Source organism: Kineococcus sp. AC630, from assembly GCF_979255925.1.
In genome coordinates this window covers 1-55,367 of sequence record NZ_CEEDMJ010000024.1, presented here as the reverse complement: position 1 = coordinate 55,367, position 55,367 = coordinate 1, and the positions used below count along the sequence as shown (strand labels likewise).

56 protein-coding genes (1 of these 56 running past the window's edge) are annotated in these 55,367 nt (G+C 73.3%); 18 read left to right on the top strand and 38 right to left on the bottom strand.

What is annotated here, in order from left to right; translation table 11 throughout:
• The 4 genes in view from AC0I8G_RS21575 to dut are tightly spaced (at most 56 nt apart) and all read right to left on the bottom strand, a layout consistent with a single transcriptional unit that may run on beyond the window.
• Positions 1-195 carry the start of a DUF3159 domain-containing protein gene (locus AC0I8G_RS21575; RefSeq protein ID WP_471731767.1) on the bottom strand. The gene continues 486 nt to the left of window position 1, outside the view, so 195 of the gene's 681 nt are visible here — the first part of the coding sequence; it begins with the start codon at positions 193-195; its stop codon lies off the left edge, out of view.
• Complete coding sequence (locus tag AC0I8G_RS21570; RefSeq protein WP_380161680.1) at positions 192-593, bottom strand: OB-fold nucleic acid binding domain-containing protein; 402 nt, start codon at positions 591-593, stop codon at positions 192-194. The genes AC0I8G_RS21575 and AC0I8G_RS21570 overlap by 4 nt, the downstream gene beginning before the upstream one ends.
• Before the next feature lie 56 nt (positions 594-649).
• Positions 650-1,456: a DUF3710 domain-containing protein gene (locus AC0I8G_RS21565; protein WP_471731766.1), complete on the bottom strand. Its 807-nt coding sequence runs from the start codon at positions 1,454-1,456 to the stop codon at positions 650-652.
• On the bottom strand, positions 1,453-1,920 hold the full coding sequence (gene dut / locus AC0I8G_RS21560; protein WP_471731774.1) for a dUTP diphosphatase: 468 nt from the start codon (positions 1,918-1,920) through the stop codon (positions 1,453-1,455). The genes AC0I8G_RS21565 and dut overlap by 4 nt, the downstream gene beginning before the upstream one ends.
• Positions 1,921-2,004: 84 nt before the next feature.
• Between dut and AC0I8G_RS21555 the strand changes: the two genes are divergently transcribed.
• Positions 2,005-2,478 (top strand): DUF3093 domain-containing protein, encoded by a 474-nt coding sequence (locus AC0I8G_RS21555; protein WP_471731765.1) that lies wholly within the window; start codon positions 2,005-2,007, stop codon positions 2,476-2,478.
• Here the strand turns inward: AC0I8G_RS21555 and AC0I8G_RS21550 are convergent.
• Complete coding sequence (locus AC0I8G_RS21550; protein ID WP_471731764.1) at positions 2,453-2,749, bottom strand: DUF4193 domain-containing protein; 297 nt, start codon at positions 2,747-2,749, stop codon at positions 2,453-2,455. The two genes, AC0I8G_RS21555 and AC0I8G_RS21550, sit on opposite strands and share 26 nt — an antisense overlap.
• A 399-nt stretch (positions 2,750-3,148) precedes the next feature.
• On the opposite strand from AC0I8G_RS21550, the gene AC0I8G_RS21545 reads away from it, so the two are divergent.
• Entirely contained in the window at positions 3,149-3,406 is a 258-nt protein-coding gene (locus AC0I8G_RS21545; RefSeq protein WP_380262131.1) for a hypothetical protein, read from the top strand.
• 50 nt (positions 3,407-3,456) lie between these two features.
• Here AC0I8G_RS21545 and AC0I8G_RS21540 read toward each other — a convergent pair whose 3' ends face one another.
• Entirely contained in the window at positions 3,457-4,299 is an 843-nt protein-coding gene (locus tag AC0I8G_RS21540) for an inositol monophosphatase family protein (RefSeq protein WP_471731763.1), read from the bottom strand.
• A complete protein-coding gene (locus tag AC0I8G_RS21535) occupies positions 4,296-5,426 on the bottom strand; it encodes a ferrochelatase (protein WP_471731762.1) in 1,131 nt (376 codons plus the stop codon). The genes AC0I8G_RS21540 and AC0I8G_RS21535 overlap by 4 nt, the downstream gene beginning before the upstream one ends.
• A gap of 106 nt (positions 5,427-5,532) precedes the next feature.
• Between AC0I8G_RS21535 and sepH the strand changes: the two genes are divergently transcribed.
• A complete protein-coding gene (gene sepH / locus AC0I8G_RS21530) occupies positions 5,533-6,648 on the top strand; it encodes a septation protein SepH (RefSeq protein ID WP_471731761.1) in 1,116 nt (371 codons plus the stop codon).
• Here sepH and AC0I8G_RS21525 read toward each other — a convergent pair whose 3' ends face one another.
• The 3 genes from AC0I8G_RS21525 to AC0I8G_RS21515 are packed head-to-tail and all read right to left on the bottom strand — an operon-like array spanning position 6,649 to position 11,124.
• Positions 6,649-7,788 (bottom strand): alkaline phosphatase family protein, encoded by a 1,140-nt coding sequence (locus tag AC0I8G_RS21525; RefSeq protein WP_471731760.1) that lies wholly within the window; start codon positions 7,786-7,788, stop codon positions 6,649-6,651.
• Between the two features lie 2 nt (positions 7,789-7,790).
• On the bottom strand, positions 7,791-8,387 hold the full coding sequence (locus AC0I8G_RS21520) for a DUF5998 family protein (protein ID WP_328291917.1): 597 nt from the start codon (positions 8,385-8,387) through the stop codon (positions 7,791-7,793).
• 46 nt (positions 8,388-8,433) lie between these two features.
• Positions 8,434-11,124 (bottom strand): bifunctional acetate--CoA ligase family protein/GNAT family N-acetyltransferase, encoded by a 2,691-nt coding sequence (locus AC0I8G_RS21515; RefSeq protein WP_471731759.1) that lies wholly within the window; start codon positions 11,122-11,124, stop codon positions 8,434-8,436.
• A 26-nt stretch (positions 11,125-11,150) separates the two neighbouring features.
• Here AC0I8G_RS21515 and AC0I8G_RS21510 point away from each other — a divergent pair, with 26 nt between their 5' ends.
• The 5 genes from AC0I8G_RS21510 (at position 11,151) to AC0I8G_RS21490 (ending at position 18,340) form a co-directional block, all read left to right on the top strand.
• A complete protein-coding gene (locus AC0I8G_RS21510; RefSeq protein ID WP_471731758.1) occupies positions 11,151-11,762 on the top strand; it encodes a nitroreductase family protein in 612 nt (203 codons plus the stop codon).
• Between the two features lie 38 nt (positions 11,763-11,800).
• Positions 11,801-14,290 carry a DNA gyrase/topoisomerase IV subunit A gene (locus AC0I8G_RS21505; protein ID WP_471731757.1) on the top strand — a complete coding sequence of 830 codons (2,490 nt, stop codon included), beginning with the start codon at positions 11,801-11,803 and terminating at the stop codon, positions 14,288-14,290.
• Positions 14,291-14,369: 79 nt separating this feature from the next.
• Entirely contained in the window at positions 14,370-15,713 is a 1,344-nt protein-coding gene (locus AC0I8G_RS21500; RefSeq protein ID WP_471731756.1) for a M20 family metallopeptidase, read from the top strand.
• Positions 15,710-17,278, top strand: coding sequence for an AbgT family transporter (locus tag AC0I8G_RS21495; protein WP_471731755.1), 1,569 nt, complete (start codon positions 15,710-15,712; stop codon positions 17,276-17,278). Before AC0I8G_RS21500 ends, AC0I8G_RS21495 begins: the two co-directional genes overlap by 4 nt.
• A gap of 24 nt (positions 17,279-17,302) precedes the next feature.
• Positions 17,303-18,340, top strand: coding sequence for a hypothetical protein (locus AC0I8G_RS21490; protein ID WP_471731754.1), 1,038 nt, complete (start codon positions 17,303-17,305; stop codon positions 18,338-18,340).
• 9 nt (positions 18,341-18,349) lie between these two features.
• On the opposite strand, the gene AC0I8G_RS21485 is transcribed toward AC0I8G_RS21490, so the two are convergent.
• From AC0I8G_RS21485 to AC0I8G_RS21460, 6 genes are all read right to left on the bottom strand, one after another.
• Positions 18,350-19,669: an ATP-binding protein gene (locus tag AC0I8G_RS21485; RefSeq protein ID WP_471731753.1), complete on the bottom strand. Its 1,320-nt coding sequence runs from the start codon at positions 19,667-19,669 to the stop codon at positions 18,350-18,352.
• A gap of 9 nt (positions 19,670-19,678) precedes the next feature.
• Entirely contained in the window at positions 19,679-21,241 is a 1,563-nt protein-coding gene (locus AC0I8G_RS21480) for a carboxylesterase/lipase family protein (RefSeq protein WP_471731752.1), read from the bottom strand.
• Positions 21,242-21,362: 121 nt separating this feature from the next.
• Entirely contained in the window at positions 21,363-23,036 is a 1,674-nt protein-coding gene (locus AC0I8G_RS21475; RefSeq protein ID WP_471731751.1) for a phosphoenolpyruvate--protein phosphotransferase, read from the bottom strand.
• Positions 23,029-23,325 (bottom strand): HPr family phosphocarrier protein, encoded by a 297-nt coding sequence (locus AC0I8G_RS21470; protein WP_471731750.1) that lies wholly within the window; start codon positions 23,323-23,325, stop codon positions 23,029-23,031. The genes AC0I8G_RS21475 and AC0I8G_RS21470 overlap by 8 nt, the downstream gene beginning before the upstream one ends.
• Positions 23,322-23,780 carry a PTS sugar transporter subunit IIA gene (locus AC0I8G_RS21465; protein ID WP_471731749.1) on the bottom strand — a complete coding sequence of 153 codons (459 nt, stop codon included), beginning with the start codon at positions 23,778-23,780 and terminating at the stop codon, positions 23,322-23,324. Before AC0I8G_RS21465 ends, AC0I8G_RS21470 begins: the two co-directional genes overlap by 4 nt.
• 121 nt (positions 23,781-23,901) lie before the next feature.
• Complete coding sequence (locus tag AC0I8G_RS21460; RefSeq protein WP_471731748.1) at positions 23,902-25,983, bottom strand: DNA gyrase/topoisomerase IV subunit B; 2,082 nt, start codon at positions 25,981-25,983, stop codon at positions 23,902-23,904.
• Between the two features lie 258 nt (positions 25,984-26,241).
• Here AC0I8G_RS21460 and AC0I8G_RS21455 point away from each other — a divergent pair, with 258 nt between their 5' ends.
• Complete coding sequence (locus AC0I8G_RS21455) at positions 26,242-26,445, top strand: DUF7455 domain-containing protein (RefSeq protein ID WP_380162484.1); 204 nt, start codon at positions 26,242-26,244, stop codon at positions 26,443-26,445.
• Between the two features lie 36 nt (positions 26,446-26,481).
• Positions 26,482-26,976: a DUF456 domain-containing protein gene (locus tag AC0I8G_RS21450; protein WP_471731747.1), complete on the top strand. Its 495-nt coding sequence runs from the start codon at positions 26,482-26,484 to the stop codon at positions 26,974-26,976.
• An 80-nt stretch (positions 26,977-27,056) separates the two neighbouring features.
• On the opposite strand, the gene AC0I8G_RS21445 is transcribed toward AC0I8G_RS21450, so the two are convergent.
• The 6 genes from AC0I8G_RS21445 to AC0I8G_RS21420 all read right to left on the bottom strand — a co-directional run bounded on the left by AC0I8G_RS21445 (position 27,057) and on the right by AC0I8G_RS21420 (position 31,605).
• Positions 27,057-28,571: an RNA polymerase sigma factor gene (locus tag AC0I8G_RS21445; RefSeq protein ID WP_471731746.1), complete on the bottom strand. Its 1,515-nt coding sequence runs from the start codon at positions 28,569-28,571 to the stop codon at positions 27,057-27,059.
• A 185-nt stretch (positions 28,572-28,756) separates the two neighbouring features.
• Positions 28,757-29,158, bottom strand: coding sequence for a universal stress protein (locus AC0I8G_RS21440; RefSeq protein ID WP_380262089.1), 402 nt, complete (start codon positions 29,156-29,158; stop codon positions 28,757-28,759).
• A 49-nt stretch (positions 29,159-29,207) separates the two neighbouring features.
• Complete coding sequence (locus AC0I8G_RS21435) at positions 29,208-30,251, bottom strand: DUF4192 family protein (RefSeq protein WP_471731745.1); 1,044 nt, start codon at positions 30,249-30,251, stop codon at positions 29,208-29,210.
• A 63-nt stretch (positions 30,252-30,314) separates the two neighbouring features.
• Complete coding sequence (locus AC0I8G_RS21430; protein ID WP_471731744.1) at positions 30,315-30,674, bottom strand: YkvA family protein; 360 nt, start codon at positions 30,672-30,674, stop codon at positions 30,315-30,317.
• 3 nt (positions 30,675-30,677) lie between these two features.
• On the bottom strand, positions 30,678-31,349 hold the full coding sequence (locus AC0I8G_RS21425; protein ID WP_328291938.1) for an EcsC family protein: 672 nt from the start codon (positions 31,347-31,349) through the stop codon (positions 30,678-30,680).
• A gap of 28 nt (positions 31,350-31,377) precedes the next feature.
• Positions 31,378-31,605: a hypothetical protein gene (locus AC0I8G_RS21420; protein ID WP_471731743.1), complete on the bottom strand. Its 228-nt coding sequence runs from the start codon at positions 31,603-31,605 to the stop codon at positions 31,378-31,380.
• 52 nt (positions 31,606-31,657) lie between these two features.
• Here AC0I8G_RS21420 and AC0I8G_RS21415 point away from each other — a divergent pair, with 52 nt between their 5' ends.
• From AC0I8G_RS21415 to AC0I8G_RS21405, 3 genes are all read left to right on the top strand, one after another.
• Positions 31,658-32,521: a spermidine synthase gene (locus tag AC0I8G_RS21415; RefSeq protein ID WP_471731742.1), complete on the top strand. Its 864-nt coding sequence runs from the start codon at positions 31,658-31,660 to the stop codon at positions 32,519-32,521.
• Positions 32,518-33,171 (top strand): DedA family protein, encoded by a 654-nt coding sequence (locus AC0I8G_RS21410; protein WP_471731741.1) that lies wholly within the window; start codon positions 32,518-32,520, stop codon positions 33,169-33,171. The genes AC0I8G_RS21415 and AC0I8G_RS21410 overlap by 4 nt, the downstream gene beginning before the upstream one ends.
• A 102-nt stretch (positions 33,172-33,273) precedes the next feature.
• The gene (locus AC0I8G_RS21405; protein WP_471731740.1) at positions 33,274-35,637 is read left to right on the top strand and encodes a poly(ethylene terephthalate) hydrolase family protein; all 2,364 of its coding nucleotides are present in this window, start codon (positions 33,274-33,276) and stop codon (positions 35,635-35,637) included.
• 70 nt (positions 35,638-35,707) lie between these two features.
• On the opposite strand, the gene gndA is transcribed toward AC0I8G_RS21405, so the two are convergent.
• The 6 genes from gndA to AC0I8G_RS21375 all read right to left on the bottom strand — a co-directional run bounded on the left by gndA (position 35,708) and on the right by AC0I8G_RS21375 (position 41,788).
• Positions 35,708-37,114: an NADP-dependent phosphogluconate dehydrogenase gene (gndA, locus tag AC0I8G_RS21400; RefSeq protein WP_471731773.1), complete on the bottom strand. Its 1,407-nt coding sequence runs from the start codon at positions 37,112-37,114 to the stop codon at positions 35,708-35,710.
• A gap of 108 nt (positions 37,115-37,222) precedes the next feature.
• Positions 37,223-38,545 (bottom strand): MFS transporter, encoded by a 1,323-nt coding sequence (locus AC0I8G_RS21395; RefSeq protein ID WP_471731739.1) that lies wholly within the window; start codon positions 38,543-38,545, stop codon positions 37,223-37,225.
• Positions 38,542-39,168 carry a GntR family transcriptional regulator gene (locus AC0I8G_RS21390; RefSeq protein ID WP_471731738.1) on the bottom strand — a complete coding sequence of 209 codons (627 nt, stop codon included), beginning with the start codon at positions 39,166-39,168 and terminating at the stop codon, positions 38,542-38,544. The genes AC0I8G_RS21395 and AC0I8G_RS21390 overlap by 4 nt, the downstream gene beginning before the upstream one ends.
• Positions 39,169-39,180: 12 nt before the next feature.
• Positions 39,181-39,828 carry a UdgX family uracil-DNA binding protein gene (locus tag AC0I8G_RS21385; protein WP_380262071.1) on the bottom strand — a complete coding sequence of 216 codons (648 nt, stop codon included), beginning with the start codon at positions 39,826-39,828 and terminating at the stop codon, positions 39,181-39,183.
• 109 nt (positions 39,829-39,937) lie between these two features.
• Positions 39,938-41,014: a PfkB family carbohydrate kinase gene (locus AC0I8G_RS21380; RefSeq protein WP_471731737.1), complete on the bottom strand. Its 1,077-nt coding sequence runs from the start codon at positions 41,012-41,014 to the stop codon at positions 39,938-39,940.
• A gap of 21 nt (positions 41,015-41,035) precedes the next feature.
• Positions 41,036-41,788: an SDR family NAD(P)-dependent oxidoreductase gene (locus tag AC0I8G_RS21375; protein ID WP_471731736.1), complete on the bottom strand. Its 753-nt coding sequence runs from the start codon at positions 41,786-41,788 to the stop codon at positions 41,036-41,038.
• Between the two features lie 112 nt (positions 41,789-41,900).
• Between AC0I8G_RS21375 and AC0I8G_RS21370 the strand changes: the two genes are divergently transcribed.
• Positions 41,901-42,935: an aldo/keto reductase gene (locus AC0I8G_RS21370; RefSeq protein WP_471731735.1), complete on the top strand. Its 1,035-nt coding sequence runs from the start codon at positions 41,901-41,903 to the stop codon at positions 42,933-42,935.
• A 4-nt stretch (positions 42,936-42,939) separates the two neighbouring features.
• On the opposite strand, the gene AC0I8G_RS21365 is transcribed toward AC0I8G_RS21370, so the two are convergent.
• From AC0I8G_RS21365 to AC0I8G_RS21355, 3 genes are read right to left on the bottom strand one after another with little or no spacing between them, the layout of a single operon-like run.
• A complete protein-coding gene (locus AC0I8G_RS21365) occupies positions 42,940-43,119 on the bottom strand; it encodes a hypothetical protein (protein ID WP_471731734.1) in 180 nt (59 codons plus the stop codon).
• Between the two features lie 11 nt (positions 43,120-43,130).
• Positions 43,131-44,108: a YihY/virulence factor BrkB family protein gene (locus AC0I8G_RS21360; RefSeq protein WP_471731733.1), complete on the bottom strand. Its 978-nt coding sequence runs from the start codon at positions 44,106-44,108 to the stop codon at positions 43,131-43,133.
• 43 nt (positions 44,109-44,151) lie between these two features.
• Positions 44,152-47,829, bottom strand: coding sequence for an ABC transporter ATP-binding protein (locus AC0I8G_RS21355; protein WP_471731732.1), 3,678 nt, complete (start codon positions 47,827-47,829; stop codon positions 44,152-44,154).
• Positions 47,830-47,887: 58 nt separating this feature from the next.
• Here AC0I8G_RS21355 and AC0I8G_RS21350 point away from each other — a divergent pair, with 58 nt between their 5' ends.
• Together AC0I8G_RS21350 and AC0I8G_RS21345 are read left to right on the top strand one after the other, a co-directional pair.
• Positions 47,888-48,934 carry an LLM class flavin-dependent oxidoreductase gene (locus tag AC0I8G_RS21350; protein ID WP_471731731.1) on the top strand — a complete coding sequence of 349 codons (1,047 nt, stop codon included), beginning with the start codon at positions 47,888-47,890 and terminating at the stop codon, positions 48,932-48,934.
• A gap of 40 nt (positions 48,935-48,974) precedes the next feature.
• Entirely contained in the window at positions 48,975-49,184 is a 210-nt protein-coding gene (locus AC0I8G_RS21345; protein WP_471731730.1) for a hypothetical protein, read from the top strand.
• On the opposite strand, the gene AC0I8G_RS21340 is transcribed toward AC0I8G_RS21345, so the two are convergent.
• The 3 genes from AC0I8G_RS21340 to AC0I8G_RS21330 all read right to left on the bottom strand — a co-directional run bounded on the left by AC0I8G_RS21340 (position 49,175) and on the right by AC0I8G_RS21330 (position 51,688).
• On the bottom strand, positions 49,175-49,681 hold the full coding sequence (locus tag AC0I8G_RS21340) for a metallophosphoesterase family protein (RefSeq protein ID WP_328291955.1): 507 nt from the start codon (positions 49,679-49,681) through the stop codon (positions 49,175-49,177). The two genes, AC0I8G_RS21345 and AC0I8G_RS21340, sit on opposite strands and share 10 nt — an antisense overlap.
• The gene (serA, locus tag AC0I8G_RS21335) at positions 49,681-50,910 is read right to left on the bottom strand and encodes a phosphoglycerate dehydrogenase (RefSeq protein WP_471731729.1); all 1,230 of its coding nucleotides are present in this window, start codon (positions 50,908-50,910) and stop codon (positions 49,681-49,683) included. The genes AC0I8G_RS21340 and serA overlap by 1 nt, the downstream gene beginning before the upstream one ends.
• A gap of 103 nt (positions 50,911-51,013) precedes the next feature.
• Positions 51,014-51,688: an NAD(P)H-binding protein gene (locus AC0I8G_RS21330; protein ID WP_471731728.1), complete on the bottom strand. Its 675-nt coding sequence runs from the start codon at positions 51,686-51,688 to the stop codon at positions 51,014-51,016.
• A gap of 27 nt (positions 51,689-51,715) precedes the next feature.
• On the opposite strand from AC0I8G_RS21330, the gene AC0I8G_RS21325 reads away from it, so the two are divergent.
• Positions 51,716-52,540, top strand: coding sequence for a transglutaminase-like domain-containing protein (locus AC0I8G_RS21325; RefSeq protein ID WP_471731727.1), 825 nt, complete (start codon positions 51,716-51,718; stop codon positions 52,538-52,540).
• A gap of 7 nt (positions 52,541-52,547) precedes the next feature.
• Here the strand turns inward: AC0I8G_RS21325 and AC0I8G_RS21320 are convergent, their stop codons facing one another.
• Complete coding sequence (locus tag AC0I8G_RS21320) at positions 52,548-52,883, bottom strand: TraR/DksA family transcriptional regulator (protein WP_471731726.1); 336 nt, start codon at positions 52,881-52,883, stop codon at positions 52,548-52,550.
• Between the two features lie 111 nt (positions 52,884-52,994).
• Here AC0I8G_RS21320 and AC0I8G_RS21315 point away from each other — a divergent pair, with 111 nt between their 5' ends.
• Positions 52,995-53,450, top strand: coding sequence for a pilus assembly protein CpaE (locus AC0I8G_RS21315; RefSeq protein ID WP_471731725.1), 456 nt, complete (start codon positions 52,995-52,997; stop codon positions 53,448-53,450).
• Here the strand turns inward: AC0I8G_RS21315 and AC0I8G_RS21310 are convergent.
• The 3 genes from AC0I8G_RS21310 to AC0I8G_RS21300 form a co-directional block, all read right to left on the bottom strand.
• Complete coding sequence (locus AC0I8G_RS21310) at positions 53,447-54,358, bottom strand: proteasome assembly chaperone family protein (protein WP_380262045.1); 912 nt, start codon at positions 54,356-54,358, stop codon at positions 53,447-53,449. The genes AC0I8G_RS21315 and AC0I8G_RS21310 overlap by 4 nt on opposite strands.
• 41 nt (positions 54,359-54,399) lie before the next feature.
• Entirely contained in the window at positions 54,400-54,891 is a 492-nt protein-coding gene (gene nrdR / locus AC0I8G_RS21305; RefSeq protein ID WP_328291962.1) for a transcriptional regulator NrdR, read from the bottom strand.
• A gap of 92 nt (positions 54,892-54,983) precedes the next feature.
• The coding region (locus AC0I8G_RS21300; RefSeq protein ID WP_471731724.1) for a LysM peptidoglycan-binding domain-containing protein at positions 54,984-55,367 on the bottom strand (384 nt) is incomplete at its 5' end.

Here is a 55,367-nt window from a genome sequence, read left to right as displayed (position 1 = left end):
CAGCAGCACCGCGAGGGAGGCACCGACGGAGACCTTGAGGTCGTGGGTCACGAGCCAGCTGACCAGGAAGGCCAGCGCGGGTGCGGCGGAGTCGAGCAGGCCTCGCCACCCACCCAGGGCCGTCGACAACCGTGTCCGGACGAGGTCCTCGACGGTGGTGGGCGGAGTGCTCGGGGGAGGTGGCGAGGGACTCACGCCTTCTCGGAGCAGAGCAGTTCGTAGACGGGGTTGAAGATCACCCGCTGGCCGTCGTCGCACGCGACGAGACCTCTCGCCTTCACCCGGCGCCCGGGCTCGACCCCGGCGATCCTGCGGCGGCCGAGCCAGACCAGCGACACCGAGCCGGACCCGTCGAACAGCTCCGCCTCCAGCGCCGGCACACCACCACGGGGCCGCAACGTCACCGACCGCAGGGTCCCGCACACGCAGGCCTTGGTGCGATCCGGGATCTGACCGCACGGGGTCCCGCCCTGACGGACGGTCTCCTCCTGCGCCTCCTCGGCAGCCAGGTCGGACTCGGAAGCGGTGAAACGCGCGAGCGCACGCCGCCAGAGCGGCGCACTCAGCACTGAGGACTTCGGCACGGCACCCACGATAGGCCCCTTCACACGGTCGGAGGGAACAACACCACCCGATGTGGCGATGTTCCTCAGCGCACCTCGGTGATCTCGGGTCCGCGCTCGAACGGCTTGAGCTCTTCGCGCCCACCGTTCTGCCCGGGGGCACCCTCGGCCTCGACGGCGGCCTCCGGCTGCTCCGGCTGGGGCGGCAGCGTGAGGGGGATGAGCTCGCGCGGGGCCATGGCCTCCCCGCCGCGGACGACGACGACGTCGCGGACGACGGCCTCGAGCTCCGCGGCCGCCGCCGCGTCGTGCCCGGCGTGCCCGGAGAAGACGGCGCGCAGGAACCACCGGGGGCCGTCGATGCCGGCGAACCGGGTCGGCTGGTGGGCCGTGCGGCCGTCCTCGGTGCGCACGGGCAGGCGGCAGAGCAGTTCGCGGCCCAGCGGGCCGTCCTGCTCCTCCGAGGTGCCGCCCTGGGCCACGACGGCGGCGGCGATCTCCTCGCGGATCTCGTCCCAGACACCGGCGCTGCGGGGCGCGGCGAAGGTCTGCAGCTGGACCGTCGAGCCGTTCATCCCGATCGTCACCGCGATGACGCGCTGGGTGGCCTCCTCGACCTCGAAGCGCAGCTCCATGCCCTCGCGGCCGGCCAGGCGCAGACCGCCGAGGGCGAGCCGGGCGTCGTCCTCGTCGACCTCGGACTCGTCGTAGGGACCGTCGGTCCGGTCGAAGGTCTCGCTCGCGACGGCCTTGGCGGGGGCGCCGGCCGCGGCGGCCGCCTCGGCCTCGGGGTCGCCGACGACTCCGGCGGCCGCGGAGACGGTCTCGTCCTCGGAGAGGTCTGGACCGGGACCGGCGTCGGTCTTGCCCTTGCGGCGGTTGAACAGGCTCACGGTCGCTCCTCGCGGGACGGGCTGCTGGTCGGGGTGGTCTGGAGGGCGTCGCTGCCGCCGGTCGAGCCGTGGCCACCGGCGCCGCGCACGGACTCCGGCAGCTGCGCGGCGGGGACGAAGCGCACCCGCTCGACCCGCTGGACGACGAGCTGGGCGATTCGGTCACCCGAGTGCAGCTCGACGGCCTCACGCAGGTCGGTGTTGTGCAGCGTGACGCGGATCTCGCCGCGGTACCCGGCGTCGACGGTGCCCGGCGCGTTGAGCGTGGTGAGACCGCGCTTGGCGGCGAGCCCGGAACGGGGGACCACGAAGGCGGCGTAGCCCTCGGGGAGGGCGATGGAGACGCCGGTCGGGACGGTGACCCGCTCCCCCGGCCCGACGACGACGTCGACGCGCGTGGTGAGGTCCGCCCCGGCGTCGCCCGGGTGGGCGTAGGTCGGCAGGGCCTCGGGGACGGTGAGCACCGTCTCGACCGCGAGGGTCTGCTGGAGCTGATCGGTCACGGGGCTCGACACTACCGTTGCGCCCGCGCGTGCGACCCTGACCGGGTGCAGAGCGTGACGCAGGAGACGGGGTGGGACGGCCGCGAACGCTGGTGGCCGGCCTTCACGAGCTGGTTGACGTGGTTGCCGGCCGTCTTCGGGGGTGCCTTCATCGCCTTGCCGATCTGGGGCCCCAGGGGCGCGCTGATCGGTGCGGTGGTGGGGGCGCTGTTCGGCGTCGGGGTGCTGTTGAGCCTGTCCTGGTCGACGAGCCTGACCGACACGGAGTTCCGCGTCGGACGGGCCCGGCTGCCGCTCGCTGTCGTCGAGCAGGTCGACGTCATCGCGAAGGGTGAGCGGCGGGCCGCGCTGGGGCCCGGGCTGGACGCCCGGGCCCACCTCGCGATCCGTTCCTGGATCCCCACCGCGGTGCGGATCCACCTGGCCGACCCGACCGACCCCACCCCCTACTGGGTGGTCTCGACGCGTCAGCCGCAGCGGCTGGCCGCCGAGATCAGGCGGCGCAGTCGTTGCAGATGATGCGCCCGTCGGGCGCGTTGTAGAGCTGACTGCGGTGCACCACCAGGAAGCAGCTGGTGCACGTGAACTCGTCCTGCTGACGCGGGAGGACCCGCACCGACAGCTCTTCGTTGGAGAGGTCGGCGCCGGGCAGCTCGAAGCCCTCGGCCGCTTCCGTCTCGTCCTCGTCGACCGTGCCCGAGCTCTTGTCCGTCCGCCGGGCCTTCAGCTCCTCGATGGAGTCCTCGGGCTCGTCGTCGTTCTTGCGCGGTGCGTCGTAGTCGGTCGCCATGACCCTGCCTCACACTCCATGCCGTCTCGTGGTGCGCTCACCGGACTTCCGGTGCGGCGAGCTCAACACCGCTCGTGCTCGATCCATGCCCGCCCGGACGTCCGGGGACGTGGTCGAGCGAGCACGCATCATGACCTACCCGCGCGCCCAGTTCGAACCGGGGCGGGTCGCAGGACGCTCGCACCCCACGACGCACTTCCGTCCCGCCGTGCACAAGCGTGCTCACACAACGCCTTTGGGGCGTCCGCCATCGTCCACAGACGGACACCCCGGGAGTTGGCCGCGAGGCCGCGGGGCCGTACTCTGAACGCGTCCCCGCCGATCGGCCGCTCGTCCCACGCGCCCAGCGTCGGGCCGCGAGCGCCGGGCCCCCGAGCAGTCCAGGGAGGTGCCGTACCCGTGCAGGAACCCATCTCGTCCCCCACGTTCGTGGCCGAACTGTCCGAGCGCGTCCAGCGGACGCGCGCCACGATCGACTCCGCCGCCGCGAACGGCGACGACGACCTCGCTCAGGCCTTCCTGGACGACCTCGAGGCCCTCGTGGACCTCGCCGCCGCGCACGACGTGGCCCTGCCCGACACCGTGGCCTACCTCGCGGACCACCAGCACGGTCGCGTCCTCGACCTGCGGTCCAGCACGAGCTGCGCGACGGCCTGATCGGCCTCGATCCACCTCGACGCAGCGAAGCCTGACCCTCGACCCGAGGGTCAGGCTTCGTCGTTCCCGAGGGCCTTCCGCAGGTGTTCGTGCAGGTCAGAGCCTGCGGCGAGCAGTCCGTGGGAGCCGGCCGGCCCTCCGTCGAAGTCCGTCACGACGGCTCCGGCCTCGGTGGCCACCAGGAGCCCCGCCGCGAAGTCCCAGGGGTTGAGCCCCCGCTCGTAGTAGGCGTCGACGCGACCCGCGGCCACCGAGCACAGGTCGAGCGAGGCCGTCCCGACGCGTCGCAGGTCCCGGACCCGTGGGAGCAGCTGCGCCACCACCGCGGCCTGCTCGGCCCGGCGCCCGGCGTCGTAGCCGAAGCCCGTGGCGACCAGCGCCTGACCGAGCCGGGGTCCGGCGGAGGTGGTGAGGCGCCGCGTCCCCCGGCTGTCGGTCAACGTCGCCCCCAGGCCCCGGGCCGCCGTCCAGGTCTCCGACTGGGAGGGGTCGACGACGGCTCCGGCCAGCACCGTCCACGTCGCCGGGTCGGGCCGTTCGGGTGATTCCTCGTCGAGGACGACCGCGACGCTCACCGCGTAGGCCCGCAGGCCGTAGAGGTAGTTGACGGTGCCGTCGATCGGGTCGACGACCCACGTCAACCCGCTGCGCCCGGGCTCGAAGCCGCCCTCCTCGCCGAGGAAGGCGTCCTCGGGGCGCAGCCGGGCGAGTTCGGTCCGCAGCAGCTGCTCGGAGGCGGTGTCCATGGCCGTGACCACGTCGGTGGGGCTCGACTTCGTCGCGGCGACCTCGACCCGGTCCGGACGCCCCGCGGAGATCAGCTCCCCCGCGGCCAGGGCGACCGTGACGGCGATCTCGCGCAGCTGCGCGACGTCGGGTGCGGGGCGGCTCACCCGTGGGCCACGGCGGGGGCCCGGAAGTCCTCACCGGTCGCCGCCGGCAGGGCGACCCGCAGGTTGCGGCAGCAGTCGACCGGGCAGACCGTGTGCGAGGCCCCGAGGGCACCGCTGGTGGGTCGGGCGGGGTGCCCGCCCCGCGCCTCCTCGGCACGTTCCTCGACGAGGTCGACGAGACCGGCGACGAACTGCGCGTGCGCCCCGACGGTGGCCGCGCGGGAGAAGGGCAGGCCGATCTCCTCGGCGGTCTCCGCAGCCTCGGTGTCGAGGTCGAACTTGACCTCCATGTGGTCGCTGACGAAGCCGATCGGGGCCACGACGACGCCCGGCACGCCGTCGGCGTGCAGGGCGCGGAGGTGGTCGTTGACGTCGGGTTCCAGCCACGGCTGGGTGGGCGGGCCGCTGCGGGAGCAGTACACGAGGTCCCAGGGCAGGTCGTGCCCGGCCCGCAGCGAGGCCTGGCGGGCGACCTCGGCGGCCACGGCCTCGTGCTGGCGCACGTAGGCGCCGCCGCCCGCGGCCGGCGGCCCGGAGACGTCGTTCATGGCGTCCGGGATGCTGTGGGTGACGAAGACCACCCGGGCCCCGGTGCGGGTCTCGGCGGGGAGGTCCTCGAGGGCGTCGGCGACCGCCTGGGCGTTGACCTCGGTGAAGGCCGGGTGGTTGAAGTAGTGGCGGATCTTGTCGACCTCGAGCTCGCGCCCCTCCTCGGCCAGGGCCTGCAGCGACTTCCCGAGGTCCTCGCGGTACTGCCGGCAGCTGGAGTAGGAGGAGTAAGCGCTGGTGAAGACGGTGAGCACCTTGCGGGCCCCGGCCTCGTGCGCCTCGCGCAGGACGTCGGTGACGTAGGGCTCCCAGTTGCGGTTGCCCCAGAGCAGCGGCAGCCCACCGAGCCCCCGGGCGTCGAGCTCGACGCGCAACTGGGTCAGCAGTTCCTTGTTCTGGTCGTTGATCGGGCTGCGCCCGCCGAAGTGCAGGTAGTGCTCGGCGACGGCGGCCAGGCGTTCGCGCGGGATGCCGCGGCCGCGGGTGACGTTCTCCAGGAACGGCATCACGTCGTCGGGGCCCTCGGGGCCACCGAAGGAGAGGAGCAGGAGGGCGTCGTACGGGGTCGCGTCACTCACGTCGTCATTCTCAGCACACCGTGCGGGTGTGCGCGCCCCGGGGTCGGAGGTGGCAGAGTGCACCCGCGATGATGATCGACCACACACAGCCGGGAGGACGCCCCTCATGCAGGACCTGAGGCTCGTCGGGGTCCACGACGACGGGGAGCACGTCGTGCTCGTGGCGACCGACGGCAGCCGGTACCGGTTGCGGGTCGACGAGGCGTTGCGCGCGGCCGTGCGCCGTGATCGCGCCCGCCTGGGTCAGCTGCAGATCCAGATGGAGGCGCAGCTGCGGCCCCGCGACATCCAGGCCCGGATCCGGGCCGGGGAGACCGCCGAGGACGTGGCCGCCGCGGGTGGGCTGACGCTGGAGCACGTCCGCCGCTACGAGGGACCGGTCCTGGCGGAACGGGCCCACGTGGTCGGCCTCGCCCGGCGCACGCCGTACGGGCGTTCCTCGGTCGCGGGCAGCCTCGACGACGTCGTGGTCTCCCGCCTCTCCGCCCGTGCCGTCGACCCCGAGGGTGCCCGCTGGGACGCCTGGCGCGAGGACGACGGGTCCTGGACGGTGCAGTGCGAGTTCGTCGCCGGTGGCCGTGGCCGCGTCGCCCGCTGGGGGTTCGACGCGAGCGCCCGGGTGCTGTCCGCGCTCGACGACGAGGCCCGCTGGCTGAGCGAGGAGGAACCGAGCGAACCGGGGCCGCTGCCCGCCCGTCGGCTCGTCTCCGTCAACGGTGAGGGCCGCGCCGGCGACCGCTCCGGCGAGCGCGTCTACGACGTCGAGGCCGACGGCGGGGTCCGGACCAACCAGACCGACGACCTGCTCGACGCCCTCGACCACCAGCGCGGGGTCCGCCCCGAGTCCGCGCAGCCGCCGGCCCCCGACAACTCCGGATCGGCCCCGCGCGTCGACGACCTGACCGCCGACCCGCCGCCGGCGCACCCCGCGGCCTCCGCCCCCGACGAACTCGAGGACCGGACGGTCCTGCCCGGCCACGAGCCGGGACCGGTCGAGGCCGAGGAACCGGAGGCCCTCGAACCGGAGGCCCTCGAACCGGAGGCCGTCGAACCGGAACCGACCCCGGAGCCCGAACCGGAGATCGCGGCGGAGGCTCCTGTCGAGAAACCCGCTCCCCGACGCCGCAACCGCTCCGCCGGCCGCAGCGGCGGTTCCTCGGGCTCCAAGCGCCCGAGCGTCCCGAGCTGGGACGACATCATGTTCGGGACGAAGAAGGACTGATCAGCAGAAGACGGAGAAGAGCGGCACGAGGCGTTCCAGGTCGGAGAGCGCCCCGTGCTGTCCGACCAGGCGCAGGGTCTCGGGCCGCATCCGGGCGGAGTTCACGACGGCGATCGGTTCGCGCATGACGGCGAGGACGTCGCCGATGCGTCCGGCGACGCGTTCCTCGACGGGGCCGAACCAGCCGGCGGCGATCGCCTGCTCGCGCAGCACGACCTCGGCGGAACCCCCGAACCGGGTCTGCCAGGTCTGCGCGACCTGCTGCGCCGCACCGGGTTCGGTGTAGAGCTGGACGGTCCGGGGTTCTCCGCCGGCGTGTCGCACACCCCGCAGGAGTTCCGGTTCGGCGGCGAGGTCGAGACGGTCCGGCGACGCGACGTCGACCATGCCGTGGTCGGCGGTGACGAGCAGCAGGGTCCCCTTCGGCAACCGGCGGGCCAGCTGTCCCAGGGCCTCGTCGACGCGTTCGAGCTCCGCGGTCCACTCCCCCGACTCGACGCCGGAGCCGTGACCGGTGTGGTCGAGCTTCCCCCAGTAGAGGTAGGTCAGCTGGCGCGGGGCCGAGCGGACGGCGGCGACGGCGGCGTCGACGCGGGCCTCGAGGCGTTCCGGGGTCCCGACGAAACGTCCGCCGCGCAGGGCGGCCTCGGTCAAGCCCGAACCGTCGAAGTGCGGAGGGGCCACCCGGACGACGTCGACCTCCCCGGCGACGACCTGCTGGAAGACCGTGGTGTGCGGTTGCCAACGGCGCGGGTCCACCGCGCTGTCCCACTGGAGTTCGTTGAGCAGCACGTCCCGGTCGGGGTCCAGGACCTCGTAGCCGACGAGACCGTGCCCGCCGGGGGCGAGACCGGTGCCGAGCAGACCCATGCTGGTCGCCGTCGTCGTCGGGAACCCGGCGGTGAGGGTGCGGTGCAGGCCGTCGGCGCGCCAGCGGCGCATCGTCGGCGCGTGCCCGGACCGGCTCTGCAGGGCGAGGTCGCCCATCCCGTCGATCAGGACGAGGCAGACCCGTTGCGCCCCGGGGAGGAGCAGGTCGGGTGAGGCGTCGGCGAAGTCCGGCAGCCGCAGGGCCCGAGCGACCGCGGGGAGGAGGTCGGCGAGGGTGTCGCGACCGTAGCCGGGGGCGGGGAGCAGCACGCTCAGCGCGAGGTGACGGCGGACAGCGCGCGGGCGAAGGCGAGCGCGGCGGCGACGGCGTCGGCCCCCTCGGCCGCGCCGGCGATCCGGACGGTGAGGTCGTCGCCGGTGAGGGACCCGGTGTAGCCGTGGTCGGCCTCGCAGTCGGGGTCGGGGCACGACGCCGGTTCGAGGTCGACGCGGTGCAGCGCACCCCATCCCAGCGTGAGGCTGACCTCCGCGGGGGTGCTGCCGACGCGGTGGTCGGCCGGTCGGGTGACGACCTGGGAGACCACGACGGAGTGCACCCTCGTCAGCGGGACCGACTCCGTCGAGCAGATCGCGTAGGCCTCGCTCGCGGTCTCGTCGGGGGCGTGGTCGTCGGCGTGCGCCACGACCAGGCGGGTCGGCGTCGTGGCCAGGACGGTGACGTGGCGTCGCACCTCGTTGGCGTCGAACGTCGTCTCGGGGTGCACGAGGTGGAACTCGACCGGCTCACCGGCGACGGCGGTGCGCAGGCTGTCCGCGACGAGAGTCGGGTAGTAGCCGGCCCGCTCGAGGTCGGTGAGCAGTCGGGCGGGGAGGTCGGTGCCCTCGCGGGTGTCGGTGCGCTCGCGCATGCCACCATCCTCGCGCACGTCGCGGCGGCGCCTCACAACGGCAGGCTCACAGCGGCAGGGTCCGCCGGTCGGGGTCGGCCCGGCCCTGGGGCGCGGCGACCCGCACGACGGCGTCCAGGACGCTCACCCCCCGCTCGGCGACGAGCACCGGCGACAGGCGGAGTTCCGCGATCTCCGGGAGCGCGTCGGCGACGACGGCGACGCGGGCGATGACGTCCTGCAGCGCGGTGACGTCCAGCAGCGGGGAGCCGCGGTGCCCGAAGAGCTTGGGCGCGGCCCGGACGGAGCGGACCAGGTCGGAGACGTCCACGTCGGTGAGCGGCGGGATCCGGTAGGCGATATCCCCCATGAGGTCCAGCGGATCGCCCTCGATCCCGAAGGACAGCACGGGGCCGAACAGCGGGTCCTCGTCGCTGCGGACCAGGCAGGGCACGCCGAGGGGGGCCATCGGCTGGACGGCCAGCGTGCGGGCCCCGTCGCCGAAGACGTCGCGCATCTCCCCCACCGCGTCCCGCAACGCGTCCGGGGTGGACAGCCCCAGGCGCACCCCGCGCAGGTCCTGGCGCCCCGAGAGCTCCTCGCCGACGGTCTTGAGGGCCACGGGCCAGCCGAAGCGTTCCGCGGCCTCCACGGCCTCCTCGACGCCGTCGACCTCGGCCCGGGGCAGCAGCGGGACCCCGATCGCCTCCAGCAGCGCGGTCCGTGCGTCGCGGCTCAGGTTCGTCCCCTCGGGGTGCTCGCGCAGGGCCTCCTCGACGAGGGTCCGGGCCAGGGCGAGGTCGACGCCCTCGGGGGCCACCGGCCGGCCGCGGTCCTTGCGCCGCCAGTGCGCGTAGCGGACGACGGCCGCCAGCGCGCGGACGGCGTCCTCGGGGGTCGGGAAGCTGGGGACGGTCGGGACGTCGGGCAGGTCGGGGGCGCCCGCGTCGACCCCGAGGAGGGTCGCGGACACCGAGCGGGTGCCGAGGAAGCACGTCACGCAGGTCTTGCCCCCCTCCCCGGCGGTGCGGGCCACGGCGACGGCGACGGTCGCGTCGACGGTCGCCGTCGGGGGGACCCAGCTGGCGACGACGGCGTCGACCTCCGGATCGGCGAAGGCGGCCCGCAGGGCGGCCGTGAACTCCTCGGCGCCGGCCTCGGGGTGGACGGCCTTGGGGCCGTGCACGACCTGCAGGCCCCAGCTGACGCAGGCGTCGGCGGCCAGGGTCCCCAGGGCGTCGGAGTTGCCGACGATGGCGATCCGCGACCCCGCGGGCAGGGGCTGCTCGACGGCGACCTGGGCGACGTCGAAGAGCTGGTGGACGTTCTCGACGCGGATGACGCCGGCCTGGCGCAGCATCGAGTCGACGACCTCGAAGGGCACCTGCGAGGCCCGCACGGCGTGCCCGGGCGGCACGCCGAACCCCGACGCGCCGGACTTCACGACGATGACGGGTTTGCGCCGGGCGAGCCCGCGCGCGACCCGGCTGAACTTGCGCGGGTTCCCGACGCTCTCCAGGTAGAGACCGACGGCCGCCGTCGCGTCGTCGTCGTGCCAGAACTGCATGAGGTCGTTGCCGGACACGTCGGCCCGGTTGCCCGCCGAGACGAACGTCGAGATGCCCAGCCCCCGGCGTTGCGCCGAGCTGAGGACGGTCACGGCGAGCGCGCCCGACTGGCTGAACAGCCCGAACCGCCCCGCCCGGGGGACGTCCTCGGCCAGGGAGGCGTTCAGCCGGACCGCCGGGTCGGTGTTCACGACGCCGAAGGAGTTCGGTCCGATGACGCGCATGCCGTTCGCCCGGGCGATGCGGACGAGTTCCCGCTGCAGTTCCGCCCCCTCGGGGCCGGTCTCGGCGAAACCCGACGACACCACGACGATGCCGCGCACACCCGCTGCGGCGCAGTCGTTGACGGCCTCGATGACGGCGGCGGGCAGCACGGCGATGACGGCGAGGTCGATGGGGTCGGCGATGTCGCGGACGGACGCGAGCAGCGGGATCCCCAGCAGCGTCTCCCCCACCGCGGCGGGGTTGACGGCGTGGATCGCGCCGGTGAACCCACCGGTCACGAGGTCGGCCAGCAACCGGTGTCCCACCGTGCCGGGGGTGCGCCGGGCCCCGATCACCACGACCGAGGACGGGGAGAGCAGCGCCGTGACGCTGCGCGACTCGGCGCGTTGCTCACGGGCCCGCATGACGTCGAGGGAGCGCTGGGTCGGGTCGATGTCGAAGGAGACCTCCAGGACGCCGTCGGAGTAGCCCTGGCGCACCTCGAACCCGGCCTCGCGGAAGACCCCGATCATCTTCGCGTTCTGCGGCAGGACGTCGGCCGTGAACCGGCGGATCCCGCGCTCGCGGGCCGCGGCGGCCAGGTGCTCCAGCAGGACCGAGCCGAGCCCGCGGCCCTGGTGGGCGTCGGAGATGTTGAAGGCGACCTCGGCCGAGCGGGGCCTGCCGGGTCGGACGGGGGCCGCGTCGAAGCGGGCGATGCCGACGATGTCGTCGCCGACGGTCGCCACCAGCGCGACCCGGTCGACGTGGTCGACCTGGGTGAAGCGGGCGAGGTCACGACGCGAGAGGCGCGGCATCGGGGCGAAGAAGCGGAAGTAGCGGGACTCGTCGGACTGGCGGACGTGGAAGTCGGCCACCAGGTCGGCGTCGTCCGGCCGGATGGGCCGCACGTGCGCCGTCCCGCCGTCCCGCAGGGCCACGTCGGCCTCCCACCGGGTCGGGTAACCCACAGGCGGCAGCGGCATGGTGGTGATCCTAGGACGATGGGGGCGTGGAGTTCTGGGAGGTCCTGGCCCGACGTCGGATGGTGCGCCGCTACGACGGCGCCCCGGTGGAGGAGGAGGTGCTGCGGCGCGTGCTGAGCGCGGCGCTGCGGGCCCCGAGCGCGGGCAACAGCCAGGGCCGCGACCTGCTGGTCCTGCGCAGCGCGGCCGACCGCGAGCGGTTCTGGGCGCGCACGGCGCAGCCCGGTCCGGCCGACGGGTGGCTGGCCGGCATGCGCACCGCACCCGTCGTGGTCGTCCTGCTCGCCGACCCCGGCGCCTACGCCCGCCGCTACGCCGCGCCGGACAAGCCGGGGCCCGACCGGGACGCGGCGCACTGGGAGGTGTCCTGGCCGGACGTCGACACCGGGATGTCGGGGTTGCTGGTGCTGCTCGCGGCCGTCGACGCAGGACTGGGCGCGTGCCTGTTCGGGGTCCCCACGGCCGCGCACGCCGCCGTGCGGGAGGCCTTCGGGGTGCCCGCGGACCGCCGCGTCGTCGCCGCGCTGACCCTGGGCCACCCCGCCGCCGACGAGGCCTCACGCCCCTCGCGGGCCCACCGGCGGACCCTGGCCGACACCGTCCACGACGGCCGCTTCGACGCGCCCTGGGGCGGCTAGGACACGATCGCGCCCTGCGGGACGGCAGAATGCGGCTCATGCCTCGCAAGTCCGCACCTCCGCCGCCGCCGTCCGACGTTCCCGAGCGGATCGTCGACATCGACGTCGAGCAGGAGATGCAGGGGGCGTTCCTGGAGTACGCCTACTCCGTCATCTACTCGCGCGCCCTGCCCGACGCCCGGGACGGTCTGAAACCCGTCCAGCGCCGGATCCTGTACATGATGCAGGACATGGGGTTGGTCCCCGCGCGGGCGCACGTGAAGTCGGCCCGCGTCGTGGGCGAGGTCATGGGCAAGCTGCACCCGCACGGCGACGTCGCGATCTACGACGCGCTGGTCCGCCAGGCCCAGAGCTGGACGATGCGCCTCCCGCTGGTCGACGGGCACGGGAACTTCGGGTCCCTGGACGCCGGTCCGGCCGCGCAGCGCTACACCGAGGCGCGGATGGCACCGGCCGCGCTGCTCATGACGACGGGACTGGACGAGAACGTCGTCGACTTCGTCCCCAACTACGACGACCGGCTCACCGAACCCGGTGTCCTGCCGGCCGCGTTCCCGAACCTGCTCGTCAACGGGGCCAGCGGGATCGCCGTCGGGATGGCCACGAACATGCCGCCGCACAACCTCGTCGAGGTGGTCAACGCGGCGAAGCACCTCATCCGCCACCCCGAGGCGGACCTCCCGGCCCTCATGCGTTTCATCCCGGGCCCGGACCTCCCGACGGGCGGGCGCATCGTCGGCCTCGAGGGGATCAAGGACGCCTACGCGAGCGGCCGCGGTTCCTTCCGCACCCGGGCCAGCGTGACGATGGAGAAGATCGGCCGCCGCCAGGCGATCGTCGCCACCGAACTCCCCTACGGCGTCGGACCGGAGCGGTTGATCGAGAAGATCGCCGACCACGTCAAGAACAAGCGCCTGCAGGGTGTCGCCGACGTCACCGACCTCTCCGACCGGCACAACGGGATGCGCCTGGTCATCGAGGTCAAGAACGGTTTCGTCCCCGAGGCCGTGCTGGAGCAGCTCTACCGGTTGACGCCGATGGAGGAGTCCTTCGGCATCAACAACGTGGCCCTGGTCGAGGGCCAGCCCCGGACGCTGGGGTTGAAGGAACTCCTCGAGGTGTTCATCGGCCACCGCCTCGACGTGGTGCGCCGCCGGACGCAGTTCCGGCTGGAGAAGGCCCAGGACCGGTTGCACCTCGTCGACGGGTTGCTCGTCGCGATCCTGGACATCGACGAGGTCATCGCGATCGTGCGTTCCTCCGACGACGCCCCGGCCGCGTTGAGCCGGTTGATGGAGCGGTTCTCCCTGTCGGAGAACCAGGGTCGCTACATCCTGGACATGCAGCTGCGCCGCCTGACGCGGTTCTCCCGCATCGAGCTGGAACGCGAGCAGGCCGAGTTGCGGGCCACCATCGCCGAGCTCCAGGCCATCCTGGACGACGAGAACCGGTTGCGGACCCTCGTCAGCGACGAACTCGGCGCGGTCGCCGCGGAGCACGGGACGCCGCGCCGCACGGTGCTGCTCACCGCCTCCGGCCCGGCGACCGGTTCGGCGGCCGTCCCGACGCAGCTGGAGATCTCCGACGACCCGTGCTGGGTCCTGCTCTCGTCGGCGGGTCTGCTGGCGCGGACGAGTTCGGTGGAACCCCTGGGCACCGAGGGCCGGCGCAGCCGGCACGACCTGGTGCTCGCCGCGGCCCCCGCGACGGCCCGGGGTTTCGTCGGGGTCATCACCTCGGCGGGACGCCTCGTGCGGGTTCCCGTGCTGGACCTGCCGACGCTGCCCGAGACGGCGGGACGGCCGAACCTCTCCGGCGGGACGGGCGTCAAGGAGTTCGTGACGTTCGGCAAGGGCGAGCGGGCGCTGACGATCGTGCCGCTGCCGAGCCCCGGCGTCGAGGACCCCGACGACCCGGGTTTCGCCCTCGCCACCGCCGGCGGGACGGTGAAGCGGGTGGTGCTCGAGGCGCTGGGCAACCGCGACGAGGTCGACGTCATCACGCTGAAGGACCTCGGCCCGCGCCAGAAGGACGAGGTCGTCGCGGCGGTCCAGCTGACGAGCGGCGAGGAGGAACTGGTGTTCATCACCTCCGACGCCCAGCTGCTCCGCTTCTCCGCCTCCGCCGTCCGTCCGCAGGGTCGTCCCGCCGCCGGAATGGCCGGGATCAAGCTCTCCCCCGGTGCCCGGGTGGTCGCGATGACCGCCGTGGCCGGCGACGCGGTCGACCCGGTCGTCGTCACCGTCGCGGGGGACTCGACGAGCGGGGCCTCGCAGCTCGGCTCGGCGAAGGTCACCCCGCTCTCGGAGTACCCGGCCAAGGGCCGCGCGACCGGCGGGGTGCGCTGCCACCGCTTCGCCCGGGGCGAGGACGTCCTGCTGCTGGCGTGGGCCGGGCCGGCCCCCGCCGAGGCCGCGACGTCGACCGGTACCGCCGTCGCCCTGCCGGAGACGCCCGGACGCCGGGACGGGTCGGGTACCGCGCTGGAACGGCCGATCGCCGCGATCGCGGGGCCGCCCCAGGTCTAGGTGAACTCCGTGTTTCGTCTCGCCGCCACGCCGGTCGTGGACTGGCGACGGGCTCGCTGTGCGAGTAGGCCTGATGCGCATGGCCGAGCAGACGAGCGACCCGACCCGACCGGGCACCCCCGACACGACCTACCTCACCTCGGTGCGGGTGGGCATCGACCGGGCGGCGGCGAGTGCCGCGCCGCTGACGAGTGAGCACGCCGGGGCCTCCCAGGCCCTGCTCGACGCGACCGAGGCCGCGGTGGAGGCGCTGGGCACTGACCTCCTCGCCCTGAGCCACGACCTGCACGCCCACCCCGAGGAGGGTTTCGCCGAGCACCGCTCGGTGCGGGCCGTGGCCGACCTGCTCGCCCGTCACGACGTCGAGGCCACGGTCGGGGTGCACGGGCTGGAGACGGCCGTGAAGGCCGTCGTCTCCAGCGGCGCGGGGCCGACGGTCGCCGTCCTGGCGGAGTACGACGCGCTGCCGGGGGTCGGGCACGGCTGCGGGCACAACGTCATCTGCGCCACCGCGGTGGGGGCCTTCCTCGGCCTGGTGCACGCCCTGCGCTCCGGGGAGGTCTCGGGGACGGCGGTGCTGCTCGGGACGCCCGCCGAGGAGGGCGGGGGCGGCAAGGAGTTCATGGCCCGCGACGGCGCGTTCGAGGGGGTCGACGCCGTCGTGATGCTGCACCCGTTCAGCTACGACGTCGCCGTGCAGCCCTTCCTCGGACGCCGCCAGGTCCGCGCGACCTACACCGGGGTTCCCGCGCACGCGTCGGCGCAACCCTTCATGGGACGCAACGCCCTCGACGCCGTCGTCGCCGGCTACAACGGCATCGCGATGCTGCGCCAGCACATCACCCCCAGCGACCGCGTCCACGGGATCGTCGTCGACGGCGGGCAGCGCCCGAACGTCGTCCCGGCCCGCGCCGTGTCGGAGTACTACGTGCGCTCGGCGGAACCCGCGACGCTCACGGACCTGTGCGGGCGGGTCGACACGATCCTGCGGGCCGCGGCCGCGATGACCGGGTGCGGGGTGGAGCTGGAGTGGGACCGCCAGCCCGCGTACCTGCCGATCCGCGCGAACCTGGAGATGGCCGCGCGGTGGACCACGCACCAGCAGCGACGCGGACGCACCGCGCTGCCCCCGGGGGTCGTCCCGGAGACCCTGTCGGGCTCCACGGACCTCGGGAACGTCAGCGTGCGGGTCCCCTCGATCCACCCGATGCTCGCCGTCTCCGGCCCGGAGCTCTCGCTGCACACGGCGGAGTTCGCCGCCGCGGCCGGATCCCCCTCCGGGGACGCGGGCGTGCTCGACGGAGCCGTCGGGTTGGCCCTCACCGCCCTGGACGTCCTCGCGGACCCGGAACTCCTGGCGGCCGTCACGGCCGAGTTCGACGCCGCCGGCGGTGTCCTGGACGTCGAGGAGTTCCTGGCGTGAGCTCCCCGGTCGAGACCGCACCCACCACGCGCACCGACCGGCTCCTCGGGGGCGTCGAACGGGTCGGCAACAGGATCCCCGATCCCTTCATCCTGTTCGTCGGGCTGTTCCTGGTGCTCTCGATCGTCTCGACGGTCATGGCGGCGCTCGGGACGACCGTCCGGATCCCCGGTTCCGAGGAGGTGCAGGACGTCCGGGGGCTGTACACCGTCGAGGGGATCCGGTGGCTCACGACGAACCTCGTCGACAACTTCGTGTCCTTCCCCCCGCTGGGGACGGTCGTGGTGATCCTGCTCGCGGTGGGTCTCGCCCAGCGCAGCGGGTTGATGTCCTCGCTCATCAAGGTCGCGTTCGCCGGGGCCCCGACGTGGGCCCTGCCCTACGCCGTCGCCGCGGTCTGCATGGTCGGCCACGTGATGGCCGACTCGGTGATGATCGTCATCCCACCGTTGGCGGCGATGGTGTTCAAGGCCGCCGGACGCCACCCCGTGGCCGGGTTGCTCGGCGCCTTCGCCGCGGCCGGGGCGGCGTACTCGACGTCGTTCGTCGTCACGAGCCTCGACGCGTTGTTCTCGGGGATCACCCAGTCGGTGACGGCGTCGCTGCCCGACGCGGGAACCCCGGTGACGCCGGTGTCGAACTGGTTCTACAACATCGCCTGCTCGGTGGTCCTCACGGTCGTCTGCGGTCTGCTCATCACCAAGGTGCTGGAACCCCGGCTGACCCGGCAGGGAGTTCCCACCACGCAGCAGGAGGGTTCCGAGGGCATCGGGACCGTCGAGGACGTCTCGGACCTGTCCGTCTCGCGCGACGACCGCCGCGGGTTGCGCCGGGCCGGGCTCGCCGCGCTGCTCACCGTCGCGGTCCTCGTCGCGCTGACCGTCGTCCCGGGTTCGCCGATGCGCAACGAGAGCGGCGGCTACCTCCCGGAGTCCCCGCTGCTGGACTCCGTCGCCTTCATCGTCTTCTCCCTGCTCGCCGTCCCCGCGCTGGCCTTCGGCCGGTCCACGGGAACCCTGCGCCACCTCGTCGACGTCCCGAAGGCCATGGGCGAGGCCGTGCGCGACATGGCCCCGTTCATCGTCCTGGCCTTCGTGCTGGGCCAGTTCGTCGCGTTGTTCACCTGGTCCCGGGTCGGGTCGTGGATGGCCGTCTCGGGTGCCGGTGGCCTCGACGCCCTGGACCTCGACGGCTTCGAGGCGATCATCGCCTTCATCGTCCTGGCCTCGCTGCTCAACCTGTTCATCACCTCGGGGTCCTCGATGTGGACGATCATGGGTGCGGTGTTCGTGCCGATGTTCGCCCTCCTCGGCTACGAACCCGCCTTCACCCAGGCCGCGTTCCGCGTCGGCGACTCCGCGACGCAGATCCTCACCCCGCTGAACCCCTACCTGGTGCTCGTGCTGGCGATGGTCCGCCGCTACGAACCCCAGGCCGGGCTGGGAACCCTCATCGCCCGGTTCCTGCCGTTCACGATCTGCTTCTGGATCGCGTGGGTGCTGATGCTCAGCCTGTGGTTCGTGCTGGACCTGCCGTTCGGGCCGGGGCAGTACGCACGGATGTGAGATCCGGGGTGGCACAGTGGGCCCGTGCCCTCACGTCGCCACCTGCTCGGCCTCGGGCTGCTGGGCGGCGTCGGGCTGGGGCTGCGGGGGTCGTCAGGACCCTCGGACCCGGGCCCGCCCGGGGTGACCGCGGACGGCGTCGACACCGCCGACACCCTCGCCGCCCGGACGGCGCGTTCGCGGGCCGCGGGCATCCCCACGGGGATGACCGGGTACGAACACGTCGGCGTGCCGGTGGGGACACAGCTCACTCCCCGGAGGAGCTCGTTCACCAGCTCCGCGGACGGGGAGGTCCTGGAGTTCGTCGACCTGCGCGGCCTCGTGACCATCAACCACCGCGACGTGACGATCCGGTACTGCCGGATCACCAGCACCGGGGACCCGAAGATCCGGGTGAACTCCGCGCGTCACCGGGGAGCGTCCCTGCACCTGCACGACTGCGTGGTGCGGGGGGCCTCCGACACCGACCACGGCACGGCCATCGGCTACGGCAACTACACCGCGGAACGGGTCTGGGTCACCCGCTGCGAGGACGCCTTCCGGCTCGGGGCGAACGCGACCATCGACACCTGCCTCACCGACGGTCAGTCCATCGCGCGGCTGCCCAACGGCAGCCGGGTCCACACCGACGGGGTGCAGTCGACGGGCGCGGACAACGCCGACGGGGTCTGGTCCACCGTCCGGAACTCGTCCCTGCTCGCCGTCCGGGTCGACGGCTCGAAGGGGAACTCCGCCGTCATCCTCGGTTCCGAGGGTCCGCGGGTGGACGGCGAGAACCTGGGCACCCCCACCCGCAACGTCCTCGTCGAAGGGAACTTCTTCTCCGACGGCTCCTACTCGGTCATGCAGAAGGCACCGGAGAACGCGCGGGGTCTCATGGAGAACATCGTGTTCCGCGACAACGTCTACGCCGGCAACGGGGAGTACGGCGAGATCGCGGTGCCCCGCTGGGCGGTCGGGAAGTACGTCACCTTCACCGACGAGGTGACGACGGACGGGTCGAGAGCCGGGCTCTCGTACTGGGCGAAGTCGGCGACGGCGCCCGACTGGTTCAGGGGCTGAGCGTCCGTCTCACAGGTAGTTGCCGGTCAGGGCCGCGGGTTGCCAGCGCCCTTCCCGCACGACCTGCAAGAGGACCTCGGTGGTGAGGTCCGCGCCGTGGCCGAGGACGCTGCGGCGCACCACCTCCCGCAGGTCGGCCCCGGTGACCCCGGGCGGCAGCTGACGGGCGAGGGCGGCGCAGTCGACGGCGGTCTCACCGAAGCGGCCGAGGAGACGGCGCAGGATCGCCTCGCAGGCCTCCTGGTCCGGCGGGGCGAGGTGGATCACGGCGTCGAAGCGGGCGGAGCGGGTCGCGGCGGCGTCGAGGGCGGCGGGGTCGTTGGTGCTGGCGATGGTGAGCACGTCGCGGTACTCCTCGGTGCCGTCGAGCACGGCGAGGAAGTCGGCCAGCGCGGTGCCGCGCGCCCCGGCCTTGCGGTCCCCCAGGTAGAGGTCGACGTCCTCGAGGACCACCACGCTCGGCCCGAGGTCCGCCGTCTCCCGGTACACCTGGCGCAGCACCGACGAGGCCGCGGAGGCGTCGACGATGATCACCGTGAAGTCACCCGCGAGTTCACGGGCGACGACCCGGCTGAGGGCGCTCTTGCCGACCCCGGGCGGACCGGCCAGCAGCACCCCGCGGTTGGTCCCGAGCCCGAGGTCGCGCAGCAGCTCCGCCCGGGTGGTGAGCGCCGCGACGTTGGCGTCGACCTCGGCCCACACCGATGCGGGGAGCACGAGGTCGGCCCGGCCCCCCGGACCCAGCGCGGTGGGTTTCAGCTTCAGCGGGAGGTGCGCGTCGGCGTGCAGGATGCGGCCCCGGTAGAAGCCCTTGTCGCGGCGGGCCGTCGCGAGCAGGGAATCCACCAGACCGCGCGCGGCGGCGTGGTCGCCCGGGCGCGACAGGACCCGCAGCGACGCCGGCTGCGGCGCGTACTCGTGCTGGGCGAGCTGCACGACGACGTCGGCCGCGGCGGCCGTCCCGGCCGGGAAGAACGCCGCCGTCGAGGTCGGGACGGAGACGTGCTCGTCCAGGAGGTCGATGCGCTGCCAGGTGGGCGGTTCGTCGTCCTCGACCGGGCCCAGCGCCGCACCGTGCACCTCGACCAGGTCGGCCAGCGCCGCCCCCACCGAGATCGCGCGGGTGTTGGTCAGCTCCACGAGCTCCGACACCAGCGACGTGTGCGGCAGCTCGAGGTGGGCCTCCACGAAACCGTTCGCCGTGACCGTCGAGCGACTACCGCCGGAGAGGACCTCGCCCACGAGGGCGACCGCCCGACGGACGTCGGCGGGTTCCGCCGACAGCCTGCGGGCGAGGGCGAGACCGAGGTCGTCGTCGTCAGGGAGCACCGCCCGACGCTACGTCCTGGCGGTCCGGAGCGCGACTTCGTCGTAGGGCCGGAACTCGACGTCGGCCCAGATGCGCTCCCGCGGGTCCGGCGCGAGGTCGAGGGAGTCCTGGGAACCCCAGACCCGCACGGGGGTCCCCTCGGCGTCGATGGCCGGCCAGCCCGGGTCACCGTCGGCGGCGAACGACGTCCACGCCGCGACCATCCGCCGGGACAGCGCGGAACTCGCCGGGGTGGGGAACACCCCGCGCAGCCGGGGACCCAGCCGGGGGACCCGTCGGGCCAACGGCAGCACCGGGACGGCGTGCAGGAAGGGTTCCATCGCCTGCGGGTTGCCGAACGCGAACGGCACGTCGAGACCGTGGGTCGCGCCGAACCGGCCACCGAGGGCCGGGGAACGCCAGGTGAACCGGGACAGGAACGTCCGGCCCCCGCGGGCGGTGTGCGCTCGGGCGAAACGCCGCGACGGTTCCGCGAACAGGCCGTCGCTCAGGAGCGCGTCCCCGACCGTGCCCGGGTCCGCCCCGGGCAGGAACCCCCGGTACTCCTCGACGGCCGCCGCGGGCAGGCCCACGGCCAGGGCGAACTCGACGACCTCGTCCCAGGTCTTCGCGACGGGAGCGAAACCACTGCGGGAGAACAGCTTCCACTCGTCGGCGACGCTCGAGACCATGAGGTCGACCGCCGGGTCGCCGCCGGCGCCGGGGCCCTCCATGAACGGCGCGGTGACCACCTCACCGTCGACGACCGGGTGGTACAGCAACGGGACGGAACCCCGCGGCCCGGCGTCCGGGTCGGCCGCGAGGTCCTGGGCGACCGCGTCGGAGGCGGCCAGCAGCCGGATCGGCGGCAGACCGGCGAACCCCTCGCGGTCGGCCGGGACGCGCGCGGCGCGGGCGACGTGGCGGGCCACCCGTTCCGCCTGCGCGACGGTGTAGGTCTCCCCCGTGATGCTCGCCGCGATGGCGCGCGTGAACAGCCCCCGGGCGACGGGGGCGCAGGTCAACGCCGCGACCGAGGACGCACCGGCGGACTGACCGGCGATCGTGACCCGCGAGGGATCACCACCGAACGGGGTGATGTTGTCCTGGATCCACCGCAGGGCGGCGATCTGGTCGAGGAGGCCGCGGTTGTGCGGGGCACCGGGGACGGCCCCGAACCCCTCGAAGCCGAGGCGGTAGTTCATGGAGACGACGACGAAACCCCGCGCGACCCACGCGGCCGGGTGGTAGCCCGGGGCCGAGCCGGAACCCGAGACCCAGCCGCCGCCGTGGATCCAGACGAGGACCGGCAGACCGCGCGTGAACGCCTCGGGGACGTGCACGTCCAGGGTGAGGTGGTCCGCCCCGGACCGCGGCGTCCACCCGTAGCCGGAGCGGGGGTCCTGCGGGGCGACCGGGGCGTTCTCGTCGGCGGGTCGGACCCCGGACCACGGCTCCACCGGTGTGGGCGCGGCGAAGCGGCGGACACCCACGGGTGGGGCTGCGTAAGGGATGCCCAGGAAGGAGACCACTCCGCGCCGGGCCGCCCGACCTCGGACTCCACCCGCCGTCGTGACGACGACCCTGGGCATCGCCCGCTCCTCCCGACGTCCGCCGCGCGTTCCTGAAGGACCCCTCGACGAGGCCGGGGGGACGTCCCGTCGAGGGATCCGTCAGGAGCGCGCGGCGTGCTCCCTCGTGACCCGAAGAACTTTACAGTGCGACGACCTCGGGATCGGCCAGCCGCGCCGCAGCGGCGCGCGCGTCCGCCGGGGTCACCGCGGCCAGCGCCGCCTCCGCCATCGCCCGGCACGTCGCGGAGGTCGTGCGCGACAACGCGAACCGGACGGCGGGCACGGCCGCGGGAGCCATCGAGAGACTGGTGACGCCCAGACCGACGAGGACCAGCGCGAGCAGCGGATCGCGGGCCGCCTCGCCGCAGACACCGACGGGCGCCTGCGCCGCGGCACCGGCCGCACCGGTGAGACCCACCAGCTGCAGCACCGCCGGCTGCCACGGGTCGAGCAGGTCGGCGAGATCACCCTCGAGGCGGTCGGCGGCCATCGTGTACTGGGTGAGGTCGTTGGTCCCGATGCTCACGAAGTCCAGCCCCGCGGCGAGCAGGTGCGGTGCCCGCAGCGCAGCGGCCGGGACCTCGACCATCGCGCCGACCTCACGCAGACCCGCCGCGCGGGCCCGGTCGGCGAAACCGCGGGCCTCCTCGGGCGTGGCGACCACGGGCGCCATGACCCAGGGCCGGGTGCCGCTGATCTCGGCGGCCGCGGCCAGGGCCCGCAGCTGGGTGTCGAGCAGATCCGGGTGCCGGCGGGCGGTGCGCAGCCCCCGGACGCCGAGGGCCGGGTTCTCCTCGGCCGCGAGCGCGACGAAGGCCAGCGGTGTGTCCGCCCCCGCGTCCAGGGTGCGCACGACGACCCTGCGGTCACCGAACGCCCTGAGCACACGGGCGTAGACCTCGGTCTGCTCCTCCAGCGTCGGCGCGGAGTTCCGGTCCAGGAAGAGCACCTCGGTGCGGAACAACCCGATCCCTTCGACGTCCAGCGCGGCAGCGCGTTCGGCGGCCTCCAAGGTGCCGACGTTGGCGAGCAGCTGCACGCCGATCCCGTCGGCCGTCCGGCCGGGCCCCCCGGCGGACGCGGCGAGTTCGGCGTGCACCGCACGACGGGTCTCGATCGCGGACCGGAGTCCGGTGCCGGGATCGAGGGTGACGGAACCGGAGCGGGCGTCGACCGCCACGGCGCACCCGTCGGCGATCCGCAGCGCCCCCTCGACCCGCACGACGCAGGGGATGTCGAACTGGGCCGCGACGATCGCGGTGTGGCTGGTCGGGCCGCCGAGCTCGGTGACGATCCCGACGACCCGGGACAGGTCCAGCGCCACGGTGTCGGCCGGGGCGAGGTCACGGGCGATCACCACCGAGGGACCGGAGAGTTCCGGCACCCCCGGCTCGGGCAGTCCCAGGACCCGGGCGACGACCCGGTCGCGGACGTCGCGCAGGTCGGTGACCCGCTCCTTGAGGTGAGGGCCGCCGGCCGCGAAGATCTCGCAGAACGTCTCCACGGCCTCGTCGACGGCCGTCGCCGGACCGGTGCCGAGAGCCAGTCGGCGCTCGACCTCGGCCGGCAGACCGGGGTCCGCCGCCATCAGCGCGGTCGCCTGCAAGACGTCGGCGGTGGTCCCGCCGGCCCGCTGCGCGCGGGCGCGCAGGGAGTTCGCGACGGCGTCGAACGCGGCACGGACGTCCGCCCCGGCGGTCACCGGGTCCGCGGCCGCCGGTTCGTCGGCGGGCGGGCGGGCGGGGAGGGCGAGCACGACGGCCGTCCCCACCGCGGCCGACGAGCCGACGCCCACCCCCGACAACTCACGCATCGTGGTCGGTCTCCACGAGGCCCGCGAGGGTCTCCAACGCCGCCTCCGCACCGTCCCCCTGCGCCGTCAGGACGACCTCGTCGCCGTGCTGGGCGCCCAACCCCATGACCCTGAGGATGCTGCGGGCGTCGACCGGGTCACCGGATCCGAGGGCGATGGTCACCGGCAGTCCGGTCGCCGCGGCGGCCTGGACGACGAGCGACGCGGGGCGGGCGTGCAGGCCGACGCGGGAGGCGACGACAGCGGTCCGGGTGGCGGTGGACACGGGGGTGATCGCGACGCACGTCATCGTCCGTGCACCTCCTTCAGGACGGCCGCGGCGACGGCTTCGGCGTCAGGGGCCCCGAGGAGGGACTCGCGGAAGGAGGCGTGCACGAGCTTGCGGGCCAGGGCGGTCAGGATCGTGAGGTGGTCGGCCTCGCCGGTCGTGGGCACGGCGATGAGGAACACCAGGTCGGCGGGACCGTCGGGTGCGCCCCAGTCGATCCCGTTCCCGTCCAGGACCCGCCCGATGGCCAGGCTGGGCACGGTGACGGCCGCGGAACGCGCATGCGGCAGGCCGATGCCACCGGGGATCCCCGTCGCCATCCGCTCCTCACGGGCGGCGACGTCGGCGAGGAACTGCTCGAGGTCGGTGACCCGGCCGGCGTCGGCGAGGGTCTGCGCGAGCTGACGGGTCGCGTCGACGCGGTCGCTCGCCTCGAGGTCGACGAGGACGAGTTCCGGGGCGGTGAGGTCGGTCATCGCTGCAGGTCCTCCACGAAGGTCTCGGGATCGGGATCGGCGAGGACACGGACGCCGCCCGGGAGCAGGACCGCAGCCCGCCTCGCGGGCTACGTCGAGGACGGCCTGGTGCCGCTGCGGGTCACGCGTCGATGCGACCACGGTCCAGCCGTTCGGCGCCGGCGATGATGAAGTCCTTGCGGGGCGCGACGTCGTTGCCCATCAGCAGTTCGAAGACCTTGTCCGCCACGGCGCCGTCGTTGACCGTGACCCGGCGCAGGGTGCGGTGCTGGCGTTCCATCGTCGTCTCGGCGAGCTGGTCCTCGTCCATCTCCCCCAGACCCTTGTAGCGCTGGGGTTCGCCGTAGTGGCGGTTGCGCCGGTTCAGGTCCGCGGTCACCTTGCGCAGCTCGGCGTCGGAGTAGGTGTAGATGATCTCCTTGCCCTTCTTGCCCGGCGTCGTCACCGCCAACCGGTGCAGGGGCGGCACCGCGGCGAAGACGCGGCCGGCCTCGATGAGCGGGCGCATGTAGCGGAAGAACAACGTCAGCAGCAGCGTCCGGATGTGCGCGCCGTCGACGTCGGCGTCCGTCATCAGGACGATCTTCCCGTAGCGCACGGCGCTGAGGTCGAAGCTGCGCCCGGAACCGCCGCCCACGACCTGGATGATCGAGGCGCACTCGGCGTTCTTCAGCATGTCCGTGACGGACGCCTTCTGGACGTTGAGGATCTTGCCGCGCAACGGGAGCAGGGCCTGGTACTCGGAGTTCCGGGCCCCCATGGCGGTGCCCAGCGCGGAGTCACCCTCCACCAGGAACAGTTCGGTGTTGGACACGTCGTCGGAGCGGCAGTCCTTGAGCTTCGCCGGCAGCGAGGAACTCTCCAGCGCGTTCTTGCGACGCTGGGTCTCCTTGTGCAGCCGCGCCGAGATGCGCGACTTCATCTCGGTGACGACCTTGTCGAGCACCGCGGTGGCCTGCGCCTTGTCGTCGCGCGTGGGCGAGGCGAAGACGGCGCCGAGTTCGTTCTCGATGACCTTGCGGACGATGGCCCGCACGGCGGCCGTCCCGAGGACCTCCTTCGTCTGACCCTCGAACTGCGGTTCGGCCAGGCGCACGGTGACGACGGCCGTCAGCCCGGCGAGGATGTCGTCCTTCTCGAGCTTCTCGTCCTTGCCGACCTTGAGCCGACGGGCCTGGGCGTCGACCTGCTTCTTCACCGCCGCGAACAGGCCCTGCTCGAACCCGGCGAGGTGCGAGCCGCCCTTGGGCGTCGAGATGATGTTGACGAAGGTGCGGATCGTGGGGTCGTACCCGGTGCCCCAGCGCAGCGCCACGTCGACGACGCAGTCGCGGGTGACCTCCTGGGGGCTCATGTGACCGGAGTCGTCGAGCACCGGCACCGTCTCGGTGAAGGTGTCCTCGCCCTGCAGGCGCCACACCGAGGTGACCGGGGCGTCGGGGGTCAGGTAGTCGGCGTACTCGCTGATCCCGCCGTCGTGCTGGAAGACCTCCTCGGTCGGCTCCCCCGAGCGCTCGTCGCGGACGACGATGCGCAGACCGGGGACGAGGAAGGACGTCTGGCGAGCCCGGGCGGCGAGGTCCTCGTAGGAGAACGCGGCCTCCTTGAGGAAGATCTGGCGGTCGGCCCAGTAGCGCACGCGGGTCCCGGTCACCCCGCGCTTGGCGCGTCCGATGATCGCCAGTCCCTGTTCGGGGGTGAAGTCGGCGTCAGGGCCCTCGCCGGCGTAGCGGCCGGGGGTGCCGCGCCGGAAGCTCGTCGCGTAGGTCTTGCCGCCGCGGTCGACCTCGACGTCGAGGCGGGAGGAGAGGGCGTTGACGACGCTGGCGCCGACCCCGTGCAAGCCCCCGGAGGCGGAGTAGGACCCGCCGCCGAACTTGCCGCCGGCGTGCAGGTGGGTGAAGACGACCTCGACCCCCGACAGCCCGGTGCGCTTCTCGGCGTCGACGGGGATGCCGCGGCCGTCGTCGTGGACCTCGACGGAACCGTCCTGGTGCAGGATCACGTCGATCAGCGAGCAGTGGCCACCCAGGGCCTCGTCGACGGAGTTGTCGATGATCTCCCACAGGCAGTGCATGAGGCCGCGGGAGTCGGTGGAACCGATGTACATGCCCGGACGCTTGCGGACCGCCTCGAGTCCTTCGAGGACGAGGAGGTTGGCCGCGGTGTACTTGTCGTCCGATGGGGGGCTGGGCGGAGTCACCCCGGAAGGGTACGGGTGTTCGAGCGGGTGGCCGTGGCGCTACACGCCGCTCCCCGCTGCCCGTTCGCCGGGTCGGTGTGACGCACAACACCTCCGCTACGAGCGAACGGAATGCTCCAACGGCGTGGGAACGCGAGCGGGCTGCCGAAGGTTGGGGAAGAGTGTCCGGTGGGAGCAGCAGCTGCCCGCCAGCGTGCACGACCCGGAAGGAGTCGCGGAGTGACCACCGCTACCAGCACCACCCTCAGCAACGACCACATGACTGCCTCGGACCGGTGCGACCGGTGCGGTGCCCAGGCCTACGTGCGAGTCGTGCTCAACGCCGGTGGTGAGCTCCTCTTCTGCGCTCACCACGGCCGCGAGCACCGCGACGCGCTGCGTCAGGCCGGCGCCGACATCCACGACGAGTCGCAGAAGCTGGCGGCGACGACGTCGGCGTCCGCGGCTCCCGACGAGCGCTGACCCTGCTCCACGAGCTCCGACGAGCCCGGCATCACCATGGGTGATGCCGGGCTCGTCGTCGTTGCGCTGACCATCGCGGTCGGCCTCGTGGGGATCGTGGTGCCCGTCCTGCCGGGCACCGTCCTCATCGCCCTCGGGCTTCTCGTCTGGGCCGTGACCACCGGTGGGTCGGCCTGGCTGTTCTTCGCCGGGGCCGCCGTCCTGCTCGCCGCGGGTCAGGTCGCGATGTACCTGCTGCCGGGCCGCCGGATGACCCGGGCAGGGGTCCGCAGGACCACCCTGCTGCTCGGAGCCGTCCTCGGCATCGTCGGGTTCTTCGTGATCCCGGTCGTGGGGCTGCCGATCGGGTTCGTCCTCGGCGTGTTCCTCACCGAGCTCGCCCGGGCGGAGTCCGCCGGGGGCCGGGCCAGGACCGCGTGGGCGGCGACCGTGGTCGCCCTCAAGGGCGTGGGGCTCAGCGTCGCCCTCGAGGCGTCCGCGGGGCTGGCGGCGACCGTCCTCTGGGTCGTGGGCGCGCTCACCCTGCGCTGAGCCCGCCACGGGCGGTCAGGGAACGACGAACGGCCCGGCAGGGGAACCCTGCCGGGCCGTTCGTCGTGGAGCCGGACTCCTCAGTCGAGGTAGTCGCGCAGGACCTGCGAGCGCGACGGGTGACGCAGCTTCGACATCGTCTTGGACTCGATCTGACGGATGCGCTCACGCGTCACGCCGTAGACCTTGCCGATCTCGTCGAGCGTCTTCGGCTGACCGTCGGTCAGACCGAAGCGCATCGAGACCACGCCGGCCTCACGCTCGGACAGGGTGTCCAGCACCGAGTGGAGCTGTTCCTGCAGCAGCGTGAAGCTCACCGCGTCGGCCGGGACGACCGCTTCGGAGTCCTCGATGAGGTCACCGAACTCGGAGTCGCCGTCCTCGCCGAGCGGGGTGTGCAGCGAGATGGGCTCACGCCCGTACTTCTGGACCTCGACGACCTTCTCCGGGGTCATGTCGAGCTCCTTGGCGAGCTCTTCCGGAGTGGGCTCGCGACCGAGGTCCTGCAGCATCTGCCGCTGGACGCGGGCGAGCTTGTTGATGACCTCGACCATGTGCACCGGGATGCGGATGGTGCGGGCCTGGTCGGCCATCGCGCGGGTGATGGCCTGACGGATCCACCACGTCGCGTAGGTCGAGAACTTGTAGCCCTTGGTGTAGTCGAACTTCTCGACCGCACGGATCAGACCGAGGTTGCCCTCCTGGATGAGGTCCAGGAAGAGCATGCCGCGACCGGTGTAGCGCTTGGCCAACGAGACGACCAGGCGGAGGTTGGCCTCGAGGAGGTGGTTCTTGGCCCGACGGCCGTCCTCGCTGATCCACCACAGCTCACGCTTGAAGATGGAGTCGATGTCGTCGCCGGAGTGCAGCTTCTCCTCGGCGAAGAGACCGGCCTCGATGCGCTTGGCGAGTTCGACCTCCTGCTCGGCGTTGAGGAGGGCGACCTTGCCGATCTGCTTGAGGTAGTCCTTGACCGGGTCGGCGGTGGCGCCGGCGGTGGACACCTGCTGGGCAGGGGCGTCGTCGTCGTCGTCGTCGCGCAGGACGAAGCCACCGGCGGTCTTCTTGGCGCCGGTCTCCTCGGTGGTGTCCTCGGTCGCGGCGTCGTCCTCATTGGCGAGGTCTTCTTCCTTGACCTCGTCGACCTCTTCGGTGGGCTCGTCACCCTTGCCGCCGGCCTTGGCTGCGGTCTTCGCCGCGGCCTTGGTCGCCGTCTTCGTCGCGGCCTTGGTGGCCGTCTTCTTGGCGGCGGGCTTCACGGCCGCTGGGGCGTCACCCTCCGCCGGCGCGACGGCGCGCTTGGCGGCCGGACGCGCGGTCTTGGTGGCCGTGGCCGTGGACGTCGTGCGGCGCGCCGAGGCGGCAGCGACCGCGCGCTTGGGCGCGGCCTCCGGAACCTTGACCGTCACACCGGCGTCGTCGAGGGCACGGAGGACGGCCTTCATGCGCTGCACGGGCAGCTGCGCGTCCTCGCACGCGACACGCACGGAGTGCGCATCCACGTAGCCGTGGGTGGTTCCGTGCTGCAGGAGCTCCTGGAAGGGAGCGGAAGCGAACTCTGGCGGGAGCGGCCGGGAGGTCGGTACCGACGACACGGACTGCCTTTCGTCGTGGGCGGAACGAGGCTGCGCGGGCAGCAGCCGACAACGTCAACACCGCGGGCGGAGTGCTTATGCCCACTGAGGACGACAAACCACGATTGTGGCACGAACCCGGTGGATCGCGCGCACGACACCGCCCGAACGGCGTGCCTGGCGTGGGCGCGACCCCTCCGGCGGGCTCAGTCCTCCGGCTTCACCGCGAGCACCGGACACGGCGCGTCGAGCAGGATCCGCTGGGCGCTGGCGCCCAGGATCAGCTTGCCGACGGGGGTCCGGCGACGGAGGCCGATGACGATGAGCGAGGCGCCCGTCTCCTCGGCCGCCGTGATGAGGTCGTCCGCGGGATCCTCGGAGTCGGGGACGTCCCGCATCTCGTGGGCGAGCCCGGCGGCCGCGAGCTTCTCCTGCACCGACGCGTGGACCCCGGCGAGCTGCTCGGCGTCGGCGGCGTCGACCTCACGCCCCGGTCGCCGGCTGTGCACGACCACCAGCGGGACCGCGTAGCGCAGCGCCGCCTCACCGGCTCGTTCCAGGGCTGCTCGGCCCTCCGGGTTGGCCACGTACCCGACGACGATCCCCATGCCGCACCTTCCAGACGCCGTTGATGGACGGCGTGACCGTACTACGCGCTCAGTCCCCGCACGGCGGGCGACCCACGAGCAGGAGCTGCAGGACCAGCCGGGCCAGCCGTTGCCCCGGGTCCCGACGCAACGCCTCCTCGGCCGCGGCGGCGGCCCGCACCCCGTCCCCGCTGTTCCAGGACGACCACGCGGCCACCGCCCACGCCCCGGCCGCCGTCGCCCCGTTCGCGTACCGGGCGACGTCGACGGCGAGCGCCGCGGCCAGGGCGCCGCGCCGGCCGTCGGACTCCTCGCGCAGGGCCGGCGCGAGGAGGACCGCGTCGCGGGTCGCGAGGTCGTCGAACCCCGCCAGCAGGCGCCCGCAGAACTCCGGGGCGGGCAGCGCGGTCGTGGTGCTCTCGGCGCGACGGTCGAGCTCGGCGTCCCACTCGGCCAGCAGGGCACGGCGGCGGTCCGGGGTCCAGGGTCGCGTCGCGTCGCGCCGGGCGGCGGAGGCCACGGACCGGCGTCCGGCCTCGACGGCGGTCGTGGGGGGCAGCGCGGCCGCACGGTCGGGGGCGACGCCCAGCCCGAGGCCGACGGCCTCGGCGACGACCCGGTCGACGTCCGCCGTGGACAGCGGGGTGCCCTCGTGGGGGCAGCAGGCGAGGTCGCAGGTCAGCGAGCGGAAGCGGTGGTCGGTGAGGACGACCACGTCGAGGACGTCACGCCCCCGGGCGCCGAGCAGACGGGACACCGCGGCCAGGGTGGCGTCCGCGCGGGGCCCCGGGGTGAGGACGCCGGTGCGGGTGGCCTCGGGGTCGTAGCCGAGGACGAGGACCCGGGCCTCGGGTTCCGCCCGGTCGAGGAGGGCGCGCACGGCGCCGGCGGCGACGGCCGAGACGTCCGCGTCGTCGTTCGTGGGCGGCAGGTCCACCCGCAGGACGACCCCGAGCCGTTCGCGGGTGCTGCCGGGTCGCGGGGTCCTCACCTCCAGCAGCACCAGGCTGTCGGTGGGGTGGAACCCGAGGCGGAACGGGACCAGGGCCAGCAGCTGCGCGGGGCCGGCCGCGACGACGGTCCCGGGCTGCTGCGAAGGGGCGAGGGCGGACATGACCGAAGCCTCGACCGGGGAGCGACCGCGACTCCCCCGCCCGTCCACAGGCCCGGGTGGGGGTCAGTCCCGGCCGGGGCTGTGTACAGCCGGACGTCCGTCGCGGGCGCGCCACGCGGCGTAGTCCTCCGTCGCCACGAGCACCCACCCGGCGACCCAGGCGGCGACGACACCGTCGTCGAGCAGGCCCACGAGGGGCAACCAGGCCTCGGGCAACGCGTCGACGGGCGAGACGACGTAGACCAGCCCGAGCGCGGCCCAGGCCAGCCGGGAGCGTCCGGCTCCGGTGTAGCGGCCGCGCACGCTGTCGGCGACCATCGCGGGCAGCTGGGCGAGCCTGGTCCCGACACCGGGGGTGCCCGGACGGGTTCCGGAACGCAGGGTGCGCCACAGGACCGGCAGGGCGGCGGTGCGGACGGCCACGACTCAGTCGCCCTTGTGCGGCGGCAGGCCGTGCTCGGCGGCCTTGGCGATGCGCCGGAACATCACGGCGTCGACCCCGGCACCGACGGCGCCACCGACGACGGGCAGGGCGCGGGCGGGTACCCGCAGCAGCGTCTTGGTCCCGAAGCGCGCGATCAACCGGAAGCCCACGCCCTTGTTGACGAGCATCAGGACGGGTCGCGGGACGCGGGAGGTGACGAGTCCGGCGATGCGTCCACCGGTGGGCAGCCCGGCCGCCTTGAGGACGTCGGTCGCGTCGGCACCGACGAGGGTCAGCAGGACGGCGGAGCGGACCTGGGGCAGCGACGTGTCGTAACCGCGCAGTTCGGCGAGGGCGGCCACGGCCCGGACGGCGAGGACGTGGAAGCCGAAGACGTTGGCGGGCAGGGCCACCGGCATGGTCACGAGTCCGCCGAGACCGGTCACGAACCCGTTGCCGGCGATGAGACGGGTGTGCTGGCGCAGGACGGCGTGCACGGCCGACTCGGTGCTCGGGTGCCGCTCGAGCGCCGACCGCGCGACCTCCGCAGCGCTGTCGAAGGGGCCGAGGCCGTCGATGCCGACGGCGAGGAGGCGCTGGACGAGGTCGGCGGCACGTCCCTCGAGACCTCCCGGCGGCGGAGTGGCGGAGGTCTTCTGCACGTCGTGGCTCACGTCACGACGCTAGCCGCAAGAACGCCGCTCAGCGCGCGGGATCCTGCTCGCTGAGGAACGCGGACACCTCGGCGACGCCGTCCTCGACGTAACGACGACGGGCCCAGGCGCGGGGCAGGCGCTGGTCGGCGCCGACCGGGGGCCGGTCCAGCTGCGGGAGGCGGGAGAGGTCGGCCCGGCGACGCAGGGCGCGGCGGTCACGGACGAAGGGGACGACGAACACGGCGAGGAGGCACATCTCCAGGAAGGTCGACATGCTGAGTACCTCGGCAGGACCGCGGGAGAACTTCAACTGGTTGGATCGGGGGGTGTCCGCCCCACGTCCCGCCCGTCGCACCCGAGGTCCCCGGCCCGAGGAGGGCGAGGCCCTGATCACCACGGGCACAGCGCGTCTGGAGCAGGACCGCGACGACCCCGACGGGTGGACGGTGCACGTCAACGGGGTCCCCAGCTCCTACGTCGACCTGGCCGACCCGACCCGGCTGGTCTTCGAGTACCACCAGTGGACGGCCGCCGTCATCGACGCCGTCCACGACGAGGGTCCGCTGCGGATGGTCCACCTCGGCGGTGCCGGCTGCGCCTTCCCGCGCTACGTCGCCGCGACGCGACCGGGGTCCCGTCAGCTGGTCCTGGAGGTCGACCAGCGGTTGGTGGACCTGGTGCGCGCCAGCTTCGGGGCCAGCGGAGCCGCCGGCTTCAAGCTCAAGGTGGCCGACGCCCGCGAGGGGCTGCGCGCCGTCCCGGACGGCACCCAGGACGTGGTGGTGCGCGACGCCTTCGCCGGCGACCGCGTGCCCGGCCACCTGGTCACCGCGGAGTTCCTGCGCGACGTGGACCGCGTGCTCACCCCGGGCGGGGTGTGGATCGCGAACCTCGCCGACCGCCCGCCGATGCCGCACTCGCGGGCCGAGCTCGCGACGACGGGATCGGTCTTCGCGCACGTCGCGCTGATGGCCGAGCCCGGGGTGTTCCGGGGCCGCCGCTACGGCAACGCGCTGCTCGTCGCCTCGCAGTCCCCGTTGCCCGAGCGGGCCCTGGTCCGGGCGTTGTCGGGTGGCGTCGCCCCGGCCCGCCTCGTCGCGGGCGAGGACGCCCGGCACTTCTGCGCGGGGGCGGGCGTTGTGACCGACGACGCGATCTCGCCGAGCTCCCCGGAGGAACCCGACGCATGAGCACGACCCTGGCCCCGCCCGCCGACTCGCAGACCGGGGGTCTCACCGGGTTCGTCCTCGAGACCGTCGACACCCTGGGGGCCCCCGGCGTGGGGTTGATGAGCTTCCTGGAGGTGGTGTTCCCGCCGATCCCCAGCGAGGTCGTCCTGCCGCTGGCCGGCTACCAGGTCCAGCAGGGCCGCATCGGGCTGGTCGCCGTGGTGCTGTTCTCCGTCGGGGGCGCGTTCCTGGGGTCACTCGTCCTCTACTGGCTGGGGAAGGTGGTCGGGCTGCAGCGCGCGGCCCGGATCGCCGACCGGATCCCGTTGATGGACGCCTCCGACGTCACGAAGTCCGCGGAGTGGTTCCACCGCCACGAGGGGGCGGCCGTCTTCACCGGTCGCTTCGTCCCCGGGGTGCGCAGCCTCATCTCGCTGCCGGCGGGGGCGGCGGGGATGGGGCTGCTGAAGTTCTCGCTGCTGACCGTGCTGGGCAGCGGGTTGTGGAACGGGCTGCTGATCGGCCTGGGCATGGCCTTGGGGACGCAGTACGAACTCGTCGAGAGCTACGGCCACTACCTCGACCACGCCTTCTACGCCGCCATCGCGGCGGTCCTGGTGTGGGCCGTCGCCCGCCGGGTGCGCAGCCGCCGGCGGGAACGCGTGGGCTGAGGGAAACCGACGCTGTGCGTTCCTTGTGCCACAAGATCACGTGTGGGAGCGTCCAGCGCAGCAGCGGAGCAAGGTGCCCGCGCTGCCTTGAGGGGGTCGCCGGTGTCCCGGTTCTCGAAGGTCAGGAGGGCAGCCGTCCTGGCTGCGGCGAGCACCACGGTGCTCGTGGGAACGCTGGCGGTGGCACCCACCGCAGGGGCCGCCGGGCCCGGCTGGAGCGTCACCGCGGTCGGCGGGAGCTCCTGGGAGGTGTCCCTGCGGCTGCCCGGACCGGTCCCGGTCCGGGCCGCCCAACCGGAACTGGCCGTGGACGGGGTCGTCCTCGGCGTCGCCCGCCAGGACCCCGACGGGCACACCCTGACGGTGCGGACGGCTGACGCCCGGGTCGCCCGGGCGGGTCGGGTCCAGCTGGCCTGGAACGGGGTCGTCGCCGGCGAGGAGGCCCGCGCCCTGCGGCACGCGGCCGTGCCGGCGGCCGAGGCGGAGACCCTGAGCGGCGAACTGCTGGGCGTCGACCCCGCGACGCGCGGGACGTTCGGCGTGCGCCGGGCGGACTACGACCTGGGTGACACGGCGGTGCGCCTGCCCGGTCTGGGCGGACAGGCCGTGGAGGAACGGGCAGCGGTGTACCTGCCGGCCGGGGCACCGGGCCCGCGACCGGTGGTCGTCTTCCTCCACGGTCGTCACCAGGCCTGCTTCGGTGGTACCGACGAGGACGACTTCGGCGGCTGGCCGTGCGCGGGTTCCTCCCGCCCGGTCCCCAGTCACCTCGGCTACGGCGAGGCCGCGCAGGCACTCGCCTCCCAGGGGTACGCGGTGGTCTCGATCTCCGCCGACGGGATCAACCAGCTGGACTGGCGCGCGGAGGACGGTGGCGCGCAGGCCCGCGGGGAGCTCGTGATGGCCCACCTGGACCTGCTGCGCACCTGGGGCCCGCTCAAGGGGCGCCTGGACCTGACGAACGTCGGCCTGATGGGTCACTCCCGGGGCGGTGAGGGTGTCGTGCGCGCGGCTCTGCTGAACGCCGAACGCCCGGCGCCGTACGGGATCAGGGCGGTGATGCCGCTGGCCCCGGTGGACTTCGCCCGCCAGACCCTGCCGGGCACCGCGATGGCCGTCGTGCTCCCCTACTGCGACGGTGACGTCTCGGACCAGCAGGGTCAGCACTTCTACGACGACAGCCGCTACGCCGCGGGCGACGACGTGCTGCGGTCCTCGCTGCTCGTCATGGGCGCGAACCACAACTTCTTCAACTCCGAGTGGACCCCGGGCCTCTCGCAGGCCCCGTCGAACGACGACTGGTACCTCGCCGACGACCCCGTCTGCGGTGAGAGCGCACCCTCACGCCTCTCCCCCGCCGAGCAGCGCGCGGTGGGTGCCGCCTACGTCTCGGGCTTCTTCCGCCTCACCCTCGGCCGCGAGCAGCAGTTCCTGCCCCTCTTCGACGGCACCGGCGGACGCGCGGGGTCGGCGGGACGGGCCGTCGTGCACACCCAGGCCCAGCAACCCGCCTCGGCGCGGACCGACCTCGCGCCGTTGGAGTCGGCGTCGCGAGGCGTCTCGCTGCCCGCGGGCGCCGCGTACTGCGCGAGCGTCGGTGTCGCCGAGGCGGGGCGGCTCCCCCGGTGCGCCTCCGACCTGCGCCCGGTGAGTTCCTTCCCGCACTGGACCCCGGCCTGGCTGGCGCCGGACGTCCCGGCGACGCCGCTGCTGCGCGCACGCTGGAAGGCGGGTTCCAGCCCGCGACCGGTGACGGTCCAGGTACCGCGGGGAACGTCACCGCAGGTCGCCCAGGCGCTGACCTTCCGCGCGGCGACACCCGGGTTGGTGGCCACCGACCTCACCGTCACCGCCACCGACCGGGCCGGTCGCAGCGCCGGCGTCCGCGTGTCGCGGTTCAGCTCCGCGCTGCGGCCGCTGCCGGCGCTGGCCGACCCGTGGGGTGAGGGGGCGGCGGTGGCCAAGACGTGGCTGCGCACGGTCCGGCTGCCCCTGGACGCCTTCCCCGGCGTCGACGTGGGCGACCTCGCGACCGTGACGTTCACCCCGACGGAACGGTCGACCGACGTGTACCTCTCCGACGTCGCCCTGGACAGCCCGGCGAGCGGGACGGGAACGGTGCCCGCGCTCCCCGCCGTCAGCATCGGCGACGCCGAGGTCTACGAGGACGACGGCACCCAGCAGGTGCGGATGCCGCTGGTGCTGTCGCGACGCTCCACCGTCCCGGTGACCGTGGAGGTCGACACCGCGGCGGCCGCCCTCGACGGCCGCATCACCCCGACCTGGACCCACGTGACCATCCCCGCCGGTCGCCTCACGGGGTCCGTCGTGGTGCCGGTGGTCGGGGACGACGTGGTCAACGACGCCCAGGCACGCTTCACGGTCACGCTGTCGGTGCCCCGGCACGCGGTCGTGGGCGACGGGTTCGGGACGCTGAGCGTCTACGACGACGACCTCTACGACTGATCCGCACGACTGGTTCGGACGACGAACTCCCCCTCCGGATCCGGAGGGGGCGTTCGTCGTGCGCGGTGGGTCAGCCCTGCGACTCGGACCCGTCGCCGGACCAGTCCACGTGGAAGGCCCCGTCACGGTCGGTGCGCTTGTAGGTGTGCGCACCGAAGAGGTCGCGCAGCCCCTGGATGAGGGCCGCGGAGGACCGCTCGCGACGCAGGCCGTCGTAGTAGGCCAGCGAGGAGGAGAACCCGGGGGCGGGGATGCCGGAGTTCACGGAGTGCACGACGACGCGGCGCCAGGCCTCCTGACCCTCCGACACGGCCTGCGCGAAGTAGGGGTCCAGCAGCAGCGACGGCAGTTCCGGCGCGTTGGCGTAGGCGTCCTTGATGCGGTCCAGGAACTTGGCACGGATGATGCAGCCGCCGCGCCAGATCGTCGCCATCGCCCCCGGGTCGACGTTCCAGCCGAACTCCTGGGAACCGGCGCGGATCATGTCGAAGCCCTGCGCGTACGCGACGACCTTCGACGCGTACAGCGCGGCGCGGACGTCGTCGATGAACTGCTCGGCGTCCCCGTCGGCGACGAACGGGCCCTGCGACGCCGGGCCGGGGAGGACCGGCTGCGCGGCCTTGCGCTGCTCGGCGTGACCGGACAGCGCGCGGGCGAAGACGGCTTCGGCGATGCCGGAGACGGGGGTGCCGAGGTCGAGGGCGGTCTGCACCGTCCAGCGGCCGGTGCCCTTCTGCTCGGCCTCGTCGAGGATGACGTCGACGAGCGGGGTGCCCTCGTTCGTCGGGTCGTCCTTGTCGAGGACCCGGGCGGTGATCTCGATGAGGAAGCTCTCCAGGTCGCCCTCGTTCCAGGACGTGAACACCTCGGCGAGCTGCTTGGGCGTGCGACCCAGGCCGTGGCGCAGCAGGTCGTAGGCCTCGGCGATGAGCTGCATGTCGGCGTACTCGATGCCGTTGTGCACCATCTTCACGAAGTGCCCGGCCCCGTCGGCGCCGACGTGGGTGGAGCACGGGGTCCCGTCGACGGAGACGGCGATGTCGGCGAAGATCGGGCCGAGCTTGGCGTAGGCGTGCTCGGAGCCGCCGGGCATGATCGAGGGCCCCAGCAGCGCACCCTCCTCACCCCCGGAGACGCCGACCCCGGCGAAGTGGATGCCCTGCTCGCGCAGCGCGGCCTCACGGCGGCGGGTGTCGGCGAAGTGGGCGTTGCCCGCGTCGACGAGGATGTCGCCCTCGGAGAGCAGCGGGGCGAGTTCGTCGATGACGGCGTCGGTCGGGCCGCCGGCCTTCACCATGATGATGATCGTGCGCGGGGACTCGAGGGAGTCGACGAACTCCTGGGCGGAGTAGCCGGGGACGAAGCTGCCCTCGTCGCCGAACTCCTCGACCAGGGCCTTCGTCTTGGCGTCGCTGCGGTTGTGCACGGCGGTCACGTAACCGTGCCGGGCGATGTTGCGAGCCAGGTTGCGGCCCATGGTCGCGAGACCGGTCACACCGATCTGTGCCTTCTGCTTCTCAGTCACCCCGGAATCCTGCCCTGTGGACCCCCCACCCCGACAGACCACCCCGGTGACGAAGTCCTCTCACTCGCCCCGGGAGGCGGTGAGGCGGGCGCGGACGTCCCGCATCCGGGGCACCACGACCCCGTTGCGGGCCATCAGCGCGCGGGTCTGGCGCCGGCTGACGAGGATCCCGACGACCCCGACCGACCACAGCGGGAACTGGACGGCGAAGGCCACCTTGAACGCGCCGAGCGAGTACGTCGCCGGGGTCCCGGCGCCCTGGAGGTCGAGCAGGAGGCCGATCGCGGCGATGAAGACGATGGTCGCGGTGAAGCCCATCACGTTGGTCATGCCCGTCGCCCCGCCGAGGCGGTGCACGGGGTTGGAGGTGCGCGCGTAGTCGAAGCCGATCATCGACCCCGGTACCCCCGTCGCCACGACGACGACCATGACGGCGAGCACCCACAGCGGGGCCGGTCCCGGCCACAGCAGCACGACGCTCCAGACGACGAACTGGCCGCTGACGATCGCCAGCACGATCCAGGACCGCCGGAACGGGTGCCGGGCGACGAGGGTGCCCATCAGCGGCCCCGTCCCGGCCGCGCTCACGGTGTAGAGCGTCAGCAGGGCGCCCGCCGCGCCGGTGCCGAGCCCTTGGCCGGAGACGAGGAACGGGTAGCCCCAGAGGGCGGCGAAGGCGTTGCCGGAGAACGGGGTCGCCCAGTGCGACCAGAGCCCGAGCCGGGTCCCGGGGTGGCGCAGCGCGGCCCGGAGGTCACCCAGCACCTCGCGCAGGGGTTTCGCCGCGCGGGGGTTCACCGTCCCCGGCGGGACGTCGCGCAGGACGAGCACGCAGAGGACCGCGGTGAGGACGGTGAACGCGGCGATCCCCCCGTAGGCGGCGGTCCAGCCCGGGCCGTGCAGCAGTGCGACGAGCGGGACGAAGCTGAACACCTGACCCAGCTGACCGAACAACCCGACCAGCTGGGTCATCACGGGGACCCGCTGCGGCGGGAACCAGTTCGTCACCACGCGGAGCACGCTGACGAACGTCGCGGCGTCGCCGGCCCCGACGAGGACGCGGGCCAGCACGGCCTGCCAGGTCTGGGTGCTCAGGGCCAGGAGGAGCTGTCCCCCGCCCATCGCGATCCCGCCGGCGATCACGAGCCGGCGCGGACCCCAGCGGTCGATGAGGACGCCGATCGGGACCTGCAGGACGGCGTAGACGAGGAACTGCAGCACGGCGAAGCTGGACAGCGTCCCGGCACCGATCCCGTAGCGCTCCTGCGCCTCCAGGCCGGCGGCGGCCAGCGAGGTGCGGTTCCCGACGGTGACGACGTAGGCCAGCGCGCCGACCGCGAAGACGAGCCAGGCGCCCCGGACGGCGGGTTCCCCGCGGGTCACCGCCGCACCGCCCGGAGCCGGTCGCCGGCCCGGCGGACGTGGTCGCGCACCAGGTGCAGCCACGCGTCGACGTCGTCGCCGAGCAGGCTCGCGCGCAGCGCCTCGTGGTCGGCCAGGGCCGTCGCGACGCGGTCCCCCGAGCCGTGGAGGTTCGCGACCCCCATCCGCATCTGCCGGTCCCGCAGGGAGTCGTAGAGGGCGGACAGCACCTCGTTGCCGGCGCTGCGGACGACGGTGGCGTGGAAGGCGCGGTCGGCGGCCGTGAAGGCCCAGGGGTCGCCGACGGCGGCGCGCATGTCCTGCAGGTGCGGGACGAGGTCGACGGCGAGGTCGGCGCGCCGCGCCCACGCTCGGGCGGCGGTGTGGACCTCGACGAGTTCGCGCGCCTCGAGGACGTCCTCGACCTCGGCCGGGGACACCGGCACGACCAGGGCGCCGCGCTTGGGGATGAGGTGCACGAGGCCCTCGGCCTGCAGTTGCAGGAGCCCTTCGCGGACGGGCGTGCGGGAGACGCCGACGAGGTCGGCGATCTCGCCCTCGGTGAGCAGCTGCCCGCCGGCCAGGGACCGGTCGAGGATCCCGTGCTTGACCTGCGCGTAGACCCGCGAGCTCGCTGTATCCATGATGTATCTATCTTAGCGGAGCGCGGACCCCGCCACCCGCAGGTCGGCCACCAGCGCCGCGTACGCCGCGTCCCGCTCCGCCTCGGGGGTCCGCAGCACCGCCGAGGGGTGGATCGTGCCCAGGAACGTCTTCTCCCCGCGGGAGGTCGGCAGCGTGAAGAGCGTGCCGCGGTGCTTGGTGACCCGGAAGTCCTTGGGCAGCAGCGCCTTCGCAGCGGTCGCACCGAGGCAGACGACGACGTCGGGATCGACCTGGACGAGTTCGGCCGCCAGCCACGGCCGGCAGGCGGTGATGTGGCCCACGTCGGGGCTGGCGTGGATGCGGCGGTTCCCGGGCGCGGTCTGAGTGAAGCGGAAGTGCTTGACCGCGTTCGTCACGTACGTCGTGGCGAGGTCGATGCCCGCCTCGGCGACCGCCTTCTGCAGCAACCGCCCGGCCGGACCGACGAACGGGACGCCCCGGCGGTCCTCCTGGTCGCCGGGTTGCTCACCGACCAGCACGAGACGGGCGTCGGCGGCACCCGCCGAGAACACGACCTGGGTGGCGGGTTCCCACAGCTCGCAGCCGTGGCAGTTCGTCGCCGCCTCGCGCAGCTGCTCGACGTCGGCGCCCTCGGGCACCCACTCCTGCGCACCGGGGCGCTCGACCTTGGTCACCATGCCGTTGTCCTGACCTCTCGCGTCGGTGGTGCTCGCCACTGGCGTGCCGGCGTGACCACCCTCGACCCCTTCGCGGCTCGCCGCCCGGCGACGAGGTCGGACGACGCGGTCACCGGGAGGGCGCCGTCGCCCCGTCGGGGAGGTCGTTGAGGACGGAGAGGGTCGCGCTCGCCCGCCGGACCGCGCTGCCCGCGCTCGGGTGGGCCGGGAGGACGTCGTCGAGGAAGCCGTAGCGACGCACGAGCTGCGACGTCGCAGAGGTGCGCGGTCCCCGGCGCAGGTGCGACCACCAGTCGGCGATGTCACCCCAGCCCGGGGCGGAGAGCGAGCCGCCGAACTGCTGCACCGAGAGCCCGGCGCACAGGTTGGCGAAGGACAACCGCTGGGCCAGGGGCCACCCCCCGAGCGTCGCCGTGAGGAAACCCGCCCCGAAGACGTCCCCGGCCCCGGTGGCGTCGAGGGCCTCCATGGGCAGGCCGGGGACCTGCACGCTCTCGCCGCTGACCTGGTCGACGGCGACGGCACCGTCGGCCCCGCAGGTGACGACAGCCACCGGAACCAGTTCGGAGAGCGCGGTGACGGCCGCCGCCGCGGAGTCGGCCCGGGTGTAGCGCATGGCCTCGACGTGGTTGGGCAGGAACGCGTGGCAGTGCTCCAGCCCGCCCAGCACGTCGGGGTTCCACTGGGTGGAGGAGTCCCAGCCGACGTCGGCGAAGACCAGCGAACCCTGCGCCTGCGCGCGCAGCACCCACGGCTGCGGGACCGCCGCCAGGTGCACGAGCGCGGCGCGCGAGACGGGCACCTCGGCGGGTTCGTCGACGGGTGCGGGGTGCTCGTGGGTGACCATCGCCCGGTCCCCGCCGTAGGCCAGCGAGACCGTCAGCGGCGAGTGCCAGTCCGCCACCCGGTAGGACGTCGAGAGGTCGATGCCCTCCTGCTCGCCGAGGGTCTGCCAGCAGAACTGACCGTAGGCGTCGGTGCTGAACGCCGCCGACAGCGACGTCGACAACCCCAGCCGGGACGCCGCGACCGCCATGTTGGCGATCCCGCCCGGGCACGAGCCCATCCCCGAGGTCCAGACCTCGGTGCCCAACCGGGGTTCGGAGTCCAGGCCCGTCAGCACGATGTCCAGGAACACCGTGCCGCGGACGTGGACGTCGAAGGGCGTCTCCTGCTGCGTCAGCATCCCCCGATGCTGTCAGCTGGGTCAGACCGCGAGGTAGCCCCCGTCGACGGGGATCGTGTGGCCGGTGACCCAGGCGGCGTCGTCGCTGGCGAGGAAGGCGACGACGGTGGCGACGTCGCGGGCCTCGGGCATGCCGGGCTTGGGGTTGAACGCCTCCATGTTCGCCTTCATCGCGACCGGGTCGGGGGCGGTCTCGATGAACTCCTCGACCAGCGGGGTCTTCACGACGGTCGGCGCGACGGCGTTGACGCGGATGTTGCGCGCGGCGTACTCGATCGCGGCCGACCTGGTCAGCGCCACGACCCCGCCCTTGGTGAAGGTGTAGGGGGAGATGTTGATCTGCCCGCCGAGGCCCGCGGTGGAGGCGGTGTTGACGATGGCGCCCCCGCCGGTCTTCAGCATGGCCGCGATGGTGTGCTTGAGGGTCCAGAACACCCCGTCACCGTTGATGCCGGAGACGAGGTTCCAGTTGGCGTCGTCCATCTCGTGCAGGGGTTGCTGCCGGCCGGCGATCCCCGCGTTGTTGAACACGACGTCGATGCGGCCGTAGTGCGCGACGGCCGCGGCGACGGCCGCCTCGACGGAGGCGCTGCTGCTGGTGTCGGTCCCCACGGCGAGGGCGTCGGGGAGGTCGGCGGCGGCCTTCCGGGCGGCGTCCTCGGCGATGTCGGCCAGGACGACCTTGGCGCCCTCCTCGGCGAGCAGCTGCGCGACGGCGAGTCCGAGCCCGGACGCGTCTCCGGTGATGAAGGCGACCTTGTCGGTGAACCTCATGGGTGTTCCTCTCCTTGGAGCGTGCAGGTCGGTGAACCCTCGGACTCTATTCGACAGGTGTCGATCTGCGTGCGAGAGGTGCACCGCACCACCCGGGTGTTGGATGCGGGTCATGGAGAACCGAACCCTCGGGAACAGCGGCACGTCCGTCTCCCACCTCGCCCTGGGCACCATGACGTTCGGCAGCGAGACCGACCGCGACGGCTCGTTCGAGCAGCTCGACACGTTCCTCGCCGCCGGCGGGACCCTCGTCGACACCGCCGACGTCTACTCCGGCGGCACGTCGGAGGAGATCATCGGCGCCTGGCTCGCCGACCGTCCCGCAGACGTCACCGAACGGGTCGTCCTGGCCACGAAGGGACGCTTCCCGACCTCGCCGGAACCCAACGGCGTCGGGCTGTCCCGCCGCCACCTCACCCGCGCCCTCGACGCGTCGCTGCGCCGTCTCGGCGTCGAGACCGTCGACCTCTACCAGGTGCACGCCTGGGACCCGTGGACCCCGATCGAGGAGACCCTCGCGACCCTGGACTCCTTCGTCCGCGCCGGGAAGGTCCACCACGTCGGGTTGTCGAACTTCACCGGCTGGCAGCTGCAGAAGGCCGTCGACGTGGCCGACGCGGCGGGCTTCTCCCCGCCGGTCACCCTGCAGCCGCAGTACAACCTGCTGGTCCGCGAGATCGAGTGGGAGATCGTCCCGGCGGCCGAGGAGAACGGCCTGGGCCTGCTCCCCTGGTCACCGCTGGGCGGCGGCTGGTTGTCCGGCAAGTACACCCGGGACAACGCCCCCACCGGCGCGACCCGACTCGGTGAGAACCCCGAGCGCGGGGTCGAGGCCTACGCCCGTCGCAACGCCCAGACCCGGACCTGGGCCGTCGTGGACGCGGTGCAGAAGGTGGCCGAGGACCGCGGGGCGACGATGGCCCAGGTCTCGCTGGCCTGGCTCGCGGCCCAGCCGGCCGTCAGCTCGGTGATCCTCGGCGCGCGCACGACGCAGCAGCTCACCGAGAACCTCGGTGCGGCCGACCTGGAGCTCGAGGCCGCCGAACTCGTCCTCCTCGACGAGGCCAGCGACCCCGAACCCGCGGACTACCCCTACGGCGGACCGGGTTCGACCCAGCGTTCCCGCAAGTTGCAGGGCGGTCGCTAGGAGATCAGTCCGACGGCGCGTGCGACTCCTGCACACCCTGCACGCCCGCGTCGTCGGCCTCCTCGGTCTCGGGAAGGGTCTTCCACCCCTCCTTGACCTCCGCGGTCAGTTCCTCGGACTTCTCCAGGTGCTCCTGGGCGGTGTCCTTCTGAGTGTCCTTCTGGTCGTCCTTCTGGTCAGCCATCTCGTTCCCTCTCAGCGGTCGTTCGGTTTGCGGTCGGCGGCCACGGCGTCCCGCGAGCCCATGGGCTGCTCGGGGCCGACGGTGGTGTCCTTGTCGGTCTGCTTCTCCGCCTCGGCGTTGACCTCGGCGCCCAGCAGGATCGCGTAGCTCGTGAGCCACAGCCACATGAGCAGGACGACGACGCCGGCCATCGAGCCGTAGTTCTTGGCGTAGGACGACTGGCCGGCGGTGGAGACGTAGATCGAGAAACCCGCCGAGACGATGAGCCACAGGACCGTGGCGACCCCGGCGCCGACCGACACCCACTTGACGCGCGGCGAGTCGCGGTCGGGGGCGACGCGGTAGACGACGCCCAGGGCGACGACGACCAGACCGAGCAGCAGCACCCAGCGCAGGACGTTCACGACGATGCTGACGATCCCGCTGGCCCCCAGCGCCTTCACCAGGACGGGTGCGACACCGATGAGTGCGACGGCCAGCAGCATGAAGACGATGGCGCCGATCGTGAGCAGCAGCGCCGTGCCCTTGCGCTTGAGGAAACCCCGGGTCTCCTTCTCGTCGTAGGCGCTGTTCGTCGCCGCCATGAGGTTCTCGACGCCGCTGGAGGCGCTCCACAGCGCCAGCACGATGGCGAGCACCGCCGTGATGCCGGCCGTGGACTTGCCGGTCGCGACGTTCTGGACCTGGCTGATGACGAGCTTGCGGGCCTCGTCGGGGATCGCCGAGATCCCGTTGACCTGATCGGCGATCGACTGGGTGTTTCCGAAGATCCCCCAGATCAGGAACGCCGCGGTCAGGGCCGGGAAGATGGCCAGGAAGGCCTTGAAGGCGACCCCCGCCGCCAGCAGCGGCACCAGGTCCTCCTTGGCCTCCCCCCAGGCCCGCTTCGTCACGGCCAGCCACCCCTTCGCGGGGATCTGCTGCGGGGATTCTGCGTTCTCGCCGTGGCGGTCGACCGTGAGATCGTCACGTCGGGTCGTTCTGCTCATGCTCCCCAGCGTGCTGGATCTCTCCCCGCTCCGCACGGTGAGGTCAGGCCGCCGAGGCCCTCCCGGCGACGAACGAGGCCCACAGACCCGCGTAGTAGCCGCCGCGCTCGAGCAGTTCCTGGTGGCTGCCCTCCTCGACGACCCGGCCGAGGTCGAGCACCACGATGCGGTCCGCGCGGGCGGCGGTGGTCAACCGGTGGGCGACGACGATCGTCGTGCGCCGGCTCGCCGCGGCGTCGCTGGCGGCCGCGATGGCCGCCTCGGCCGCGGGGTCGAGCGCAGCGGTGGCCTCGTCGAGCAGCAGGACGTCGGGGTCGACGAGTTCGGCCCGGGCGAGCGCGACGAGCTGACGCTGACCGGTGGAGAGGTTGCGGCCGCGTTCGCCGACGACGAACCCGTACCCGCCCGGCAGCGCCTCGATCACCCGGTCGGCGCCGACCGCGGCCGCGGCCGCCCGCACCTGCTCGGGGCTCGCCTCGGGCCGGGCGTAGGCGATCGCCTCGGCGACCGTGCCGTCGAAGAGGTACGCCTCCTGGGGGACGACGCCGAGCCGCTGCCGGAAACCTTCGAGGTCCAGCGAGCGCAGGTCGGTCCCGTCGACCAGGACCCGTCCCCCGGTCGGGTCGTAGAAGCGGGCGGCGAGCTTCACCACGGTCGACTTCCCCGCGCCGGTCTCCCCGACCAGGGCCACCGTCTCCCCCGCGCGGACGTGCAGGTCGAGGTCGGCCAGCGCCGGGTGCTCGGTGTTCTGGTAGTGGAACTGCACGCCCTCGAACCGCAGGTCCCCGCGCAGTCGGGTCACCGGGACCGGCTGCGCGGCGGGGACGACCGTGGTCGGCGTGCGGAGCAGGTCGCGCAGTCGACGCAACCCGACGGCGGCCTGCTGGTACCCGTCGAACACCTGCGACAACTGCTGGACCGGGGCGAAGAACAGGTCGACGTAGAGCAGGAACGCCACGAGGACGCCGAGGGAGACGCTCCCCTGGCGCACCAGGGAGGCGCCGACGACGAGCACCAGCGCCGCCGTCACCTCGTTGAGGAACTGCACGAACGGGAAGTAGGTGGCGATGTAGCGCTGGGCCCGGACCCGGGCGTCGCGATAGGCCCACCCCTTGCGGTGGAACGCCGCGGTGTCCTCCTCGGTGCGCACGAAGGCCTGGGTCACGCGGACCCCCGCGACCGACTCCTGGAACTGGACGTTCACCGCGCTGATCCGCTCGCGGGCCTCGGTGTAGGCCGGTCGCGACTTCGCCCGGAACACCAGCGTCGCGACGACGAGCACCGGGAGCACGCAGACGACGACGACGGCGAGTTCCGGGTCGAGGACGAGCATCGCGACGAACACCCCGACCAGCGACAGCAGGCTCACCAGAGCCTGGGCGACGCCGTTCTGCAGGAACGTCGACAGCGCGTCCACGTCGGTGGTCATCCGGGTCATGATCCGCCCGGCCTGCTCACGTTCGTAGTAGTCCAGCCCGAGGCGCTGCAACTGCGCGAACGTCTTGAGCCGCAGGCTGAAGAGGATCCGCTCCCCGGTCCGCCCGGTCACCCGGCCCTGCCCGACGGTCACCAGCCAGTCCGCCGCGACGACGAACGCCGCGATGGCGGAGACCCACAGCAGCGCGCGCAGGTCGTCGGCCGCGACCCCCCGGTCGAGGCCGTCGCGCACCAGCTGGGGCAGGACCAGTTGCGCCGCGGCGTCGCCGGCCACGAGCAGCATGCCCGCGAGCAGCGCCCACCGGAACGGGCGCAGCAGGCGGCCCAGCCCGAACGCGGGCTCGTGCCGTTCCGCGGCGGCGACGTCGATGGCCGGCACGTCGCGCACCGGCGGCAGCGCGGCGATCCGGTCGAGCAGTGCCCCCGAGACGGGCAGACCCGCGTCGACGGCGGCGGCCGCGGCGGAGCGACCGGCGCGCGGGGCCGGGACGGGGGCACCCGTCACGGCGGTCGCCGGCACGCGTTCGGGAGCGCTCGCCGGGGCCTCGTCGGTGTCGAAGAGGCGGCGGAAGACCGCGCTCCGTCCCTGCAGCTCCGCCTCGGTGCCCTCGTCGACGACGCGACCGCCGTCGAGCACGACGATCCGGTCGGCCAGGCGCAGCGTGGAGCGGCGGTGGGCCACGAGCAGCGTCGTGCGCCCCTCCTCGCGCGCGTCGGCCAGCGCGCCGAGGATGCGTTGCTCCACGGTCGGGTCGACCGCGGAGGTGGCGTCGTCGAGGACCAGCACGCGGGGGCGGGCCAGCACCGCGCGGGCCAGGCCGATGCGCTGGCGCTGCCCACCGGAGAGGGTGAGGCCCTGTTCCCCGACGAGGGAGTCCCAGCCGTGGTCGAGGGCGTCGACGAAACCGTCGGCGGCCGCGGTGCTCAGCGCGGCCCGGACCGCCGCGTCGCCGGCGTCGGGAACGGAGTAGGCGACGTTGGCGCGGACGGTGTCGGAGAAGAGGAACGTCTCCTCGAAGACCAGGCCGATCGCGGCCCGCAGCGCCCGCGGGTCGAGGTCGCGGACGTCGACGCCGCCGATGCGGACGCTGCCCGCGGCGACGTCGTAGAAGCGCGGCAGCAGGTTCGTGATCGTCGACTTGCCCGACCCGGCCGTCCCGACGAGGGCGACGGTGCCCCCGGCGGGGACGCGGAGGTCGACGTCGTGCAGGACGGTGCGGTCGTCGGTGAAGCCGAAGCGCACGCCGGACAGTTCCACCGACAAGGGCCCGTCCGGCAGCTCCCGCGCCGGGGTGGTGCGGGGAGCCAGGACGTGCGGACGGGTGTCGACGACCTGCAGGACGCGTTCGACCCCCGCGCGGGCCTGCTGACCCACGGTGAGCAGACCGGCGAGCTGGCGCACCGGGGAGACGAGCTGGCCGAGGTAGGTCGAGAACGCCAGGAACGTCCCCACGGTGAGGTGCCCGTTCAGCGCCAGCCACCCGCCGAAGAGCAGCACCCCGACCTGCCCCAGGGCCGGAACCGCCTGCAGCGCAGGCCCGTAGCGGGAGTTGTAGCGCACGACGCGCATCCGGTCGGTGAACAGGTCACCGACGATGCCCTCGAGGCGGCGCAGCTCCGCGGCCTCCTGCCCGAAACCCTTGACGACCCGCACCCCGGTCACCGCGGCCTCGACGTGCGCGGCGACCTCGGCCGCCCGGGCCTGGGCGGCGAAGTTCGCCGGGAACAGGTCCCGGCGGCTGCGGAACGCGATCCACCACAACGCCGGGCCGATCGCGAGCGCCACCAGGGTCAGCGGCGGGGACAGCGTGGCCATGACGACGAGGGAGACGACGAACAGGACGGCGTTGCCGGTGACGTTGGGCAGCCAGGCGAGCAGTCCCTGGACGAGCTGGACGTCGCTGATCGAGCGGCTGACGACCTGGCCGGTGGAGAGGCCGTCGAGCTGGCGCCCGTCCATCCGCTGCACCGCGGCGTGGACCTCGTTGCGCAGGTCGAACTGCACGTCCAGCGACAACCGCCCGGCGGTGAAGCGGCGCACGAAGCCGAGGGCGTAGACGACCACCCCGGCCAGGACGAGCAGCGCGGCCCACGGCCACAGGGCGGCCCCGGGGGTGCCGATGACGTCATCGATCACGTGCCGGACGACCAGCGGGACCATCGCGGCGACGCCGTAGGAGACGACCGAGGAGCCGAAGGCGAGGAAGAGGTCGCGGCGGTGGGCCAGGCAGTGGCCGAGCAGCCGGCGGAACCAGCCGGAGGGCCGGGATCGTTCTGAGGGCACGAAGGACGACACTAACCCCGGGTGGAACAGCGTGCCGGTTCGCGGAGTTCCGGTGAGGGTGAGCGTTGCGCTGTCCGTCCTCGACCTCTCCCCCGTCTCCTCGGGCACGCCGGCCTCGCTGGCGTTGCGCCGCAGCGTGGACCTGGCGCGGGCGGCCGAGGCGGCGGGCTACGTCCGCCACTGGGTCTCCGAGCACCACAACCTGAGCGCCGTCGGCAGCGCGGACCCGGTGGTGCTCATCGGCGCGATCGCGGCCGCGACGAGCACGTTGCGGGTGGGCGCGGGCGGGATCATGTTGCCCAACCACTCCCCGCTGGCCGTGGCGGAGTCCTTCCGGTCGCTGGAGGGTCTGCACCCGGGGCGGATCGACCTCGGCCTCGGCCGGGCGGTGGGGACGGACCCGCGCACGGCGCTGGCCCTGCAGCGTTCGCGTCAGGCGCTGGCCCTGGACGACTTCGAGGAGCAGCTGGCCGAGCTGCACGGCTACGTCGACGGCTTCCCCGCGGGTCACCCCTTCGCCGGGATCCGGGCGCAACCGGACGACGTGCCGCTGCCGCCGGTGTGGTTGCTGGGTTCCAGCGAGCACGGGTCGGCGGTCGCGGCCCGGTCGGGCACGGGGTACGCCTACGCCGGGCACTTCGGCTCGGTCTCCCCCGTCGAGGTGCTGCGCTCCTACCGGGAGGACTTCGTCCCCTCGCGGTACTGGCCGCGTCCGCACGCGGTGCTGACCCTCGCGGTGCTGGTCGCGGAGACGAGCGAGCGCGCGCAGGCGCTGGCGGCGGCGGCGACCCTGGCGACGACCCGGCTGCGCCTGGGGATGCCGGGGCCGTTGCCGAGCCCGGAGGAGGCGGCCGCGCACCGCTGGACCCTCGCGGAGCGCAACACGGCGGGGCGGCTGGGGTCGAAGCTGGTGGCGGGCACGCCGGAGGAGGTCGTCCCCCGGTTGCTGGACGTCGTGGAACGCAGCGGGGCGGACGAGTTGATGGTCGTGACGCAGGTGCACGACCTGGCCGAACGGGTGCTCTCCTACGAGCTGCTGGCCCAGGAGTGGTCGCGCGTCACGCAGTCCGGTGAGGACGTGAGCCGAACGGGTGAACCCGTCTGACGCAGCTCAAGCACGCAGCGTCACGGCCGACGGAGAGGACATGATCAGCCTCACGAGCACCTGGGGCTCGGCGCTGGCCATCACCACGGCCACCCCCGAACCCGCCGCGACCTCCGCCGCCGGCGAGCGTGACCAGCGCCGCGGTCGTCCCGCGATGGTCGTGCGTCGCCTGCCCGCGACCGAGGGCGAGATCGACTTCGGCCCCTCCGACGACCTGCACCCGGCGGGACGGCTCGACATCTACCTCTGAACCTCCCGCAGCACGAGGTCGCGGAGCCCGCCGTGCTCGACGGTGAGCTCCAGCCAGGTGCCGGTGGGCATCCGCCGGCGGTCGGTGGGTGAGCCCGGGTTCAGCATCCGGGTCCCCGCGGGGGTCGTGGAGTCCCACGGGACGTGGCTGTGCCCGAAGAGCAGCACGTCCAGCGAGCCACCGTGGCGGGCGTCGCAACGACGTTCCCGGCCCTCCTTCGCGCCCGTCTCGTGCACGACCCCGAACCGGACCCCGTCGACCTCGAAGGCGGCGAACTCGTCCAGGTGCGCGCGCACGTCCGCGCCGTCGTTGTTGCCGGCCACGCCCACGAGGGCGGCGGAGCGGGCGCGCAGGGCCAGCACCGTGGCCTCGTCGCACCAGTCCCCCGCGTGCACGACGAGGTCGGCGGACTCCACCGCCGCCCAGACCGGCGCGGGCAGGTCCTTCGCCCGCGCCGGCAGGTGGGTGTCGGAGACGACGACGATCCGGGTGGCCATCAGCCGAGCTGGCGCACCCGGACGGTCTCGGGCAGCTCGCGCAACCGGCGACCGACCTCCTCGGAGGCGTGCGCGGCGATGTCGGTGACGACGTAGCCGAGGTCGCCGCGGGTCGCGAGCTGCTGACCCTCGATGTTGACCCCGGCGTCGGCGAGGACCTTGTTGATGGCCGCGAGCACGCCCGGGACGTTGCGGTGCAGGTGGGCCAGGCGCACCGTCTCCGGGGCCGTCTCGGTGTCCAGCGTCGGCAGGTTCACCGACAGCGCCGTCGTGCCGTGCAGGGCGTAGTCGCGCATCTTGGCCGCGACGAACCGCCCGATGTCCTCCTGCGCCTCCTCCGTCGACCCCGCCACGTGCGGGGTCAGGATGACGTTGGGCAGCCCGCGCAGGACGGAGTCGAAGGACTGGCCGCTGCCCTTGGGCTCGGTGGGGAAGACGTCGAGGGCCGCCCCGGCGACGTGGCCGGACCGGACGTGCCGCGCGAGCGCCTCGTCGTCGACGACGAACCCGCGCGAGAGGTTGAGGAAGATCGAGCCGGGACGCATCCGGGAGAACTCCGCCTCACCGAAGAACCCGGTGTTGGACCGGCGGCCGTCGACGTGCAGGCTGACGACGTCGGCGATCTCGAGGAGTTCGTGCAGGCTCCCGCAGCGTCGCGCGTTGCCCAGGGCGAGCTTGTCGGTGGTGTCGTAGAAGAAGACGCTCATGCCCAGCGCCTCGGCCACCACGGACAGCTGGGAGCCGATGTTGCCGTAGCCGACGATGCCGAGGCGACGGCCGCGGACCTCGTGCGAGCCCGCGGCCGACTTGTCCCACACCCCGTCGTGCATCGCCCGGTCCTTGACCGTGAGGCGGCGGGTGAGGGCGATGATCTCGGCGAGCGCGAGCTCCACGACGCTGCGGGTGTTGCTGTAGGGCGCGTTGAACACGGCGATGCCGTTCGCGGCGGCGGCGAAGAGGTCGATCTGGTTGGTGCCGATGCAGAAGGCGCCGACGGTGCGCAGGTCGGTGGCCGCCTCCAGGACCTTCGCGGTCACCTGCGTCTGGGAGCGGATCCCCAGCAGCGAGACCCCTTCGACGCGGCGGGCCAGTTCGGCCTCGTCGAGGGCACCGGACGTGGTCTCGACCTCCCAACCGGCGTCGGACAGCAGGGTCCGGGCGTCGGCGTGGATGTTCTCCAGCAGCAGCGCACGTCCGCGACGGACGGGTGCGAGGTCGGGGGCGGACACGGGTTCCTCCAACTACGAGCGGGTGCGTGGGGGGCCAGTCTCCCGCACCCGCACCCGTGGGCCGAACGCCGTGCGCCGTGAGCGCCCGGGAGCGCCCGTGAGCTCAGACCGACGCGACGGCGTCGGCCACGGGGACGTCGCCCCCGACCAGCTCGAGCACCCGTGTCGGCTCGACCCCGTCGACGAGGCGGTCGAGCAGGGCCAGGCAGACGGCGGCGACGTCGGCCCGGGGGACCGCACCGCGCGCCACCGACGGGGCCAGCTGCACCCGACCCGTCGCGGCCTCGTCGCTGAGCGCCCCCGGGCGCAGCACACCGACGCGCAACCCACTGCGCTGCAGCAGGTCCTCCTCGGCCGCCAGTTTGGCGCGGAGGTAAGCGAGGAACACCTCCCCGACCCCGTCGGGGGTGGCGCCGTCGCGCACCGACTCCACGCCCATCGAGGAGACCAGCAGGTAGGCCGGTACCGCGGCGCGCTCGGCGGCGTCCGCCAGCAGGACCGCCGCCCCGCGGTCGACGGTGTCCTTGCGCGACGCGCCGCTGCCCGGACCGGCGCCGGCGAGGAAGACCACGGCGTCGGCGCCGGCGAGGTCGCCCGCGAGCGTCGCGGCGTCGAGGGTCTCCAGGTCACGGACCAGGGCCTGCTCACCGAGGGCCTCGAGGTCGCGGACGTGGTCGGGGTTGCGAACCAGGCCGACCACCTCGTCGCCGCGGGACACGGCCGACCGGGCGAGCAGCAGGGCGATCTGTCCGTGACCTCCGGCGATGACGATGCGCATGCCCAGACGGTAGGCCAGAATCCTCCGGTGCCTTCCCCCACCACCTCCGTCCGCGCCCACCTGCGCCTGCGGGCCGACGCTCCCGCTGCGGCCTCCGCCCTCGTCGCGCTCGCCGACCGCCACGGGGTGGAACTGCTCTCCGAGACCCTCACCGTGACCGGTCCCGACGGCCCGGTGGAGGTCCGTGAACTCCGCTCGGGCGACGGCACCCGCCTGCACGAGTTCACCGTCCCCGCCGGGGCGAGCACGCTGGAGTACGAGGCGCAGGCCCGCACCTCGACGGGTCCCGACGCCGCCCTCGGGGCCCTGGAACGGTGGGAGTTCACCCGGCCCAGCCGCTACTGCCCCTCGGACCGGCTGATCACGTTCGCGGCCGCGGAGTTCGGCCGCCTCGACGCCGGCCCCCGCCGGGAACTGCTGCCGGACCTGGTCGCGCGCTGGGTGTTCGACCACCTCGCCTACGTCAGCGGCTCCAGCCTGCCCACCGACGGGGCCCTGGAGACCCTGCTCGCCCGTCAGGGGGTGTGCCGCGACTTCACCCACCTCGTCGTGGCGGTGCTGCGCGCCCTCGACGTCCCGGCCCGGCTGTGCTCGGTCTACGCGCCGGGGCTGTCACCGATGGACTTCCACGCCGTCGTGGAGGCCGCTCCGGACGGGCGGTGGCAGGTCGTCGACGCGACCCGCCTGGCGCCGCGGGAGTCGTTGCTGCGGATCGCCTCCGGCCGCGACGCGGCGGACACGGCGTTCCTCACCACGGCCGGTCAGGTCGACCTGCAGGAGCTCTCGGTGGTCGCGGTCGTCGAGGGTGACCTGCCCCTCGACGACCACGCGCACCCGGTCGTGCTGCGCTGAGCGGGGCTCAGAGCTTCTCGGTCACCAGGGTGGCGGCGTCGGGGTAGACCTCGAGGCGCTCCTCGGGGATGGGTTCCCCCGAGACGATCGAGAGCCCGTAGGTGCCGGCGTCCAGCCGCTTCAAGGCGTCCTCGACGCTGTCGAGGCGCCGGCGGGCGCCGTCGAGGAGGCCCTCGTTCTCGGCGGCCTGCTGCTCGTGCGCCCCGAGGTCACCCGTGTCCTGGCCACCCTCGGCGGCGTCGGGGGTGCTGCCGGACTCCAACCGGGCCGTGAGGTCGTCGATGGTCGACTGCAGGTCGCGCTGCAGGCCCAGGAGGCGTTCGCGGGCGGTGTCGGTGTCCATGGTGGTGCTCCCAAACGTCGACTGCGTGTTCGTGACGTCCGTTGATACCCCGTGCGGGCCCCGGGCGCAGCACGAGGTGACGAACCGCGGGGCCGGGTCCATGCTGAGCGGATGATCTCCGTCGACCTGGCCCTGCAGCTGCGCAGCGCCGGCCTGCAGTGGCACCCCGCCTCCGGCGACCGCTTCGTCATCCCGAACCGCGACATGGACTCCGACGTCTTCACCCTCAGCGACATGACGATCGAGGTCCACGACCACCCGTCGGGCAAGATCATCGGGTTCAACGGAACCACCGAGTGGGCGCTGGACTCCGTGGACCAGCCCGAGGCGTGCTGGCTGCCGGCCGAGCACCAGCTGCGGGAGCTGCTGGGCGAGCGCTTCACCCGCCTCGAGCGTCGCGACGTCGGCGACACGATCGTCCACCGGGTGCTGCTGCTGGACGAACGGGGCGCCGACGCCTTCGAGGCCGAGGACGCCGCCGAGGCCTACGGACGCGCTCTGCTGCACCACGTCTCGGGCGCCGGCGGCGGCAGCGTCGGGACCTCCGACGCCGCCACCACCGCCTAGACCGGGTCCTCGCCGGGGTCGTCCTCGCGACCGGCGAGGAACCGCTCGAACTCCTCGCCGAGTTCGTCCGCGGTGGGCAGGAAGGCGCTCGCCGCCCCCGTGCCGCGGCCCTCGTCGCCGGAGGTGTCGTACTGCTGCTCCAGCGCCTGCACGACGGACGCGGCGTCGGCGGACTCGGAGACCTGACGGTCGACCTCGACCCGTGTCTGCGAGGCGGCCTCGAGCAGGGACTCCACGGAGGCGGCGACCCCCGTCGCCCCGGACAGCGTCCGGACCAGCACCGCGGCGGCGTCGGGGTAGTCGTTGCCCGCGAGGTAGTGCGGGACGTGGGCCAGCACGGAGAGCACGTCACGCCCGTGCTGCGAACCCCGCAGGTGCAGCAGCGCGGACGCGTGACCGGGGACCTGGGCCTCGACGTCCCAGGTGCGGAAGCCGTCGAGCAGCTCGGGCCGACTGGCGCTGGCCGTCACCCCGGCGGGGCGGGTGTGCGGCACGGCCGTGGGCGCCGCCGACAGCACGATGGTCAGTCCGACCCCCAGCTCGTCCGCGAGCTGCCAGACGGCGGTGGTGAACCGTTCCCACTGCACGTCGGGCTCGGGGCCGCTCAGCAGCAGCAGCGAGGAACCCTCCTCGTCGTGGACCCGGTGGACCTGCAGGCGGGGCGGCTCGTAGTCGAGCCAGTTCTGGCCGCCGAAGGTCATGGTGGGCCGCCGGGCGCGGTAGTCGTGGAGCTGGTCGACGTCGAAGGTGGCCACGAGCTCGTGGCGACAGGTCGCCAGGAGGTGCTCGACGCTCAGGCGGACCGCGTTGCCCGCGTCGATGAATCCGTTCAACGCCACGACGAGCGGAGGTTCCACCAGGGCGGGGCGTTCGCCCTCGTAGCTGTACAGGGAACCGGGATCGAGCATCCCCCCATCATCCCCGTCCTCGACGTGGGAATCGACGCGGGTCAGCCGCGGGCGGGCACGGTCTCGACCGGGGGCAACGGCGACGCGGCGCGCTGGGCCCGCAGGCGGTCGATCGCCGACTCGAAGTCGGAGAGGGAGTCGAAGGCCTGGTAGACGGACGCGAACCGCAGGTAGGCGACCTCGTCGAGTTCCTGCAGGAAGGGCAACGTCGCGAGGCCCACCTGGTGGGCGTCGATCTCGGCGGCACCCTGGGCGCGGACGGCTTCCTCGACGCGGTGGGCGAGCAGCGCGATGTCGTCCTCGCTCACCGGCCGGCCCTGGCAGGCCTTGCGCACTCCACTGGCGATCTTGGCGCGGCTGAACGGCTCCGGCGCACCGGAACGCTTGATGACCGCGAGGCTCGCCGTCTCGACCGTGGAGAAGCGCTTGGAGCAGTTGGGACACTGCCGGCGACGACGGATCGAGCTGCCGTCGTCGGTCGTGCGGGAATCGACGACACGAGAGTCCTCGTGCCGACAGAACGGGCAGTGCACCCCGACTTCCTCCCCCGAGACCGGACGACGGCTCTGGTCCAGGGTCGACCGTACGTCGTGACCGACGCACGGAGCAACCGGGCGCACCGCGATCAGCCCTGTTCGGGCATCGTCAGCTGTTGTCCGGCCTGCAGGGTCATGGACGGGAGGGCGTTGAGCTGGACGATCTCACCGGCCACCTCGCGCCAGTCCGCGCCCGGGGACCACTGACCGGCGATCTGCGACAGGGTCTGGCCGGGGAGGACCGTCAGGACCACGGCCGGGGGTGCGGAGGTGCGCTCCACACCGGCCGAGGCGCCGGACAGCGCACCCGTCACGGCGACGACGGCACCGGTGAGCAGCGTGGCGGCCGTGCAGGTCACCACGAGACGGCCCCGTCGGGTCAGCCGCAGCGTGCGGGTGGAGTGCCGAGGCGGCGCGACGGGCCGGGCGGCGCAGTGTGGGCGGGCGGTGGCGACGTTGCGGCGGGCAGGGCG

Excerpts from the sequence above, each read along its gene's own strand:
- AC0I8G_RS21360 (WP_471731733.1), bottom strand. The coding sequence starts at position 44,108 with ATGAGCAGAACGACCCGACGTGACGATCTCACGGTCGACCGCCACGGC.
- AC0I8G_RS21480 (WP_471731752.1), bottom strand. The coding sequence starts at position 21,241 with ATGCCCAGGGTCGTCGTCACGACGGCGGGTGGAGTCCGAGGTCGGGCG.
- AC0I8G_RS21440 (WP_380262089.1), bottom strand. The coding sequence starts at position 29,158 with ATGGGGATCGTCGTCGGGTACGTGGCCAACCCGGAGGGCCGAGCAGCC.
- AC0I8G_RS21450 (WP_471731747.1), top strand. The coding sequence starts at position 26,482 with ATGGGTGATGCCGGGCTCGTCGTCGTTGCGCTGACCATCGCGGTCGGC.
- AC0I8G_RS21410 (WP_471731741.1), top strand. The coding sequence starts at position 32,518 with ATGAGCACGACCCTGGCCCCGCCCGCCGACTCGCAGACCGGGGGTCTC.
- AC0I8G_RS21330 (WP_471731728.1), bottom strand. The coding sequence starts at position 51,688 with ATGCGCATCGTCATCGCCGGAGGTCACGGACAGATCGCCCTGCTGCTC.
- AC0I8G_RS21310 (WP_380262045.1), bottom strand. The coding sequence starts at position 54,358 with ATGCTCGATCCCGGTTCCCTGTACAGCTACGAGGGCGAACGCCCCGCC.
- sepH (WP_471731761.1), top strand. The coding sequence starts at position 5,533 with ATGCAGGACCTGAGGCTCGTCGGGGTCCACGACGACGGGGAGCACGTC.
- AC0I8G_RS21465 (WP_471731749.1), bottom strand. The coding sequence starts at position 23,780 with ATGACCGACCTCACCGCCCCGGAACTCGTCCTCGTCGACCTCGAGGCG.
- AC0I8G_RS21550 (WP_471731764.1), bottom strand. The coding sequence starts at position 2,749 with ATGGCGACCGACTACGACGCACCGCGCAAGAACGACGACGAGCCCGAG.
- AC0I8G_RS21455 (WP_380162484.1), top strand. The coding sequence starts at position 26,242 with ATGACTGCCTCGGACCGGTGCGACCGGTGCGGTGCCCAGGCCTACGTG.
- AC0I8G_RS21345 (WP_471731730.1), top strand. The coding sequence starts at position 48,975 with ATGATCAGCCTCACGAGCACCTGGGGCTCGGCGCTGGCCATCACCACG.
- AC0I8G_RS21320 (WP_471731726.1), bottom strand. The coding sequence starts at position 52,883 with ATGGACACCGACACCGCCCGCGAACGCCTCCTGGGCCTGCAGCGCGAC.
- AC0I8G_RS21520 (WP_328291917.1), bottom strand. The coding sequence starts at position 8,387 with ATGCGCGAGCGCACCGACACCCGCGAGGGCACCGACCTCCCCGCCCGA.
- AC0I8G_RS21315 (WP_471731725.1), top strand. The coding sequence starts at position 52,995 with ATGATCTCCGTCGACCTGGCCCTGCAGCTGCGCAGCGCCGGCCTGCAG.
- AC0I8G_RS21370 (WP_471731735.1), top strand. The coding sequence starts at position 41,901 with ATGGAGAACCGAACCCTCGGGAACAGCGGCACGTCCGTCTCCCACCTC.
- AC0I8G_RS21515 (WP_471731759.1), bottom strand. The coding sequence starts at position 11,124 with ATGCCGCTGCCGCCTGTGGGTTACCCGACCCGGTGGGAGGCCGACGTG.
- AC0I8G_RS21340 (WP_328291955.1), bottom strand. The coding sequence starts at position 49,681 with ATGGCCACCCGGATCGTCGTCGTCTCCGACACCCACCTGCCGGCGCGG.
- AC0I8G_RS21420 (WP_471731743.1), bottom strand. The coding sequence starts at position 31,605 with ATGTCGACCTTCCTGGAGATGTGCCTCCTCGCCGTGTTCGTCGTCCCC.
- AC0I8G_RS21505 (WP_471731757.1), top strand. The coding sequence starts at position 11,801 with ATGCCTCGCAAGTCCGCACCTCCGCCGCCGCCGTCCGACGTTCCCGAG.
- AC0I8G_RS21380 (WP_471731737.1), bottom strand. The coding sequence starts at position 41,014 with ATGCTGACGCAGCAGGAGACGCCCTTCGACGTCCACGTCCGCGGCACG.
- AC0I8G_RS21475 (WP_471731751.1), bottom strand. The coding sequence starts at position 23,036 with ATGCGTGAGTTGTCGGGGGTGGGCGTCGGCTCGTCGGCCGCGGTGGGG.
- gndA (WP_471731773.1), bottom strand. The coding sequence starts at position 37,114 with ATGGGCCGCAACCTGGCTCGCAACATCGCCCGGCACGGTTACGTGACC.
- AC0I8G_RS21435 (WP_471731745.1), bottom strand. The coding sequence starts at position 30,251 with ATGTCCGCCCTCGCCCCTTCGCAGCAGCCCGGGACCGTCGTCGCGGCC.
- AC0I8G_RS21500 (WP_471731756.1), top strand. The coding sequence starts at position 14,370 with ATGGCCGAGCAGACGAGCGACCCGACCCGACCGGGCACCCCCGACACG.
- AC0I8G_RS21375 (WP_471731736.1), bottom strand. The coding sequence starts at position 41,788 with ATGAGGTTCACCGACAAGGTCGCCTTCATCACCGGAGACGCGTCCGGG.
- AC0I8G_RS21385 (WP_380262071.1), bottom strand. The coding sequence starts at position 39,828 with ATGGTGACCAAGGTCGAGCGCCCCGGTGCGCAGGAGTGGGTGCCCGAG.
- AC0I8G_RS21390 (WP_471731738.1), bottom strand. The coding sequence starts at position 39,168 with ATGGATACAGCGAGCTCGCGGGTCTACGCGCAGGTCAAGCACGGGATC.
- AC0I8G_RS21365 (WP_471731734.1), bottom strand. The coding sequence starts at position 43,119 with ATGGCTGACCAGAAGGACGACCAGAAGGACACTCAGAAGGACACCGCC.
- AC0I8G_RS21470 (WP_471731750.1), bottom strand. The coding sequence starts at position 23,325 with ATGACGTGCGTCGCGATCACCCCCGTGTCCACCGCCACCCGGACCGCT.